The sequence below is a fragment of the Paraburkholderia sp. CI2 genome, assembly GCF_014201055.1.
In the GTDB taxonomy this organism is placed as follows: Bacteria; Pseudomonadota; Gammaproteobacteria; order Burkholderiales; family Burkholderiaceae; genus Paraburkholderia; species Paraburkholderia tuberum.
In genome coordinates this window covers 54367-111039 of sequence record NZ_JACHDL010000023.1, presented here as the reverse complement: position 1 = coordinate 111039, position 56673 = coordinate 54367, and the positions used below count along the sequence as shown (strand labels likewise).

General features: G+C 61.8%; 57 protein-coding genes and 1 tRNA gene (2 of these 58 cut by a window edge). 12 read left to right on the top strand and 46 right to left on the bottom strand.

Features of this window, described 5'->3' with window-relative positions:
• The 21 genes from nuoN to HDG32_RS26975 all read right to left on the bottom strand — a co-directional run.
• Window positions 1-552, bottom strand: the start of a protein-coding gene (nuoN, locus tag HDG32_RS27075) for an NADH-quinone oxidoreductase subunit NuoN (RefSeq protein ID WP_184028613.1). Its footprint begins 921 nt before the window's first position; the window shows 552 of its 1473 coding nt (coding positions 1-552); the start codon lies at window positions 550-552; the stop codon falls past the left edge of the window.
• A gap of 24 nt (window positions 553-576) precedes the next feature.
• The gene (locus HDG32_RS27070; RefSeq protein ID WP_090803779.1) at window positions 577-2067 is read right to left on the bottom strand and encodes an NADH-quinone oxidoreductase subunit M; all 1491 of its coding nucleotides are present in this window, start codon (window positions 2065-2067) and stop codon (window positions 577-579) included.
• 14 nt (window positions 2068-2081) lie between these two features.
• Window positions 2082-4148 (bottom strand): NADH-quinone oxidoreductase subunit L, encoded by a 2067-nt coding sequence (gene nuoL, locus HDG32_RS27065; protein ID WP_184072124.1) that lies wholly within the window; start codon window positions 4146-4148, stop codon window positions 2082-2084.
• A gap of 17 nt (window positions 4149-4165) precedes the next feature.
• Entirely contained in the window at window positions 4166-4471 is a 306-nt protein-coding gene (gene nuoK, locus HDG32_RS27060) for an NADH-quinone oxidoreductase subunit NuoK (protein ID WP_006052894.1), read from the bottom strand.
• A gap of 20 nt (window positions 4472-4491) precedes the next feature.
• Window positions 4492-5184, bottom strand: coding sequence for an NADH-quinone oxidoreductase subunit J (locus tag HDG32_RS27055; RefSeq protein WP_184072123.1), 693 nt, complete (start codon window positions 5182-5184; stop codon window positions 4492-4494).
• Window positions 5185-5374: 190 nt separating this feature from the next.
• Complete coding sequence (gene nuoI / locus HDG32_RS27050) at window positions 5375-5863, bottom strand: NADH-quinone oxidoreductase subunit NuoI (RefSeq protein ID WP_008920597.1); 489 nt, start codon at window positions 5861-5863, stop codon at window positions 5375-5377.
• Window positions 5864-5878: 15 nt separating this feature from the next.
• Window positions 5879-6943: an NADH-quinone oxidoreductase subunit NuoH gene (gene nuoH / locus HDG32_RS27045; protein ID WP_090803771.1), complete on the bottom strand. Its 1065-nt coding sequence runs from the start codon at window positions 6941-6943 to the stop codon at window positions 5879-5881.
• Complete coding sequence (nuoG, locus tag HDG32_RS27040) at window positions 6944-9277, bottom strand: NADH-quinone oxidoreductase subunit NuoG (protein WP_184072122.1); 2334 nt, start codon at window positions 9275-9277, stop codon at window positions 6944-6946. It abuts the gene before it with no gap.
• A gap of 142 nt (window positions 9278-9419) precedes the next feature.
• The gene (gene nuoF, locus HDG32_RS27035) at window positions 9420-10745 is read right to left on the bottom strand and encodes an NADH-quinone oxidoreductase subunit NuoF (protein ID WP_184072121.1); all 1326 of its coding nucleotides are present in this window, start codon (window positions 10743-10745) and stop codon (window positions 9420-9422) included.
• Window positions 10742-11227, bottom strand: a complete 486-nt coding sequence (nuoE, locus tag HDG32_RS27030; RefSeq protein ID WP_027197216.1) for an NADH-quinone oxidoreductase subunit NuoE — start codon at window positions 11225-11227, stop codon at window positions 10742-10744. Before nuoE ends, nuoF begins: the two co-directional genes overlap by 4 nt.
• A gap of 133 nt (window positions 11228-11360) precedes the next feature.
• Window positions 11361-12614, bottom strand: a complete 1254-nt coding sequence (locus HDG32_RS27025) for an NADH-quinone oxidoreductase subunit D (protein WP_184072120.1) — start codon at window positions 12612-12614, stop codon at window positions 11361-11363.
• A 9-nt stretch (window positions 12615-12623) separates the two neighbouring features.
• Window positions 12624-13226, bottom strand: coding sequence for an NADH-quinone oxidoreductase subunit C (locus tag HDG32_RS27020; RefSeq protein WP_090803764.1), 603 nt, complete (start codon window positions 13224-13226; stop codon window positions 12624-12626).
• A 20-nt stretch (window positions 13227-13246) separates the two neighbouring features.
• Complete coding sequence (locus tag HDG32_RS27015) at window positions 13247-13726, bottom strand: NADH-quinone oxidoreductase subunit B family protein (RefSeq protein ID WP_006052903.1); 480 nt, start codon at window positions 13724-13726, stop codon at window positions 13247-13249.
• Between the two features lie 62 nt (window positions 13727-13788).
• Window positions 13789-14148, bottom strand: a complete 360-nt coding sequence (locus tag HDG32_RS27010; protein WP_018420012.1) for an NADH-quinone oxidoreductase subunit A — start codon at window positions 14146-14148, stop codon at window positions 13789-13791.
• Between the two features lie 158 nt (window positions 14149-14306).
• Window positions 14307-14391: transfer RNA gene (locus tag HDG32_RS27005), tRNA-Leu, on the bottom strand.
• A gap of 112 nt (window positions 14392-14503) precedes the next feature.
• Window positions 14504-14890, bottom strand: coding sequence for a preprotein translocase subunit SecG (gene secG, locus HDG32_RS27000; protein ID WP_184072119.1), 387 nt, complete (start codon window positions 14888-14890; stop codon window positions 14504-14506).
• A gap of 82 nt (window positions 14891-14972) precedes the next feature.
• A complete protein-coding gene (gene tpiA / locus HDG32_RS26995; RefSeq protein WP_184072118.1) occupies window positions 14973-15749 on the bottom strand; it encodes a triose-phosphate isomerase in 777 nt (258 codons plus the stop codon).
• Window positions 15750-15914: 165 nt separating this feature from the next.
• Complete coding sequence (locus HDG32_RS26990; protein ID WP_184028504.1) at window positions 15915-16931, bottom strand: NAD(P)H-quinone oxidoreductase; 1017 nt, start codon at window positions 16929-16931, stop codon at window positions 15915-15917.
• Window positions 16932-17081: 150 nt separating this feature from the next.
• Window positions 17082-19217: a polyribonucleotide nucleotidyltransferase gene (pnp, locus tag HDG32_RS26985; protein WP_176078899.1), complete on the bottom strand. Its 2136-nt coding sequence runs from the start codon at window positions 19215-19217 to the stop codon at window positions 17082-17084.
• Window positions 19218-19556: 339 nt separating this feature from the next.
• A complete protein-coding gene (gene rpsO / locus HDG32_RS26980; RefSeq protein ID WP_008920609.1) occupies window positions 19557-19829 on the bottom strand; it encodes a 30S ribosomal protein S15 in 273 nt (90 codons plus the stop codon).
• Between the two features lie 205 nt (window positions 19830-20034).
• Window positions 20035-21459 carry a branched-chain amino acid ABC transporter substrate-binding protein gene (locus HDG32_RS26975; protein ID WP_184072117.1) on the bottom strand — a complete coding sequence of 475 codons (1425 nt, stop codon included), beginning with the start codon at window positions 21457-21459 and terminating at the stop codon, window positions 20035-20037.
• A gap of 187 nt (window positions 21460-21646) precedes the next feature.
• Here HDG32_RS26975 and HDG32_RS26970 point away from each other — a divergent pair, with 187 nt between their 5' ends.
• The 3 genes from HDG32_RS26970 to HDG32_RS26960 all read left to right on the top strand — a co-directional run bounded on the left by HDG32_RS26970 (window position 21647) and on the right by HDG32_RS26960 (window position 24732).
• Window positions 21647-22198: a hypothetical protein gene (locus HDG32_RS26970; protein WP_184072116.1), complete on the top strand. Its 552-nt coding sequence runs from the start codon at window positions 21647-21649 to the stop codon at window positions 22196-22198.
• 226 nt (window positions 22199-22424) lie between these two features.
• Window positions 22425-23060: a carbonic anhydrase gene (locus HDG32_RS26965; RefSeq protein WP_018420005.1), complete on the top strand. Its 636-nt coding sequence runs from the start codon at window positions 22425-22427 to the stop codon at window positions 23058-23060.
• Between the two features lie 109 nt (window positions 23061-23169).
• Window positions 23170-24732, top strand: a complete 1563-nt coding sequence (locus HDG32_RS26960; protein ID WP_184072115.1) for a SulP family inorganic anion transporter — start codon at window positions 23170-23172, stop codon at window positions 24730-24732.
• 126 nt (window positions 24733-24858) lie between these two features.
• Here the strand turns inward: HDG32_RS26960 and HDG32_RS26955 are convergent, their stop codons facing one another.
• From HDG32_RS26955 to HDG32_RS26930, 6 genes are all read right to left on the bottom strand, one after another.
• Window positions 24859-26406, bottom strand: coding sequence for a 2-isopropylmalate synthase (locus HDG32_RS26955; protein ID WP_184072114.1), 1548 nt, complete (start codon window positions 26404-26406; stop codon window positions 24859-24861).
• A gap of 367 nt (window positions 26407-26773) precedes the next feature.
• On the bottom strand, window positions 26774-27646 hold the full coding sequence (gene pssA / locus HDG32_RS26950; RefSeq protein ID WP_018420002.1) for a CDP-diacylglycerol--serine O-phosphatidyltransferase: 873 nt from the start codon (window positions 27644-27646) through the stop codon (window positions 26774-26776).
• A 24-nt stretch (window positions 27647-27670) separates the two neighbouring features.
• Complete coding sequence (locus HDG32_RS26945; RefSeq protein WP_184072113.1) at window positions 27671-28309, bottom strand: phosphatidylserine decarboxylase; 639 nt, start codon at window positions 28307-28309, stop codon at window positions 27671-27673.
• Window positions 28310-28441: 132 nt separating this feature from the next.
• Window positions 28442-29458, bottom strand: coding sequence for a ketol-acid reductoisomerase (gene ilvC / locus HDG32_RS26940; RefSeq protein WP_008920617.1), 1017 nt, complete (start codon window positions 29456-29458; stop codon window positions 28442-28444).
• A gap of 106 nt (window positions 29459-29564) precedes the next feature.
• Window positions 29565-30056: an acetolactate synthase small subunit gene (gene ilvN / locus HDG32_RS26935; protein WP_018420000.1), complete on the bottom strand. Its 492-nt coding sequence runs from the start codon at window positions 30054-30056 to the stop codon at window positions 29565-29567.
• Between the two features lie 124 nt (window positions 30057-30180).
• A complete protein-coding gene (locus HDG32_RS26930; protein ID WP_184072112.1) occupies window positions 30181-31944 on the bottom strand; it encodes an acetolactate synthase 3 catalytic subunit in 1764 nt (587 codons plus the stop codon).
• A gap of 356 nt (window positions 31945-32300) precedes the next feature.
• On the opposite strand from HDG32_RS26930, the gene HDG32_RS26925 reads away from it, so the two are divergent.
• From HDG32_RS26925 to HDG32_RS26910, 4 genes are read left to right on the top strand one after another with little or no spacing between them, the layout of a single operon-like run.
• The gene (locus tag HDG32_RS26925) at window positions 32301-32864 is read left to right on the top strand and encodes an RNA polymerase sigma factor (protein ID WP_184072111.1); all 564 of its coding nucleotides are present in this window, start codon (window positions 32301-32303) and stop codon (window positions 32862-32864) included.
• The gene (locus HDG32_RS26920) at window positions 32861-33292 is read left to right on the top strand and encodes a DUF3619 family protein (RefSeq protein ID WP_184072110.1); all 432 of its coding nucleotides are present in this window, start codon (window positions 32861-32863) and stop codon (window positions 33290-33292) included. Before HDG32_RS26925 ends, HDG32_RS26920 begins: the two co-directional genes overlap by 4 nt.
• Window positions 33293-33308: 16 nt before the next feature.
• Entirely contained in the window at window positions 33309-34076 is a 768-nt protein-coding gene (locus HDG32_RS26915; protein WP_184072109.1) for a DUF3106 domain-containing protein, read from the top strand.
• Window positions 34077-34097: 21 nt separating this feature from the next.
• Complete coding sequence (locus HDG32_RS26910; RefSeq protein ID WP_184072108.1) at window positions 34098-34625, top strand: RDD family protein; 528 nt, start codon at window positions 34098-34100, stop codon at window positions 34623-34625.
• Window positions 34626-35525: 900 nt separating this feature from the next.
• On the opposite strand, the gene HDG32_RS26905 is transcribed toward HDG32_RS26910, so the two are convergent.
• The 6 genes from HDG32_RS26905 to HDG32_RS26880 are packed head-to-tail and all read right to left on the bottom strand — an operon-like array spanning window position 35526 to window position 43344.
• Window positions 35526-36275: a M48 family metallopeptidase gene (locus HDG32_RS26905; protein ID WP_184072107.1), complete on the bottom strand. Its 750-nt coding sequence runs from the start codon at window positions 36273-36275 to the stop codon at window positions 35526-35528.
• Window positions 36276-36277: 2 nt separating this feature from the next.
• Entirely contained in the window at window positions 36278-39589 is a 3312-nt protein-coding gene (locus HDG32_RS26900) for a type I restriction endonuclease subunit R (RefSeq protein ID WP_184072106.1), read from the bottom strand.
• Window positions 39586-40842, bottom strand: a complete 1257-nt coding sequence (locus HDG32_RS26895; RefSeq protein WP_184072105.1) for a restriction endonuclease subunit S — start codon at window positions 40840-40842, stop codon at window positions 39586-39588. Before HDG32_RS26895 ends, HDG32_RS26900 begins: the two co-directional genes overlap by 4 nt.
• The gene (locus HDG32_RS26890) at window positions 40832-41197 is read right to left on the bottom strand and encodes a hypothetical protein (RefSeq protein ID WP_184072104.1); all 366 of its coding nucleotides are present in this window, start codon (window positions 41195-41197) and stop codon (window positions 40832-40834) included. The genes HDG32_RS26895 and HDG32_RS26890 overlap by 11 nt, the downstream gene beginning before the upstream one ends.
• A complete protein-coding gene (locus HDG32_RS26885; protein ID WP_184072103.1) occupies window positions 41190-42716 on the bottom strand; it encodes a type I restriction-modification system subunit M in 1527 nt (508 codons plus the stop codon). The genes HDG32_RS26890 and HDG32_RS26885 overlap by 8 nt, the downstream gene beginning before the upstream one ends.
• 22 nt (window positions 42717-42738) lie before the next feature.
• A complete protein-coding gene (locus HDG32_RS26880) occupies window positions 42739-43344 on the bottom strand; it encodes a restriction endonuclease subunit S (RefSeq protein WP_184072102.1) in 606 nt (201 codons plus the stop codon).
• Window positions 43345-43763: 419 nt separating this feature from the next.
• On the opposite strand from HDG32_RS26880, the gene HDG32_RS26875 reads away from it, so the two are divergent.
• The 5 genes from HDG32_RS26875 (at window position 43764) to HDG32_RS26855 (ending at window position 45966) form a co-directional block, all read left to right on the top strand.
• Window positions 43764-44249, top strand: coding sequence for a toll/interleukin-1 receptor domain-containing protein (locus tag HDG32_RS26875; RefSeq protein WP_311540392.1), 486 nt, complete (start codon window positions 43764-43766; stop codon window positions 44247-44249).
• A gap of 355 nt (window positions 44250-44604) precedes the next feature.
• Window positions 44605-45048 carry a hypothetical protein gene (locus HDG32_RS26870; RefSeq protein ID WP_184072100.1) on the top strand — a complete coding sequence of 148 codons (444 nt, stop codon included), beginning with the start codon at window positions 44605-44607 and terminating at the stop codon, window positions 45046-45048.
• Between the two features lie 86 nt (window positions 45049-45134).
• Window positions 45135-45335 carry a superinfection immunity protein gene (locus tag HDG32_RS26865; RefSeq protein ID WP_184072099.1) on the top strand — a complete coding sequence of 67 codons (201 nt, stop codon included), beginning with the start codon at window positions 45135-45137 and terminating at the stop codon, window positions 45333-45335.
• A complete protein-coding gene (locus tag HDG32_RS26860; RefSeq protein ID WP_184072098.1) occupies window positions 45332-45556 on the top strand; it encodes a hypothetical protein in 225 nt (74 codons plus the stop codon). The genes HDG32_RS26865 and HDG32_RS26860 overlap by 4 nt, the downstream gene beginning before the upstream one ends.
• Window positions 45556-45966: an antirestriction protein gene (locus HDG32_RS26855; RefSeq protein ID WP_184072097.1), complete on the top strand. Its 411-nt coding sequence runs from the start codon at window positions 45556-45558 to the stop codon at window positions 45964-45966. Before HDG32_RS26860 ends, HDG32_RS26855 begins: the two co-directional genes overlap by 1 nt.
• Window positions 45967-46306: 340 nt before the next feature.
• On the opposite strand, the gene HDG32_RS26850 is transcribed toward HDG32_RS26855, so the two are convergent.
• The 13 genes in view from HDG32_RS26850 to HDG32_RS26790 are tightly spaced (at most 12 nt apart) and all read right to left on the bottom strand, a layout consistent with a single transcriptional unit that may run on beyond the window.
• Window positions 46307-46480 (bottom strand): hypothetical protein, encoded by a 174-nt coding sequence (locus HDG32_RS26850; RefSeq protein WP_184072096.1) that lies wholly within the window; start codon window positions 46478-46480, stop codon window positions 46307-46309.
• Window positions 46428-46676 carry a hypothetical protein gene (locus HDG32_RS26845; RefSeq protein WP_184072095.1) on the bottom strand — a complete coding sequence of 83 codons (249 nt, stop codon included), beginning with the start codon at window positions 46674-46676 and terminating at the stop codon, window positions 46428-46430. The genes HDG32_RS26850 and HDG32_RS26845 overlap by 53 nt, the downstream gene beginning before the upstream one ends.
• A complete protein-coding gene (locus HDG32_RS26840) occupies window positions 46673-47107 on the bottom strand; it encodes a phage tail assembly chaperone (protein ID WP_184072094.1) in 435 nt (144 codons plus the stop codon). The genes HDG32_RS26845 and HDG32_RS26840 overlap by 4 nt, the downstream gene beginning before the upstream one ends.
• Window positions 47108-47119: 12 nt before the next feature.
• A complete protein-coding gene (locus tag HDG32_RS26835; RefSeq protein WP_184072093.1) occupies window positions 47120-48088 on the bottom strand; it encodes a hypothetical protein in 969 nt (322 codons plus the stop codon).
• Window positions 48085-51411 carry a host specificity protein J gene (locus HDG32_RS26830; RefSeq protein WP_184072092.1) on the bottom strand — a complete coding sequence of 1109 codons (3327 nt, stop codon included), beginning with the start codon at window positions 51409-51411 and terminating at the stop codon, window positions 48085-48087. The genes HDG32_RS26835 and HDG32_RS26830 overlap by 4 nt, the downstream gene beginning before the upstream one ends.
• On the bottom strand, window positions 51411-51971 hold the full coding sequence (locus tag HDG32_RS26825; RefSeq protein WP_184072091.1) for a tail assembly protein: 561 nt from the start codon (window positions 51969-51971) through the stop codon (window positions 51411-51413). Before HDG32_RS26825 ends, HDG32_RS26830 begins: the two co-directional genes overlap by 1 nt.
• Window positions 51968-52732, bottom strand: coding sequence for a C40 family peptidase (locus tag HDG32_RS26820; RefSeq protein ID WP_184072090.1), 765 nt, complete (start codon window positions 52730-52732; stop codon window positions 51968-51970). The genes HDG32_RS26825 and HDG32_RS26820 overlap by 4 nt, the downstream gene beginning before the upstream one ends.
• 11 nt (window positions 52733-52743) lie before the next feature.
• Window positions 52744-53442, bottom strand: a complete 699-nt coding sequence (locus tag HDG32_RS26815; RefSeq protein ID WP_184072089.1) for a phage minor tail protein L — start codon at window positions 53440-53442, stop codon at window positions 52744-52746.
• Entirely contained in the window at window positions 53439-53846 is a 408-nt protein-coding gene (locus HDG32_RS26810; RefSeq protein WP_184072088.1) for a phage tail protein, read from the bottom strand. The genes HDG32_RS26815 and HDG32_RS26810 overlap by 4 nt, the downstream gene beginning before the upstream one ends.
• A complete protein-coding gene (locus HDG32_RS26805; protein WP_184072087.1) occupies window positions 53843-55945 on the bottom strand; it encodes a hypothetical protein in 2103 nt (700 codons plus the stop codon). Before HDG32_RS26805 ends, HDG32_RS26810 begins: the two co-directional genes overlap by 4 nt.
• A 3-nt stretch (window positions 55946-55948) precedes the next feature.
• Window positions 55949-56134 carry a hypothetical protein gene (locus HDG32_RS26800; protein ID WP_184072086.1) on the bottom strand — a complete coding sequence of 62 codons (186 nt, stop codon included), beginning with the start codon at window positions 56132-56134 and terminating at the stop codon, window positions 55949-55951.
• 8 nt (window positions 56135-56142) lie between these two features.
• Window positions 56143-56475, bottom strand: coding sequence for a hypothetical protein (locus tag HDG32_RS26795; RefSeq protein ID WP_184072085.1), 333 nt, complete (start codon window positions 56473-56475; stop codon window positions 56143-56145).
• Between the two features lie 10 nt (window positions 56476-56485).
• Window positions 56486-56673 carry the final stretch of a hypothetical protein gene (locus HDG32_RS26790; RefSeq protein ID WP_184072084.1) on the bottom strand. 1006 nt of this gene lie beyond the right edge of the window, so 188 of the gene's 1194 nt are visible here — the last part of the coding sequence; its start codon lies beyond the right edge, outside the window; its stop codon occupies window positions 56486-56488.

Below are 56673 nucleotides of genomic sequence, written 5' to 3'. Positions count from 1 at the left end.
GCCGGTCGCGCCATACAGCATCGAAACACCGTACAGCAGGAAGCCGGAAGCCAGGGCGCCGAGCACGTAGTACTTCATCGCCGCTTCGTTCGACGACGCCACTTCGCGACGCAGCGCGATCACCGCGTACAGCGACAGCGACATCAGTTCCAGACCGAGATACAGCGTCAGGAAGTTATTGCCCGAGATCATCACGATCTGGCCGAGCAGCGAGAACATGCCGAGCAGGAAGAAGTCGCCGCGGAACAGGCTACGGTCTTCGAGGTAGCGACGCGAATAAACGATCGTCACCGCATAGCCGAGCGACACCACTGCCTTCATCACATTGGCGAACGGATCGACCACGTACATGTGGTCGAAGAAGTAATGCACTTGCGGGTCGAACGCATTGATCGCGAACCAGATCCCGGCGACGAGCGTCGAGTAGAACGCGATGAAATACGTGGTACGGCGACCCTCCTGGCCGACGAACGTGTCGTTGAGCCACGCGATGACAATGGCGAACATCACCAGTGCGTCGGGCAACAGAGCAGTCATAGGGGCGTTTTGCATGGTCTTAAATTCCTCCGCTCGTCGTTACTGAGGCAACGGCAGCTTCGATTGGGCAACGTGGGAGAGGAGGTTTTCCACGGATACGTGCATCACATCGGTAAAGGGCTTCGGGTACAGGCCCATGAACAGCGTCAGTGCGGCGAGCACAGCCAGCATGAAAAATTCGCGACGGTCGATGTCGAGCAGGTTCTTCACGTGGTCGTTCGCGACCGCGCCGAAGTACACGCGCTTGTACATCCACAGCGTATAGGCCGCGCCGAGAATCAGCGTGACTGCCGCGCCACTCGCGATCCAGAAGTTGTACTGGACGGAGGCCAGAATCACCATGAATTCGCCGACGAAACCGGAAGTGCCCGGCAAGCCGCAATTCGCCATCGCGAACAGCATGACGAACGCCGCGAACTTCGGCATCACGTTGACGACGCCGCCGTAATCGGCGATCTGACGCGAGTGCATGCGGTCGTACAGTACGCCGATGCACAGGAACATCGCGCCCGACACGAAACCGTGCGAGATCATCTGCACGATCGCGCCTTCCGCGCCGAGCTGATTGAAGATAAAGAAGCCGAGCGTGACAAAACCCATGTGCGCGATCGACGAATACGCGACCAGTTTCTTCATGTCGGCCTGCACCATCGCGACGAGACCGATGTAGATCACCGCGATCAGCGACAGCGTGATGACGACCGGTGCGAGGAAATGGCTCGCATCAGGCGTGATCGGCAGCGAGAAGCGCAGGAAACCGTACGCACCGAGCTTCAGCATGATCGCGGCCAGCACGACCGAGCCGCCGGTCGGCGCTTCCACGTGCGCGTCCGGCAACCACGTGTGCACCGGCCACATCGGCACCTTCACCGCGAAGGCCAGGAAGAACGCGATAAACAGTAGCACCTGCGGCGTCATCGCGATCTGCGCGTGCTGCCACGTGGCGATGTCGAACGAGCCGGTCTGGTTGTACAGATAGATCAGCGCAACCAGCATCAGCAGCGAGCCCGCCAGCGTGTACAGGAAGAACTTGAATGCCGCGTACACGCGGTTCGCCCCGCCCCACACGCCGATGATGATGTACATCGGGATCAGCGTCGCTTCGAAGAACACGTAGAACAACAGGCCGTCGGCCGCGCTGAACACGCCGACCATGATGCCCGACAGGATCAGGAAGGCCGCGAGGTACTGGCCGACGTTCTTCGTGATCACTTCCCACGCCGCGATCACGACGATCACCGTGATCAACGCGGTCAACGCAACGAACCACATCGAAATGCCGTCCACGCCGAGGTGATACGTGATGTGGAAGCGCTCGATCCAGTTCGCCTGCTCGACGAACTGCAGCTCGGCGGTGCTCGAATCGAAGCTGGTGATCAATGGCAGCGTGACGAGGAAGCTCAGAACCGAGCCGATCAGCGAAATCCAGCGCGCGGGGGCGGGGTTCTCGTCGTTGCCGATCGCGAGGACCAGCAGACCGAAAAAGATCGGCAACCAGATCGCGATGCTCAGAATCGGATAAGCGTGCATGAGTGTCCCTCGCCTTATTTGCCGCCGAGCGTTACGAACAGGGTCAGGAGCCCCAGCATGCCGATGATCATGGCGAACGCGTAGTGGTAGATGTAGCCGGATTGGAGGAAGCGGATCACGCTCGCGAACCAGCCGATAAAGCGTGCGCTGCCGTTGACGATGCCGTCGATCACGACCACGTCGCCTTCCTTCCACAGACCCCGGCCAATGGCCACCGCGCCTCGCGCAAACACCACTTCGTTGATCTTGTCCATGTAGTACTTGTTATCGAGCAACGTGTAGATCGGACCGAATGCGCGCTTGATGACAGCGGGCAGATCCGGACGGACCAGATACAGGAACCATGCGACCACCACGCCTGCGAGCGCGAGCCACACAGGCAGGCCCGACACCGAGTGCAGACCCATCGACGCCCAGCCATGGAATTCTTCGGTCATCTCATGCAGCGCCGGATGGCTCTCGCTGATGTAGATCACCTTGTCGAACGCGACGCCGTGCTGGAAGAAGTCGCCGAACAGCATCGGACCGATGCCGATCGCGCCGATCACGATCGACGGAATCGCCAGCAGCACGAGCGGCACCCAGACGACCCACGGCGTTTCGTGCGGCTCGTGAGCGTGGTCGTCGTGACCATGACCATGGTCGTCGTGGCCGTGCGCGTCATGCCCACGCGACTCTGCTTCTGCGCCCATCGGCGATTCCGGGTGCTTCGGATTGCGGAAGCGCTCCTCACCGTGGAACACCATGAAATACATACGGAACGAATACAACGCGGTCACGAACACGCTTGCGACCACCGCGAAGTACGCGAAACCCGAGCCCGGCAGATGCGACAGTTTCACCGCGTCGATGATCGAGTCTTTCGAGTAGAAGCCCGAGAAGAACGGCGTGCCGATCAGCGCGAGCGAACCGATCAGCGACGTGATCCACGTAATCGGCATGTACTTGCGCAGGCCGCCCATGTTGCGCATGTCCTGATCGTGATGCATGCCGATGATCACCGAACCCGCGCCGAGGAACAGCAGCGCCTTGAAGAACGCGTGCGTCATCAGGTGAAACACGGCGACCGAATATGCCGACGCGCCGAGCGCGACCGTCATGTAACCGAGCTGCGACAGCGTGGAATAAGCGACCACACGCTTGATGTCGTTCTGGACGATCCCGAGGAAACCCATGAACAGCGCGGTAATCGCACCGATGACCATCATGAACGACAGCGCCGTATCCGACAGTTCGAAGAGCGGCGACATGCGCGTGACCATGAAGATACCGGCCGTCACCATGGTCGCCGCGTGAATCAGCGCGGAGATCGGCGTCGGGCCTTCCATCGAGTCCGGCAGCCACACGTGCAGCGGGAACTGAGCCGACTTACCCATCGCGCCGATGAACAGGCAGATGCAAGCCACCGTCAGCAGGCCCCAGTCGGTACCCGGGAAGTTCAGCGCCGCGAGTTCGGTACGCTTCGCGAAGACTTCGCCGTAGTTCATCGAGCCGGCGAACGCGAACAGCAAACCGATGCCGAGCAGGAAACCGAAGTCGCCGACGCGGTTCACGATGAACGCCTTCATGTTCGCGTAGATCGCGCTCTCACGCTTGAAGTAGAAGCCGATCAGCAGGTACGAAACGAGACCCACCGCTTCCCAGCCGAAGAACAGCTGCAGGAAGTTGTTGCTCATCACGAGCATCAGCATCGAGAACGTGAACAGCGAGATGTACGAGAAGAAGCGCTGGTAGCCGTCGTCGTCGGCCATGTAGCCGATCGTGTAGATATGCACCATCAGCGACACGAAGTTCACCACGCAGATCATCATCGCGGTCAGCGAGTCGACCAGGAAACCGACTTCGAGCTGGGTCTTGCCGATTGACATCCATTGATAAACGGTAGCGTTGAAGCTCGCGCCGTCCATCACCTGGAAAAAGACCATGACCGACAGGATGAACGAAATCGCGACGCCGAGGATCGTGACCGAATGCGCACCCGCCCGCCCTATCGCCTTGCCGAACAGCCCCGCAATCAGGGAACCAGCGAGCGGTGCCAGCGGAATTGCCAACAGCAGGTTTTCATTGAGTATCGTGGACATAACCGCTTTTCCTGAAATTAACCTTTGAGCTGATCGAGATCCTCGACATTGATCGTGTCGAGACTACGGAACAGGGTCACCAGAATTGCGAGACCGATCGCCGCTTCGGCTGCCGCAACCGTCAGCACGAAGAAGACGAAAATCTGGCCATGCACGTCGCCCAGGTAGTGCGAGAACGCGACGAAATTGGTGTTCACCGCGAGCAGCATCAGTTCGATCGCCATCAGGATGATGATGACGTTGCGGCGGTTCAGGAAAATGCCGACGATGCTGATCGCAAACAGGATCGCGCCGAGGACAAGGTAATGGGCAAGGGTCAACATGATTTCTATCTCCTGTCCGCTCAGCTGTTCTTGGCCGGCGCCGAGTCGGCTGCTGCTGCAGCTGCCGCGGCAGCCGCTTGTTCCGCAGCGAGGGTCGCCGCGGTTTTCTCTGACGGCATCTTCACAACGCGCACGCGGTCCTGCACGCGCACCTTGACCTGTGCGCTGACGTTCTGACGCTTGCTGTCCTTCTTGTGGCTCGTGGTCAGCGCGATCGCCGCGATGATGGCAACCAGCAGGATCAGGCCGGCAATTTCGAACGCGAAGATGTAGTCGGTATAGATGACCTTGCCGATCAGGCGCGTGTTCGACCAGTCGCCCATGCCAGCCGCAGCCGCGGCCGTGTCGTGCAGCGCCGTGGTGGTCGCGCCGTAGCCGTGCCACAGGATCAGCGCGGTTTCGATCACGATGATCGCGCCCACCGCCGAGGCCATCGGCACGAAGCGTTTGAAGTCCTTGCGCAGCACGTCGAGATTGACGTCCAGCATCATCACGACGAACAGGAACAGCACCATCACCGCGCCGACGTAGACCAGCACCAGCAGGATCGCGAGGAACTCGGCCTCCAGCAGCATCCAGATCGCCGCTGCGTTGAAGAACGCCAGCACGAGAAACAGTGCGGACGACACCGGGTTGCGCGAGGTGATCACCTTCAGCCCTGAAACCACCAGGAACAGCGCGAAGATGTAGAACAGTACGGTCGTGAATTCCATGATTACCGGTTCATCGTTAGGCCATCGTCAGGCATTGTTCTTTGGCACCCGTGGCTGGCAAAAGCGGACGAAACCGCCAGAACCGCCACACAGGTGCGCCGTGCCGCGGCGTTCAGGCCGCGGCGGTCGGCCCGACTGCAGGCCGTGTTACTGCTTTTACTGCCGCATTTGCTGCAAGCGGGAAAACGCTTCAACGATACGGTGCGTCGGCTGCCTTGTTGGCGGCGATTTCTGCTTCGTAGCGGTCGCCAACGGCCAGCAGCATTTCCTTCGTGAAGTAAAGGTCGCCGCGCTTCTCGCCGTGATACTCGAGAATGTGCGTCTCGACGATCGAATCGACCGGGCAGCTTTCTTCGCAGAAACCGCAGAAGATGCACTTGGTCAGGTCGATGTCGTAGCGTGTCGTGCGGCGCGTGTTGTCCGCGCGCGTTTCCGATTCGATTGTGATCGCGAGCGCCGGGCACACTGCTTCGCACAGCTTGCACGCGATGCAGCGCTCTTCGCCGTTTTCATAGCGGCGCAGCGCATGCAGACCGCGGAAACGCGGCGAGATCGGGGTCTTCTCTTCAGGGAACTGCACGGTGACCTTGCGCTGGAACGCGTAGCGTCCGGTCAGCGCGAGGCCTTTCAGCAGTTCCGTGAGGAAGAAAGTCTTGAAGAAGTTTTGGATTGCGGTCATAGGTTCGTCCGCCCTTTATTTCCAGATGTTCAACGGCGACATGATCCAGAAGCCGACCACCACGAGCCACACCACGCAGACCGGAATGAAAACCTTCCAGCCGAGACGCATGATCTGGTCATAGCGATAGCGCGGGAACGTGGCACGCGCCCAGATGAACACCGACAACAGGAAGAAAACCTTGGCGACGAGCCAGACGATGCCCGGGATGAACGACAGGAACCCGAACGGGGCGCTCCAGCCGCCGAGGAACAGTGTTGCAGCCAATGCCGAGATCACGATCATGTTGATGTACTCGGCGAGGAAGAACAGCGCGAACGCCATACCCGAGTAATCGATCATGTGGCCCGCGACGATTTCCGATTCGCCCTCCACCACGTCGAACGGGTGGCGGTTCGTTTCGGCGATGCCCGAGATGAAGTACACGACGAACATCGGCAGCAGCGGCAGCCAGTTCCAGGACAGGAAGTTCAGGCCGTGCGAGGCGAAGAAGCCCTGCTCCTGCGAGCCGACGATGCCCGACAGGTTCAGCGTGCCGGCCGTCATCAGCACGACCACCAGCGCGAAGCCCATCGAGATTTCGTACGAGACCATCTGCGCGGCGGCGCGCATCGCGCCGAGGAACGCGTACTTCGAGTTCGACGCCCAGCCGGCCAGAATCACGCCATACACGCCGATCGACGAGATCGCCATCGCGTATAGCAGACCCGCGTTGATGTCACCGAGCACCGCGCCCGCCTGGAAAGGAATCACCGCCCAGACCGCGAAGGCCGGCACCACCACCATGATCGGCGCGATCATGTAGATCCAGCGGCTTGCCTGAGCGGGCTGGATCACTTCCTTCAGCAGCAGTTTCAGCACGTCGGCGATCGGCTGCAAGAGCCCGGCGGGACCGACGCGGTTCGGACCGAGACGCACATGCATCCAGCCGATCAGCTTGCGCTCCCACAGGATCAGGTAAGCGACGCACAGCAGGATCGCGACGGCCACCACCAGGATGCGCACGAGCGCCCACACCGTGGGCCATGCCACACCGAGAAGTTGGGCGCCGCCCGAGTTGATCGTATCGAACAAGCTCATTTACGCCTTCTCCACCACCAGTTCACCGAACAGGCTGCCCAGCGCTGCACCGGCAGGCGTAGCCGCCGATACGCGGACGACCGTCTCCGCAAGATTCGCATCGCGCACGGCCGGCAACTGCACCGCTTGCTCGCCCTGACGAACGCGCACCGCGTCGCCCTCTTTCAAACCCAGTTTGTCGAACAGCGCAGCCGGCAGGCCGACCGAATTCGCCGTACGGGCCGCCGCGGTCAGATGCAGCGACTCCGCGCGACGCACGAGCGCATCGGCATGATAGATCGGCACGTTCGCGAGACGCTCGAACTTGCCTTCCGCCGCCTTCGCGGCCTGGCCGCGCGTCACCGCGGCGCTGGTGCGGTTCGATAGACGCGACTTCAGCTCGCCGTCGCCGAGCGCGGCCGCACGCACTTCTTCGACCGTGTCGTATTCGAAGCCCGGCGCGCCGAGCAGGCTGCCCAGCACGCGCAACACCTTCCAGGCCGGACGCGTGTCGCCGAGCGGACGCACGACGCCGTTGAACGCCTGCACCGTGCCTTCGGCATTGACGAACGTACCGCCCGATTCGGTGAATGGCGCGATCGGCAGCAGCACGTCGGCATAGTCGGCGCCGGTCTGGAACGGCGACATCACGACGACCATTTCGGCCTGCTTCAGCGCCGCAAGCGCCCGCGCCGGATTGGCCGTGTCGAATTCCGGCTCGAGATTCAACAGCAGATAGCCCTTGCGCGGCTGCTCGAACACTTCGCGCGCGTTCAGACCGCCTTCGCCCGGCAGCGCGTTCACGAGGTGCGCGCCGACCGTATTGGCCGCTTCGGTCAGGAAACCGAGCGTTGCACCGGTTGCCTCGGCAATCCATTGCGCCGCGGCGTGGATCGCCGCGAAGTCCGGATGACGGACCGCTTCGTTACCGAGCAGCACGACGCGGCGCTCGCCGGTAGTCAGCGATTTCGCTATCTGCTTGTGCGCGTCCGTCGGCTGCGTGCCCGCGAATGCTTCCGGCAGCGCGACGCCCTTCGCTTCGCCCACCGCGCCGGCGATGCCTGCCAACACCTCGAGCCATGCCGACGGCGCCGCGACCACGCGTTGCGCCTGAGGGATCATCGCGTCGTCGTTGGTGGCCTGGAGCAGCGTAAGTGCCGAACCGCCTCGTGCGACCTGGCGCAAACGCGCGGCGAGCAGCGGATGGTCACGGCGCAGATCCGAGCCGATCACGAGCGCCGCATCGACGTTCGACAGATCGGCGATCGTGCCGCCGAGCCACGGCGCGCCAGTAACGGGCGCCGAGAAATCCGACTGACGCAGACGGAAGTCGACGTTCGGCGTGCCGACCGCTTGCGCGATCTGCTTCAACAGGAACAGTTCTTCGACGGTGCTGTGCGCGCTCGACAGTGCGGCAAGCGCGTTCGCGCCGTGGTCACTCTTGATGCCCTTCAGACCCTTGACCACGTATTCGAGCGCGGTCTGCCAGTCGGTTTCGACCCACTGGCCGCCTTGCTTGAGCATCGGTCTGGTCAGACGCTCGGGGCTGTTCAGGCCTTCGTACGAGAAGCGGTCCTTGTCCGAGATCCAGCACTCGTTGATCGCTTCGTTTTCGAACGGCAGAATGCGCATCACGCGATTGTTCTTCACCTGCACGATGAGGTTCGCACCGACGGAATCGTGCGGGCTCACCGATTTGCGGCGCGACAGCTCCCACGTACGGGCGCTGTAGCGGAACGGCTTGCTCGTGAGCGCGCCGACCGGGCACAGGTCGATCATGTTGCCCGACAGCTCGGAGTCGACCGTCTTGCCGACGAACGATGTGATTTCCGCATGCTCGCCGCGGCCCAGCATGCCGAGTTCCATCACCCCGGCGATTTCCTGGCCGAAGCGAACGCAACGCGTGCAGTGAATGCAGCGCGACATCTCTTCCATCGAGATCAGCGGACCCACGTTCTTGTGGAACACCACGCGCTTTTCTTCGCTATAGCGTGACGACGACTTGCCGTAACCAACGGCCAGATCCTGCAACTGGCATTCGCCACCCTGATCGCAGATCGGGCAGTCGAGCGGATGGTTGATCAGCAGGAATTCCATCACGGCTTGCTGGCCCTTCACCGCCTTGTCCGACCTGGTGCGCACGATCATGCCAGCCGACACCGGGGTCGCGCACGCGGGCACGGCCTTCGGCATCTTCTCGACATCGACCAGACACATCCGGCAGTTGGCCGCAATCGACAGCTTCTTGTGATAGCAGAAGTGAGGAATGTAGGTGTCGACCTTATGCGCAGCCTGGATCACCATGCTGCCTTCAGGCACCTCGACTTTCTTGCCGTCTATTTCCAGTTCAACCATGATGGTCAATCTTCCTTAACCTGTTACCGCTCAATCGTTCGCCTGTTCATCGCCCGCTTCGGGCCATGAATCCTGCGGTTGAGGTGTTCGTCTGGTAGTTATCCGTCAGCCGAACCTGGCGGGCCGACTCAGCCAGCCACCGTCAGGCAGCCACTGTTTCGGGCACCGCCGTGCCGGCATGGCCGCCGACGAGGCAATGCTTGTGGGCGACGTGATATTCGAATTCGTCCCAGTAGTGCTTGAGCATGCCCCGAACCGGCATCGCGGCCGCGTCGCCGAGCGCGCAGATCGTGCGGCCCATGATGTTTTCCGCGACGGAGTTCAGCAGATCCAGATCTTCCTGGCGGCCGAGACCATGCTCGATACGATGCACGACGCGATACAGCCAGCCCGTGCCTTCACGGCAAGGCGTGCATTGACCGCACGACTCTTCGTAATAGAAGTACGACAGGCGCAGCAGCGAGCGCACCATGCAGCGCGTCTCGTCCATCACGATCACTGCGCCCGAGCCGAGCATCGAGCCGGCCTTCGCGATCGAGTCGTAATCCATGTCGGTCTGCATCATCATCTCGCCCGGAATCACCGGCGCCGACGAACCACCAGGAATCACAGCCTTGATCTTCTTGCCGCCACGCATGCCGCCGGCGAGTTCCATCAGCGTCGCGAACGGCGTGCCGAGCGGAATTTCGTAATTGCCCGGACGCTCGACGTCGCCCGACACCGAGAAAATCTTCGTGCCGCCGTTGTTCGGCTTGCCGATTTCAAGGTAATTCTGCGGGCCGATGGCGAGCAGGAACGGCACCGCCGCGAACGTTTCGGTGTTGTTGATCGTGGTCGGCTTGCCGTACACGCCAAAGCTCGCCGGGAACGGCGGCTTGAAGCGCGGCTGCCCCTTCTTGCCCTCGATCGATTCGAGCAGCGCGGTTTCTTCGCCACAGATGTACGCGCCGTAACCGTGATGCGCATGCAGCTCAAACGAAAAGCCAGAGCCCATGATGTTGTCGCCGAGGAACCCGGCGCGGCGAGCTTCTTCCAACGCTTCTTCGAAGCGCTTATAGACTTCCCAGATTTCGCCGTGAATATAGTTGTAGCCGACCGTGATGCCCATCGCGTACGCGCCGATCGCCATACCTTCGATCAGCGAATGCGGATTGAAGCGCAGAATGTCGCGGTCCTTGAACGTACCCGGCTCGCCCTCGTCCGAATTACAGACGAGGTACTTCTGGCCCGGGAACTGACGCGGCATGAAGCTCCACTTCAGACCGGTCGGGAAGCCCGCGCCGCCGCGGCCGCGCAGACCCGACGCCTTGACGTCGGCGATCACCTGCTCGGGCGCGATCTTTTCTTCCAGGATGCGGCGCAGCTGGGCGTAACCGCCGCGAGCCACATAGTCCTCGAGATGCCAGTTGTCGCCGTTCAGTCCGGCGAGAATCAGCGGTTTGATGTGACGATCGTGTAAAGCCGTCATTTCGAAAGTTCCTCGAGCAGCTGGTCGATCTTCTCGCGGCTCATGAAGCTGCACATGCGTTGGTTGTTCACCAGCATCACCGGCGCGTCGCCGCACGAACCCATGCACTCACCCTCTTTCAGCGTGAATTTGCCATCGGGCGTGGTTTCGCCGAAGTCGATGCCGAGCTTCTGCTTCAGGTATTCAGCGGCGCTTTCGGAACCGCCGTCCGGGCCGAGCTGGCACGGCAGGTTCGTACAGAGCGTGATCTTGAACTTGCCGACCGGCGAGGTCTCATACATCGTGTAGAAGGTCGCTACCTCCTGCACGGCGATTGCCGGCATGCCGAGATAATCCGCGACGAACTGCATGAGTTCGGGCGACAGCCAGCCATGCTCCGTTTGAGCAATGGCCAACGCCGACATCACGGCGGACTGTTTCTGATCCGCGGGGTACTTTGCGACCGCACGATCGATTTCTTTCAGGCCTTCAGCTGAGATCATTTTCAGACACGACTCTTTCAATTCCTACCGAACGAAAACCTGTCGCTCACGTCATACTGCGACAGACCCGGCGTTCCTTTGCTTGACCCGCGTGGCGGTGCGACGACCGCAGACGCGCGCCGATGAATACGTCCTAGCGATCAATTTCGCCGAACACGATGTCCTGCGTGCCGATGATCGTCACGGCGTCGGCGATCATGTGGCCGCGCGCCATTTCGTCGAGCGCGGACAGGTGCGCATAGCCCGGGGCGCGGATCTTCAAACGATACGGCTTGTTGGCGCCATCCGAGATCAGATAGATGCCGAACTCGCCCTTCGGATGTTCGACTGCGGCATACGCCTCGCCTTCGGGCACATGGAAGCCTTCGGTGAACAGCTTGAAGTGGTGGATCAGATCTTCCATGTTCGACTTCATGCCGACGCGCGACGGCGGCGCAACCTTGTGATTGTCCGTCATCACCGGGCCCGGATTTTTGCGCAGCCACTCAATGCACTGTTTCGCGATACGCGTGGACTGGCGCATTTCTTCGACGCGTACCAGATAGCGGTCATAGCAGTCGCCATTCACGCCGACCGGAATGTCGAAGTCGAGCTTGTCATAAACCTCATACGGCTGCTTCTTGCGCAGATCCCACTCGATGCCCGAGCCACGCAGCATCGCGCCGGTCATGCCGAGCTGCAGCGCGCGCTCCGGGCTGACCACGCCGATACCAACCAGACGCTGCTTCCAGATCCGGTTGTCGGTGAGCAGCGTTTCGTATTCGTCGACACACTTCGGGAAGCGCGTAAAGAAGTCGTCGATGAAGTCGAGCAGCGAACCCTGACGGTTTTCGTTCATCTTCGACAACGCCTTCGCATTGCGAATCTTCGACGCCTTGTATTGCGGCATTGCGTCAGGCAGATCGCGATAGACGCCGCCCGGGCGATAGTAGGCCGCGTGCATGCGCGCGCCCGACACCGCCTCGTACACGTCCATCAGGTCTTCGCGCTCGCGGAACGCATACAGGAACACCGCCATCGCACCGACGTCGAGCGCGTGCGAGCCAATCCACATCAGGTGATTCAACACGCGCGTGACTTCGTCGAACAGCACACGAATGTATTGCGCGCGCAGCGGCACGTCGATGCCGAGCAGCTTTTCAATGGCGAGCACGTAGCCGTGCTCGTTGGCCATCATCGACACGTAGTCGAGACGGTCCATGTACGGCACCGACTGGATGAACGTCTTGCTTTCGGCGAGCTTTTCAGTCGCGCGATGCAGCAGACCGATGTGCGGATCGGCGCGTTGGATCACTTCGCCGTCGAGTTCGAGCACGAGACGCAACACACCGTGCGCTGCCGGGTGCTGCGGACCAAAGTTGAGCGTGTAGTTCTTGATCTCTGCCATGACGTTCTCTTAGTGTTTCAGACCGCCATAGCGATCCTCGCGGATCACGCGCGGCGTGATTTCCCGCGGCTCGATCGTCACCGGCTGATAAACGACACGCTTCTCTTCCGGGTCGTAACGCATCTCGACGTAGCCGGAGACCGGGAAATCCTTGCGGAACGGATGACCGATGAAACCGTAGTCGGTCAGAATGCGGCGCAGGTCCGGGTGACCTTCGAAGACGATGCCGTACAGGTCGAATGCTTCGCGCTCGTACCAGTTGACCGAATTCCAGATATCGACGACGGACGGCAGGATCGGCATGTCGTCGTCCGGCGCGAACACGCGCAGCCGCAGACGCCAGTTGTTTTGTACCGACAGCAGATGCAGCACTGCCGCAAAACGCGGGCCGTCGTAAGCGCCTTCGGCATAGGTCTGATAATCGACGCCGCACAGGTCGACACACTGCTCGAAACCGAGCGAGCGATCGTCGCGCAGACGCTTTGCCACGTTGAGGTAGTCGCCGGCCTTGACGACGATCGTCAATTCACCGACCGACTCGGTCACGCTCAACAGGAGGCCGCCAAAGGCCGCCTCGAGGTTTGCTTTCAGGGTCTCGAGTTTGCTTGCCATATTGTGGGGAGGCGTTGGCCTTATTGACGGGCGATGGTGTTAGTGCGGCGAATCTTGGCCTGCAGCTGGATCACGCCGTATACCAGCGCTTCCGCCGTGGGCGGACAACCCGGCACGTACACGTCGACCGGGACGATCCGGTCGCAGCCGCGCACCACCGAGTACGAGTAGTGGTAATAGCCACCGCCGTTCGCGCATGAGCCCATCGAGATCACCCACCGCGGCTCCGCCATCTGGTCGTAAACCTTGCGCAGAGCAGGTGCCATCTTGTTGCACAGCGTGCCGGCGACGATCATCACGTCCGACTGACGCGGACTCGGACGAAACACCACGCCGAAACGGTCGAGATCATAACGGGCAGCGCCCGCATGCATCATCTCGACCGCGCAGCACGCAAGACCGAACGTCATCGGCCACAGCGAGCCGGTGCGCGTCCAGTTGATCAGTTTGTCCGCCGTAGTGGTGACAAACCCTTCCTTCAAGACCCCTTCGATACTCATTTGCTTTCCACTCCAGACGGGGCGGCAAGCCTGGCCACCCACGCAAACCGGCGATTAATCCATCATTCCCAGTCGAGGCCGCCCTTCTTCCAGATGTAGGCAAAGCCAAGCAGGAACTCGAGCAGGAAAATCATCATTGCCGTGAACCCAGCCCAGCCGATGTCACGCAACGCCACGCCCCACGGGAACAGGAATGCGGTCTCAAGGTCGAAAATGATGAAGAGAATGGCGACGAGGTAGTAGCGCACGTCGAATTTCATGCGCGCATCTTCGAATGCTTCGAAGCCGCACTCGTACGGTGCGTTTTTCTCGGTGTCGGGCTTGTTGGGACCGAGGAGCTTGCCAATACTGACCAGTGCTACGCCTAAACCGGTGCCCACAATAAGGAACAGCAAAACGGGGAAATAGGCTGCGAGGTTCAAGACAATCCTCAATCGGTTGGTTCTGAGTGCCGTCAGGAGCATAGCACCCCTGACGCGAAATCACTTCCTCAACGCGCATGACGTAAGCCGTACAGCGATACGCCAGAAGTGAAAATGCCAGCCGAAGCGAAGCAAACGGCTGGCATTTAGATAACATTTGGTGCCGACGGCGAGACTCGAACTCGCACAGCTTTCGCCACTACCCCCTCAAGATAGCGTGTCTACCAATTTCACCACGTCGGCACTATATGCAATCCGGGAAAACAACTTGCAAAACCCGCGAATCGCTTCAAGACTTGAATTGTAACTTGCTTAAGCAGATTGTTCAACGCACAAGACCACGTCCGCCGAAAATTTATTTCGGCACGCCCGTCGCCGGAACCGACGCAGGCGAAGCCGGCGCTGCAGGCGATGCCGCCACCGGGGCCGAGCCCGCAGCCGGCGCCGAAGCCGCGACCGCCGCAGTAGCTGCCGCACCCAGCACGCCTGCCGACGGCTTCACGTGATACGCACCAAGGTAAGTGAGTGCCAGTGTCGTGGCAAAGAACAGCGCTGCGAGCACTGCCGTGGTACGCGACAGGAAGTTCGCCGAACCCGTCGCACCGAACAGGCTACCCGACGCGCCGCTGCCGAAAGCCGCGCCCATATCGGCACCTTTGCCGTGCTGCAGCAACACAAGTCCGATGACCCCGAACGCCGACAACAACTGAACGACGATAATCAATGTTTTCAAATACAGCATCACACTCACCTGAGTCTTTATTTAACCGCGCCGCACACTGTGTGTTGCGCGAAATGGAGTCATCCTCACCGAGACGCCCAGCTTAACCAGCCACGCTGGTCGCAGCGGCCGCCTTGCAGATCGCCAGGAAATCCCGATCTTTCAACGACGCGCCGCCGATCAGGCCGCCGTCGATATCGAGCTGACGGAACAGTTCTTCCGCGTTGTCCGGCTTAACGCTGCCGCCGTATAGCAACGGCACGTCCGCCGCACCCTTGGCCGCGAGACGTGCGCGCAGGAACCCATGCACGGCCTGCGCCTGTGCCGCCGACGCGCTCTTGCCGGTGCCAATTGCCCACACCGGCTCATACGCGACGACGAGGCGAGCCGCTTCCTGAGCCGACAGCTTCGCGAGCACCTCGTCGAGCTGACCGCCGACGACCTGCTCGGTGCAACCCGCTTCGCGTTCTTCGAGCGTTTCGCCGACGCACACGATCGGCGTCAAACCCGCCTCGAGCACACGCTGCGCTTTCACCGCGACCAGTTCGGCGCTTTCGCGGTGATACGCGCGGCGCTCCGAGTGCCCGACGATTGCAAACGTGGCGCCGAAGTCCGTCACCATCGGCGCAGCCACTTCGCCGGTATAGGCGCCATGCGTGAACGCGGACACGTCCTGCACGCCCCACACGACCGGGCTGCCTTCGAGCAGCGACTGAGTCTGCCCGAGATAGAGGCTCGGCACGCACACACCGACGCGCACGTCGGCCGGCAATTCACTGGCGCCCTGTGCCACTGCCTGCAGCAACGCGGCGTTCGCGGCGAGCCGCCCATGCATCTTCCAGTTACCGACTACCAGTTTGGCTCGTTGTTGATTCGACATCGTCTCGTATTGTCCTGTCTTGCCAGTCCGGCCTGCTGCCGGCGGACTTCGCTCGCGCCTCGCTGCAGTTTGTTCCTGCGCTCACGGCCCGCCCGTCGGATTGATCCGGCGCGCGCAAAACGCGCAATTTTACTGCGTGGGGTGGATCGGGTCAAACCGATGACGTCAAGCCTCCTGACCCCACGTCAACACGATCTTGCCGACGTGCGTGCCGCTTTCCATCAGTGCATGCGCGTCGGCAGCCTGGGCGGCCGGAAACACGCGATGCACGACCGGCTTGATGCGCCCAGCTTCGAGATGCGGCCACACGCGCTCCTTCAGTTGCGCGGCGATCTGCGCCTTGAACTCGATCGGCCGTGGTCGCAGTGTGGAACCGGTAACCGTCAGACGGCGGCGCAACACTTCGTTCAGGTTCAGCTCCGCCTTCGCGCCGCCGAGCAGCGCAATTAGTACGATACGGCCACCGTCGGCGAGAGCCGACAATTCGCGCGGCACGTAGCTGCCTGCCACCATGTCGAGGATCACGTCGACGCCACGATCGTTGGTCAGCGACTTGATGACTTCGACGAAATCTTCAGTCCTGTAGTTGATCGCGCGTTCGGCGCCGAGCGCTTCGCACGCGCGGCACTTTTCGTCCGAGCCCGCGGTCGCGAACACACGGAAGCCGAGCGCGTGCGCAATCTGGATCGCCGTCACGCCGATGCCGCTCGAACCACCCTGCACGAGCAGCGTTTCATTCGCACCGCCCTCGCCCTGGCCGAGCTGCGCGCGATTGAAGACGTTGCTCCACACCGTGAAAAAAGTCTCGGGCAGCGAAGCCGCTTCGATATCCGACAACCCCGTCGGCACCGGCAGGCATTGCAGCAGCGGCGCGGCCGCAAATTCCGCGTAGCCGCCGCCCGCGAGCAGCGCGCACACGCGATCGCCGATCTTCAGACCGAACGGGTTGTTCTTCGCGTCGATCGTGCCGCCGACGATCTCGCCCGCCACCTCCAGCCCCGGCAGATCCGACGCTCCCGGCGGCGGCGCATAGCCGCCCTTGCGCTGAAACACGTCCGGACGATTGATGCCGGATGCCGCCACCTTGATCAGCACCTCGCCAGCCTTGAGCTGCGGCGTCGGACGCTCCGCCAGCTTGAGGACTTCCGGCGCACCGAATTCAGTGATTTCGATCGCTTTCATCTGCGTCAACTCCAAGATTGGATTGCGTTACCTACCCGTTGCTGCCGTCTGCCATAGCGCCGCGCTGCGATTCGAATGCGCAACGCAATCCATCCTGCATGAAAAACGGCCGGCGCGCATGACACGGCCGGCCGTTTGTCCGCTACCGCCTTACTGCGGCGTCGGCTCGCCTTGCGGCGCGTCGTTCAGCAATGCCTTCGCCGACAGACGCACACGACCCTTCTCGTCCGTCTGGATGACCTTGACCTTCACCTGCTGGCCATCCTTCAGATAGTCGTTGATGTCCTTGATGCGCTCGTTCGCGATCTCGGAGATATGCAGCAGACCATCCTTACCCGGCAGGATGTTCACGATCGCGCCGAAGTCGAGCAGCTTGAGCACGGTGCCTTCGTACACCTGGCCCACTTCGACTTCCATCGTGATCGCTTCGATACGACGCTTCGCTTCGGCCATGCCTTCGCTGTTCGTGCTCGCGATCGTGACGACGCCGTCATCCGAAATGTCGATCGTCGTGCCGGTTTCTTCGGTAAGCGCGCGGATCACCGAGCCGCCCTTGCCGATCACGTCGCGAATCTTTTCCGGGTTGATCTTGATCGTGATCATGCGCGGTGCGAACTCCGATAGTTGGGTGTTCGCGCCGGCCACGGCCGAGGTCATCTTGCCGAGGATGTGCATGCGGCCTTCCTTCGCCTGCGCGAGCGCGACCTGCATGATTTCCTTCGTGATGCCCTGAATCTTGATGTCCATCTGCAGCGCGGTCACGCCTTGTTCCGTACCCGCGACCTTGAAGTCCATGTCGCCGAGGTGATCTTCGTCGCCGAGAATGTCGGTCAGCACCGCGAAGCGATTACCTTCGAGGATCAGGCCCATCGCGATACCGGCGACGTGCGCCTTCATCGGCACGCCGGCGTCCATCAGCGCGAGGCAGCCGCCACACACCGAAGCCATCGACGACGAACCGTTCGACTCGGTGATTTCCGACACGACGCGGATCGAGTAGCCGAACTCGTCGGCGCTCGGCAGGCACGCGACGAGCGCGCGCTTGGCGAGACGGCCGTGACCGATTTCACGGCGCTTCGGCGAACCGACGCGGCCCGTTTCGCCCGTCGCGAACGGAGGCATGTTGTAGTGGAGCATGAAGCGTTCGCGGTACTCGCCTTCGAGCGCGTCGATGTTTTGCTCGTCGCCCTTCGTGCCGAGCGTCGCGACCACCATCGCCTGCGTCTCGCCGCGCGTGAACAGCGCCGAGCCGTGGGTACGCGGCAGCACGCCGGTGCGGATTTCGATCGGGCGCACGGTGCGCGTGTCGCGGCCGTCGATACGCGGCTCGCCGTTCAGGATCTGCGTACGGACGATCTTCGCTTCGATGTCGAACAGCACGTTGCCGACCGACGCCTTGTCGGCCGCCACGGTGCCCGCTGCCGCCGCTTCTTCCTCGAGCTTCGCCGAGGTCGCCGCGTAGACTTCCTTCAGCTTGGTCGAGCGAGCCTGCTTGTCGCGGATCTGGTAAGCGGCGAGCAGATCGGCCTGCGCGAGTTCGGTCACGCGTGCGATCAGCGCTTCGTTCTTTGCGGCGGGCTGCCAGTCCCACTCGGGCTTGCCGCCTTCGCGGACGAGTTCGTGGATCGCGTCGATCGCGGTCTGCATCTGCTCGTGACCGAACACGACGGCGCCGAGCATCACTTCTTCGCTCAATTGCTGCGCTTCCGATTCGACCATCAGCACCGCGCGTTCCGTGCCGGCGACGACGAGGTCGAGTGCCGATTCTTTCATCTGCGGACGCGTCGGGTTCAGCACGTATTCGTTGTTGATGTAGGCCACGCGCGCCGCGCCGACCGGGCCGTTGAACGGCAGACCGGACACCGCGAGCGCCGCCGAGGCGCCGATCAGCGCAGGGATGTCGGCGGGGATTTCCGGATTCAGCGACAGCACGTGAATCACGACCTGCACTTCGTTGTAGAAGCCTTCCGGGAAGAGCGGACGCAGCGGACGGTCGATCAGGCGCGAGATCAGCGTCTCGCCTTCCGACGGACGGCCTTCGCGACGGAAGAAGCCACCCGGGATCTTGCCGGCGGCGTAAGTCTTTTCGATGTAATCGACGGTGAGGGGGAAGAAGTCCTGGCCCGGCTTCGCGGTTTTCGCGCCGACCACGGTGGCGAGCACCACGGTATCTTCGACGTCGACGATCACCGCGCCGCCCGCCTGGCGAGCGATTTCACCGGTTTCGAGGCGAACGTTGTGCTGCCCCCACTTAAACTCTTTGACGATCTTATTGAACATAGTCATTGCTTTTCCTCATCGTAATGCCGCGCGGACCGGAGCGGCGCGGCAACGCCAGGCCGGCGCCGCATGGGAAGAGTCGTGCTATGCCATTCCAGAGAGTCACGTGCTGCGACTGCGCGCGAACCGCTGGAATGACACAAAACTCCGCCCTGAAGCCCGGCCTTGTTTCCTGTTACTGCTTCTTCTACTGCTGTTCTGCTACTGCGCTTGCCCATAGACGCCGCGCGAACCGGCATACGCCGCGGATCACAGGCGGTGCGCGTTACACGAAGCGCGCCGCGCAAAAACAAAATGCCTGTATCAGCGAAACTGACACAGGCATCTTGCTGAACGACTGGCCGATTACTTACGCAGACCCAGCTTCTCGATCAGGCTGCGGTAACGATCCGCGTCCTTACCCTTCAGGTAGTCGAGCAACTTGCGACGGCGGCTCACCATGCGCAGCAGACCGCGGCGGCTGTGGTGATCCTTCGTGTGCTCCTTGAAGTGGGAGGTCAGTTCGTTGATACGGGTCGTGAGCAGCGCGACCTGAACTTCGGGGGAGCCGGTGTCGTTGGCTGCGCGTGCGAATTGCGCGACGACTTCGGACTTCTTGCTTGCTTCAACTGCGGACATGTCAATTTCCTTGATAACTGGACAGGCGGTCACGGAAGAAAGGCCGTGCCGTGGGATACCCGTTTCACAATTTACTGAGTCCCGTTCGTGGCTGAATTAACTGAATCAGAACCCAGCCCAACAACGGGACGCGTATTGTAGCACAGCCGATTCCGGCCGCGAACCCCGGGCCAGCAAGGCTGGATTGAGTGTCGCTCGCGGGCGCTCAGGGGCGCCGCATCCGGCAGACCGTCGGCGATAGTGTGCGCTCGGCTGGTATCGCCAGCACCGTGCGGAAGCCATAGCCCGACCCTTCGTTATCGAAATGCACGCCGGGTGTGCCGGCTTTGTCCATCTGCATCACGTAGAGGGGCTGGATCAGCTGATGGTCATCGGCGCGCATCCACGATGCGTGAATACCGTTGTCGAAGCGGATGCCCTCGAGCGCTTTCGCGACCGCCGTCGGAGCGGCGCTGCCGGCGCGGCTCATCGCGGCGGCGAGCGTTTCGATCATCAGTGGCATGCGCAGCACCGGATAGTCGTCCTGGGCGGCCGGAAAACGCGCGCGGAACGCCGCGTACCACGCGTCGGAGGCCGCGCCACCGACATTCGGATGCCACTCGGCCACCGCGATCACGTGACCCACGCCTGCGTCGCCAAGCGCGGCCGGCGCGCCGAGGCTGTTGCCGTAGAACGTGTAGAACTTCGTGTCGAGGCCCTGCTCGCGCGCCGCCTTCACGAGCAGCGTCAGGTCGTTGCCCCAGTTGCCGGTGATCACGGCATCCGCGCCGCTCGCGCGGATCTTCGCGATGTACGGCGCGAAATCCTTCACGCGGCCGATCGGGTGAAATTCGTCGCCGACCACCGCGATGTCGGGACGCTTCGCCGCGAGCGTCGAACGCGCGAGGCTGCTCACGTCGTGTCCGAAGCTGTAATCCTGGTTGAGCAGGTACACCTTTTTCACCGCCTTGTCGCGCTCGATCACCTCGGCGAGCGCGGCCATCCGCATGCCGGCGTGCGCGTCGAAGCGGAAGTGCCAGAAGCTGCAGTCCGCGTTGGTGAGCGCGGGGTCGTCGGCGGAGTAGTTGAGGAACAGTTCGCGGTTGTCCGGCTCGCGGCTGTTCTGCTTCTCGATCGCGCCGATCAGCGCCGCGGCGACCGCCGAGCTATTGCCCTGCAGGATGTAGCCGATATGGCGATCCGCGGCCGCGCGCAATTGCGTCAGCGCTTCCTCCGTGCTGCCCTTGCTGTCGAGCACGACGAGTTCGAACGGATGCGCGCCGTCCGCGAGCTCCACGCCGCCGTGCGCGTTGACCTGCTCGACACCGAAACGCAGATTGCGCTCGACCGCCGCGCCCGCGTTCGCGAACGGGCCGGACATGCCTTCGATCAGCGCGAGCTGGATCGGCGTGCCGGCGAGTTTGCCGGCCGGCAGGCTGGCGGACTTGCTTGCGTGATTACCGGCCGGGCTTGCCGCCAGCGTGGCCGCGCGGCTCCCCGGCTTGCCGGTGGGCGGAACGGTCCCCTGCGCGGACGCCTGACTCGCGCCCGTCGAGGCCGGATTCGCCGCCTCAGCCACGCCAACTCCCGCCACCGCCATCGAAATCGCCGTCAGCGCAACCGCCGCCGCCCCTCGCCACATCGCCGTCATGGTCGTCCGCTCTGAATCTTCGAAGCGCGGATCATAGGATGACGCGCACGGAATAGGCAAGCCGGCGCATCCGTTACCGTCTGGTGGCGACGCACGTTCAAGCAACGCCGTTCTTTCGCCACAGCGCGTGTCAAAATAGTGCGTTTCGATGATAAGAACCGCTATTCAAACGCCATCGGAGGAATACATGCCGAACCGCCACCACCCCACGGCGGCTGCTATCACAGCCCCGGCCGGCGCCAGTCTGCGCCGCGCCGCGCTCGTTTGCCTCAGCGTGCTCGCTCTCGCCGGCTGCGCCCAGCCGTGGCAGCAGTATCAACAGGGAGCGGACGCATCGACGGTCATCGCGCGTCTCGGTCCGCCGCGCGAAACCTATGATCTGCCCGACGGCGGCAAGCGTCTGATGTGGCCGACCCAACCGATGGGCGAAACCACCACCGCCGCCGACATCGACGCAGCCGGCAAGATCATCAACGTGCGCCAGGTGCTGCAGCCCAACGAGTTCTACCGCGCCGAGATCGGCAAATGGACACGCAGCGACGTGCTGGTGAACTTCGGCCGCCCGGTCGAAACGTCGTACTTCCCGCTGATGAGGCGCGAAGTCTGGACCTATCGCTATCTCGAAGACAACGTCTGGTACATGATGTACAACTTCTACTTCGATGACCAGGGCATCTTGCGCCTCACGCAGAAGACCCCCGACCCGCTGCACGACCCCGACCGCCGCAACCTGTTCTGAGCACTGAGCACCCTCTTCGGAAGAAGCACCAAATCTCAAAAAAGCCGCCTTCGATAGGCGGCTTTTTTATTGTTTAAGCATAAAACAGAATTTTATCCTGTTTACGCCAACAAATTTGCGAAAGAAAGGTTATTGTAAACGCCGTTCGGGCACCGGCTCGCAATCACGTGCAGACGCGGTTTCGGTCCGGTGCCAGGTCAATTGCCTCTCATACGGAGTTGCTACGATGAACCGACCCAAACACCTGCTGGTCGCCAACGTCGCGTGGGCCCATGAAACCGCGACGCGTAATCCGGCATTTTTTCGCGACCTGATGCGCGGACAGAATCCACACATTCTTTGGATCGGCTGCGCGGACAGCCGCGTGCCCGCCGAAACGATCACGCATTGCGAGCCCGGCGATCTGTTCGTCCATCGCAACATCGCCAACCTGTTTCATCCCGGCGACGACAACGTCGCGAGCGTCCTTGAATACGCGGTGCGGGTGCTCAAGGTCGGCCACGTGATCGTCTGCGGCCACTATGGCTGCGGCGGCGTGCGCGCCGCGCTGCTGCCGCCGGACCCCGCGCTGCCCCATGTGAACCGCCGTATCGCGCCGCTCTGCGCACTCGCCAAAACGCATCACTCGGAGCTGGACGGCGCGGCGACCGAGCCGGATCGCGTCAATCGCCTCGCCGAGCTGAACGTGCTCGAACAGGTGCGGCAGCTACGGGCGAGCCCGATCGTGCACGAGGCTGAGCCGGCGCCGCTCGTGCACGGCTGGATCTTTGCGCTCGACGACGGGCGCATCAAGGTTCTCACCTCCGGCTATACCGCCGACGACGCGATGACCTGCACGACCGCGGCGCACAGCGCGGCCTAGCGAAGCGCGTCGCCCGTCCCATTCGAACCGCGGACGGAGCCGACAGCGGAATCGTCATCGGGCCATACCTGTTCGTCGCCCATCGTCCCACCTCTCGCTCTTCGACACCATGGATAATCAAACCTCTTTCTCCGCGCTCCAGAGCGACGTGCTCGCCGGAACGGCCGTTTTTCTGGTGGCCCTGCCGCTTTGCCTCGGCATTGCTCACGCATCGGGCGTCGACCCGTTTGCCGGACTGGTGTCCGGCATCATTGGCGGGCTCGTGGTTGCCGCGCTGAGCGGCTCGCGTCTGAGCGTGAGCGGCCCGGCCGCGGGCCTCGTCGTGATCGTCGTCGACGGCATCGCACGGCTTGGCGGCTTTTCCGCTTTCCTGCTGGCCGTACTGCTGTCGGGCGTCATCCAGTTCGGCTTCGGCATGCTCAAGGCCGGCCGGTACGCCGCCTACGTGCCGTCGCCGGTGATCAAGGGGATGCTCGCGGCCATCGGCGTGCTGTTGATCCTCAAGCAGCTCCCCGTTGCGCTGGGGCTGTCCGGCACCGCCGACTCCGGCCAGTCGGCGGCGGCGGTCGCAACGCCGCTCGGCCCAATCTCACTGACCGCCGTGCTGATCACACTGCTGTCGCTCGCGATCCTCGCCGGCTGGGAAACGCGCGCGCTGCGCCGCTTCGCTGTCGTGCGCATCATGCCCGCGCCGCTCGCGGTGGTGCTGCTCGGCATCGGCGCGACGCTCGCCCTCAATCTCGTCGCGCCATCGTTGGCACCGCCCGCCGAAGGGCGGGTCGCGTTGCCGTCGCTGGAATCGTTCGCGGCACTGCAGGCCGTGCTCGCGTCGGCCGACTTCGGCCCACGGTTCGCCCAGCTCATCAATCCCGACATATGGCGCGTTGCGATCACGATCGCCATCCTCGCAAGTCTCGAAACGCTACTGAGCCTCGAAGCGGTCGAACAGATCGATCCGGAGCGCCGCCGCGCGCCTCCCGATCGCGAGCTGAAGGCGCAGGGCGTGGGCAATCTGATCGCGGGTGCGATCGGCGGCCTGCCGATCACCGCGGTGATCGTGCGTAGCTCCGCGAACGTCCATGCCGGCGCAAAAAGCCGACTCTCGGCGATCGTTCACGGCGTGTTGCTTCTCGTCAGCGTGTTCGCGCTCACGAGCGTGATCAACCTGATCCCGCTCGCCTGCCTTGCCGCGATCCTGATCTTCACCGGGTTCAAACTCGCCAAGCCGTCGTTGTTCGCCGGGCTCGCGCGGCAGGGATTCGTGCCGTTTGCACCATTTATCGTCACAGTCGTCGGTGTGCTCGTCACCGATCTGCTGATCGGTATCGTACTCGGCATCCTGTGCAGCATGCTGTTCGCGCTGTACGCAAACCTGCGCGGCCCGATCGTGCTCGCGCAGCATGGCGATCACTACCTGCTGTCGTTTCGCAAGGACGTGTCGTTTCTCGGTAAGGTGCCGCTCAAGCACTATCTGCAGCAGATTCCGGATGGCGCCACCGTTATCGTCGATGCGACACGCGCCGATTTCGTCGATCACGACGTGCGCGAACTGCTGGACGCGTTCGTCGCCGATGCGCCTCGCCGTGGGATTACCGTCGACGTCAGATTTCAAGTCCGCGAGCAGGCCCGCGCAACGCGCGGCTGGTCGCTGCGGCGCACGACGGCGGACTAGTTTCGTCATATCGCGCCGCCGCAGCTGCGCGATGACGGCAGAAAAAAGCCCCGTGTGCCGAGCACCACGGGGCTTCTCCTCCGATCCACACAAGCGATCGCGCGCTACCGGCGCGCCATGCTCGCGTTACTCCGAGCGCTGCGGATTCACCTTGTCCGCATTCGAATACAGCTTGTTGAGCGCCGAAAAATATGCCTTCGCGGATGCCGCGACGATATCCGGATCAGTGCCCGTGCCGTTGACGATGCGCCCGCTCTTCGACAACCGCACGGTCACTTCGCCCTGCGCCTGCGTGCCGGTCGTGATCGCGTTGACCGAGTACAGCAGCAGTTCGGAGCCGCTGCCCACTTCCGTTTCGATCGCGTTGAGGGTGGCGTCGACCGGTCCGTTGCCGCGCGCTTCGCCGGTGATCTCTTTACCCTCTACCGAGAACACGACCTTCGCGTGCGGCTGCTCGCCGGTTTCGGAATGCTGCGACATCGACAGAAACTTGTAGTGCTCCTTCTCGTGCGCTTCCGCCGATTCCTCGTTGACGATGGCGATGATGTCTTCGTCGAAGATCTCCGCCTTGCGATCGGCGAGTTCCTTGAAGCGCGCGAACGCGGTGTTCAGTTCGGCTTCGCTGTCGAGCGCGATGCCGAGCTCCTGCAGACGCTGTTTGAACGCATTGCGGCCCGACAGCTTGCCGAGCACGATCTTGTTCGCGGCCCAACCCACGTCTTCCGCGCGCATGATTTCGTAAGTATCGCGCGCCTTCAGCACGCCATCCTGATGGATGCCCGACGCGTGCGCGAAAGCGTTCGCGCCGACCACGGACTTGTTCGGCTGCACGACGAAGCCAGTGATCTGCGACACGAGCTTCGAGGCCGGCACGATCTGAGTCGTGTCGAGGCCGACGTCGAGTCCGAAGTAATCCTTGCGGGTCTTCACCGCCATTACGATTTCTTCGAGCGACGTATTGCCCGCGCGCTCGCCGAGCCCGTTGATCGTGCATTCGACCTGGCGCGCGCCGCCAATCTGCACGCCGGCGAGCGAATTCGCGACCGCCATGCCGAGGTCATTGTGGCAATGCACGGAGAACACCGCTTTGTGCGAGTTGGGAATGCGCTCGCGCAGCGTCTTCACGAGTTGGCCATAGAGTTCCGGCACGCCGTAGCCGACGGTGTCCGCGATGTTGATCGTGGTCGCGCCTTCGGCGATCACCGCTTCCAGCACACGGCACAGGAAGTCCAAATCCGAGCGGCTGCCGTCTTCCGGCGAGAATTCGACGTCGTCGGTGAACTTGCGCGCGAAACGCACCGCAAGCCTGGCCTGCTCGAATACCTGCTCGGGCGTCATCCGCAGCTTCTTCTCCATGTGCAGTGGCGACGTTGCGATGAACGTGTGGATGCGGAAATGATCGGCCGGCTTCAGTGCGTCGGCGGCCTTCTGTATGTCCTTGTCGTTCGCGCGCGCAAGCGAGCAGATCGTGCTGTCCTTCACGAGGCCGGCGATCGTATGGATCGCGTCGAAGTCGCCGTTCGAGCTGGCCGCGAAGCCCGCTTCGATCACGTCGACTTTCATCCGTTCGAGTTGCCTGGCGATGCGGATCTTCTCTTCCTTCGTCATCGACGCGCCGGGCGATTGCTCGCCGTCACGCAGCGTGGTGTCGAAAATGATCAGTTTGTCGGACATGTGGGGCCTCCTCGGGAGTCGTTCAGATGTGGGACTTGGTTTTGGAATGGACGATGAGCGCCGCCGCTGGCAAGGTAGGGCGATCACGATGATCGCGGCCGGTGCGGACGGAACGCAAAAACGCATAAAGGCGTGAACGAAGCATGATGGCGCGGCGCAGCGAACGGCCTCGCCGACCCGGCAAAATCGGCCACGCCCACGCACTGATCCGACGACTATAGCGGCATTCCAGCCACGGCGCAATGCGCGCCGGGGCGGCCTGCGGCGCTGTCCGAAGCGACCGCGTAACGGCACCAACCAACGAAAAACGGCAGCCTGCAGGCTGCCGTTTTTCGTACGTCGCTGCGATGCAGCGCGGTTCAAATCCTCAACGGTCGTGCGACATCGAACGCGCCGGATTGGCCCGGCCGCGCACCGCCTGATACGCCCAGAACACGTAGCCGGACAGACCGTACAGCACGAACAGACCGAACAGCATCAACGGCGGATCGGACGACACGAGCACGAAGGCGACCACCACCAGCAGGATCACGCCGAACGGCACGCGATGCCGTACGTCGAGCGCCTTGCCGCTATAGAACGGCGCGTTCGACACCATCGTCACGCCCGCGTAGATGGTCAGCACGAAGGCGACCCACGGCAGCCAGACGAGCTTCAGCGGCACGCGGTTGTCGGTGGCGAGCCACACGAAACCGGCGATCAGTGCCGCCGCTGCCGGGCTCGGCATGCCCTGGAAGAAACGCTTGTCGACCACGCCGATATTCGTGTTGAAACGCGCGAGCCGTAGCGCCGCGCCGGAACAATAGACGAACGCCGCGAGCCAGCCCCACCGGCCGAGGTCCTTCAGGATCCACTCGTACATCACGAGCGCGGGCGCAACACCGAACGACACCATGTCCGACAGGCTGTCGAACTGCTCGCCGAACGCGCTTTGCGTATGCGTCATGCGCGCGACGCGACCGTCCATGCCATCGAGCACCATCGCGACGAAGATCGCGATCGCCGCGATCTCGAAGCGCACGTTCATCGCCTGCACGACGGCGAAGAAGCCGCAGAACAGCGCGGCCGTGGTGAATGCGTTCGGCAGCAGGTAGATGCCGCGTTTTCTGAGGAACTGCTGACGCTGCGCGCGCCGGCTGTCGGCGACCGGCGACTCCGTGACCACCGGCGGCTTGTTGCGACGAAACGGCCGCGGCAGCGGTCCACTGCTGCGGGGTCGACGCGGTTTGAATGCGGCCATTCGGACAACCTCCTGTATGCCGCTTTACAGCTCGGCGAGGATCGTGGACGACGCCGACACCTTCTCGCCGATCGACACGCGCGGACGGCTGCCCACCGGCAAATACACGTCGAGGCGCGAACCGAAGCGGATGAATCCGTAACGCTGGCCGCGGGTCAGCGGCTCGCCTGCACGGACGTAGCAAAGAATCCGCCGCGCGATCAGCCCGGCAATCTGCACCGACGTGACCGTCTGGCCGCCGGCCATTTCGATCACGACCGCGTTGCGCTCGTTTTCGAGCGAGGCTTTATCGACCGCCGCGTTCAGATAGGCGCCAGGAAAGTATTCGACTTTCGAGATCGCACCGTCGACGGGCGAGCGCTGCGAGTGCACGTTGAATACGTTCATGAACACGCTGATCTTCAGCGCTTCGCGATTCGCATAAGGATCATGCGCGGTTTCTACCGCGACGATACGACCGTCGGCAGGACACAGCACCGCGTTGGCCTGCGTCGGAATCGGACGCGCCGGGTCGCGGAAAAACTGCACGATGAAGATCAGGATCAGCCAGAAGAGCCACGCAAAGCCGAACCCCCCGAAGGCGTGAACCAGTAATGCAACGACGGCCGCGATGGCGATGAACGGCCAGCCTTCTCGCGCGATGATCGGATGAGGGTAATTCATGGATGGCTTCTGTGTTTTTGTAAAACCGTAGGATAGCAAAAGCCGCCCAGGGTTCAGCACCCTTGGACGGCTTTTTGACTGGTCCGGCCGCCGCGCCGAAGCACCGCGCCGGACCTCGTTATATCGAGACGCTTAGTTCTTCGACTGGTCGACGAGCTTGTTCTTCGCGATCCACGGCATCATCGCGCGCAGCTTCGAGCCAACCTGCTCGATCTGGTGCTCGGCCGTCAGACGGCGACGCGATTGCAGCGTCGGTGCGCCAGCCTTGTTCTCGATGATGAAGCTCTTCGCGTATTCGCCGGTCTGGATGTCGGTCAGCACGGCCTTCATCGCCTTCTTCGTTTCAGCGGTCACGATGCGCGGCCCCGTCACGTACTCGCCGTACTCGGCGTTGTTCGAGATCGAGTAGTTCATGTTCGCGATGCCGCCTTCGTAGATCAGGTCGACGATCAGCTTCAGTTCGTGCAGGCACTCGAAGTACGCCATTTCCGGCGCGTAACCCGCTTCGACCAGCGTTTCGAAGCCGGCCTTGATCAGGTCGACGGTACCGCCGCACAGCACAGCCTGCTCGCCGAACAGGTCGGTTTCGGTTTCTTCGCGGAAGTTCGTTTCGATGATGCCGGCCCGGCCGCCGCCGTTAGCCGCTGCGTACGACAGCGCGATGTCGCGCGCCGCGCCCGACTTGTCCTGCGCAACCGCGATCAGGTGCGGCACGCCGCCACCTTGGGAGTAGGTGCCGCGAACCGTGTGGCCCGGCGCCTTCGGCGCGATCATGATGACGTCGAGGTCGGCACGCGGGATCACCTGGCCGTAGTGAACGTTGAAGCCGTGCGCGAACGCGAGCGCTGCGCCCTGCTTGATGTTCGCGTGGACTTCCTTCGCGTACACGTCGGCGATCTGCTCGTCCGGCAGCAGCATCATGACGACGTCCGCGCCCTTCACCGCTTCCGCGACTTCCTTGACTTGCAGGCCGGCGTTTTCAGCCTTGCTCCACGATGCGCCGCCCTTGCGCAGACCGACCGTGATGTTCACGCCGCTTTCCTTCAGGTTCAGCGCGTGCGCATGGCCTTGCGAGCCATAGCCGATGATGGTGACCTGCTTGCCCTTGATGAGGGAGAGATCGGCGTCCTTGTCGTAGAAAACTTTCATGTCGGTTCCTTGGCTAGATTCGATGATTCAGAGAAATTCAGGTACTGCGAATGTTGTTATTGCCAGCCGCGCGATACCGCGTTGCCCGGCCTTGCGAAACGCGACGTCAGACCTTCAGAATGCGCTCGCCGCGACCGATGCCCGAGCTGCCCGTGCGGACCGTCTCGAGAATCGCCGTGGAATCGAGCCCCTCGATGAAGGCGTCGAGCTTGTCGCTCGCCCCCGTCAATTCGATCGTGTAGGTCTTTTCGGTGACGTCGATGATGCGGCCGCGGAAAATGTCCGCCATCCGCTTCATCTCCTCACGTTCCTTGCCGACCGCCCTCACCTTGATCAGCATCAGCTCGCGTTCGATGTGGGCGCCCTCGGTAAGGTCGACCACTTTCACCACCTCGATCAGGCGGTTCAGATGCTTCGTGATCTGTTCGATCACGTCGTCCGAGCCAACGGAGACGATGGTCATGCGCGACAGCGAACGGTCTTCGGTCGGAGCCACCGTCAAGGTTTCAATGTTGTAGCCGCGTGCGGAGAACAGACCCACCACGCGCGACAGCGCGCCTGGTTCGTTTTCCAGCAGGACGGAAATGATGTGTCTCATGTTTCGCTTCTTCCAGATGATGTGTCGATGTCTGCGAGCGGAGCGGCGCCGCCTCGTCTGCCCTCGCCTTTTTTGAAGGCGCGCATCACGAAGCCGGCGCTGGAGTTATCCAGACGCCCCGTCGTTAAAGATCTTCCGAACCCATGAGCATCTCGGTGATGCCCTTGCCGGCCTGAACCATCGGCCAGACGTTTTCGGTCGGATCGGTCTGGAAGTCGAGAAACACCGTGCGATCCTTCAGGCGCAGCGCTTCCTTCAGCGCCGGTTCCACATCGGCCGTGCGCTCGATGCGCATGCCCACGTGTCCGTACGCTTCGGCGAGCTTCACGAAGTCCGGCAGCGCATCCATGTACGAATGCGAATAGCGTTTGCTGTATTCGATCTGCTGCCACTGGCGCACCATGCCGAGATAGCGGTTATTCAGCGAAATAATCTTGATCGGCAGGTCGTACTGCTTGCAGGTCGACAGCTCCTGGATGCACATCTGGATCGAGCCTTCGCCCGTGATGCACAGCACGTCGTCGTCCGGATGGGCCATCTTCACGCCCATCGCGGCCGGTAAGCCGAAGCCCATCGTGCCGAGGCCACCGGAATTGATCCAGCGACGCGGCTTGTTGAACTTGTAGAACTGCGCGGCCCACATCTGGTGCTGGCCCACGTCGGAGCACACGAACGCGTTGCCGTCGGTCAGCTCCCACGCCTTTTCGACCACGTACTGCGGCTTGATGATGTCGCTCTTGCGGTCGTACTTCAGGCAATCTTTCGCGCGCCAGCCTTCGATGTCCTTCCACCAGTCGGCGAGCGCCGCGGCGTCGGGGCCATGCTCGGCCGTCTGCAACTGCTCGATCAGTTCCTTCAGCACTTCCTTCACGTCGCCGACGATCGGAATGTCGACCTTGACGCGCTTGGAAATGGAAGAGGGATCGATGTCGATATGGATGATCTTGCGCGGCCGCGACGCGAAGTGGCTCGGATCGCCGATCACGCGGTCGTCGAAGCGCGCGCCGATCGCGATCAGCACGTCGCAGTGCTGCATCGCCATATTGGCTTCGTACGTGCCGTGCATGCCGAGCATGCCGAGGAATTTCTTGTCGCTCGAGCGGTAGCCGCCCAGACCCATTAGCGTATTGGTGACCGGATAGCCGAGCAGATCGGCGAACTGGTTCAATTCACGCGACGCATCCGCGAGCACGATGCCGCCGCCGGTGTAGATATACGGACGCTTCGCCGACAGCAGCAGCGACACCGCCTTGCGGATCTGACCGGAGTGGCCCTTCGTGACCGGGTTGTATGAGCGCAGCGAAACGCTCTTGATCGGCTCGTATTGGCACGGCGTCTTCGACACGTCCTTCGGAATGTCGATCAGCACTGGGCCGGGACGGCCGGTACGGGCGATGTAGAAAGCTTTCTTGACGGTGGCGGCGAGATCGCGCACGTCCTTCACGAGGAAGTTGTGCTTCACGCAGGGACGCGTGATGCCGACCGTGTCGCATTCCTGGAATGCATCCTGACCGATCGCGGCAGTCGGCACCTGGCCGCTGATCACGACCAACGGGATCGAATCCATATAGGCGGTCGCGATGCCGGTCACCGCGTTGGTGACGCCGGGGCCGGAGGTCACGAGACACACGCCGACCTTGCCGGTGGAGCGCGCGTAGGCGTCCGCGGCATGCACGGCGGCCTGCTCGTGGCGCACGAGCACATGCTGGAACTTGTCCTGCTTGTACAGCTCGTCGTAAATGTAGAGTACCGAGCCGCCGGGATAGCCCCAGATGAACTCGACGTCTTCGTCGGCCAGTGCCTTCATGAGCACGGTGGCGCCGATAGAGTCTGCTTCGTGATGGGGGGTCGTATCCGACGTGGAGAATTCCGCGCTGGGCATATTCATTGATTCACCTTTCGAATTTTCGGCAAAAAATTGATCGGGTGCTCTCTGCCGGGCTCGTGACTCGGGTTCAAGCGGCGCGTCCAGTTGGCAGGCGGGCTTCTTGGGCCACACCTCAATTGAGACAACTCACTTATGTTGCGAACCAGCGACGATAGCTTCTGGCGCGCTCGCGGTCAAGAAAATATTGCCATTGGCTCGTGCGTAGGAGCGCGCGATCGGACGGAATGTCGACCGTGATGCAAATGCAAGCTTGAGCAGGTTTCACCCCTATCGGAGCAAAAGTTTGTTAGCATCCGCGAGTTTTACGACATTTTTCGACCGATTACGCGCACGCTTGCTGCGCCGACCCCAACCGGATGGCATCAGACAAGGAACTCGCCAATTTTCTGGCGGGCGTCGAAAGGCGCGCATTCAAGCAGACGGTCTACGCCGTGCGGGACGACGATGCGTCCCTCGACATCGTGCAAGACGCGATGATCAAGCTCGCCGAGAAATACGGCGACCGTCCGGCGGCCGAGCTGCCGCTGCTGTTTCAGCGTATTCTGCAGAATGCGACGCACGACTATTTCCGCCGTGCCAAAGTACGCAACACTTGGGTTAGTCTATTCTCGTCGCTCGGCAATGCCGACGACGACGAGTTCGATCCGCTGGAAACCTTCGAGGCCGAGGCGGGTTCGGCTGGCGCCGAGAGCAACGAACAGAAGCTCGAACGAGAGCAGGTCCTGCAGTCGATCGACAACGAGATCCAGAAATTACCGGCACGTCAACGGGAGGCGTTTCTCATGCGTTATTGGGAAGATATGGATGTCGCCGAGACTGCCGCCGCAATGGGCTGCTCCGAAGGCAGCGTGAAAACGCACTGCTCCCGGGCCACTCACACGCTGGCGCAAGCGCTCAAGGCGAAAGGAATCACGCTATGAGCTCCCTTGAAAACACAGAACTCGAGTTTGCGCGTCAACTGCGCCGCGCGCTTGACGAAAACACCGCCAGCCTCCCTCCCGCCACCGTCGACCGGCTCGCTGCCGCGCGTCGTGCCGCGTTGGCGCGCAAAAAGCCCGAAGCCGTCAGCGCGCCGGTGTTCGTGCCTGCGTTCGCCGGCATGCCGGCCGGGATGGCGGGGCTACCGCAGGGAGGCTTCGAGCCGCGCCGCCGCTGGCCGCTGCGCCGCTTCGCGCTCGCGTGGCCGCTGGCCGCGCTGGTCGTGAGCCTGATCGGCATCGCGTACTGGGAAGATCACCAGCGCACCGCCGAACTTGCCGATATCGATGCCGCCATGCTAAGCGACGACCTACCGCTCAATGCCTATCTCGACCACGGCTTCAACGCGTATCTTTCACGCGCCCACTGAGCGGGAGATTCCTCGGGTGAGTTACAAGCGCGGCCTGGCCGTTGTTTTCGGATGCACGATCGCGGCCCTGGTGTCGTTTGTCGCGACCTATCCGCGCTTTCACCCGAGCCCATCGTCGGCGGGCAATCCGTCGCCCGGCGTCAACGTCGCCGCGCCCGCCCCCGCCCCCGCACTTTCCGTCGAATTGCCCGGCCTGCCGGGCAGCAATAGCCCCCTCGCGTGGTCACGCCTGAGCGCCGCCGACCACGCCGCGCTGGCCCCATTCGCATCGCAATGGGATTCGTTTAGCGACGAACGCAAGCGAAAGTGGATCAAGATTGCGTCGCGATACGCAAAGATGTCGCCGGATGCGCAAAAGCGTCTGCATGAGCGCATGAGTGAATGGGTGCGCATGACGCCCGATCAGCGCCGCGTCGCGCGCGAAAACTACCAGGTTTCGAAGGAGTTGCCGCGCGAAGCGCGCCAGAACGCGTGGAAAGCGTACCAACAGCTGCCCGAAGAAACGAAGGAGCGGCTCGCCGCGAGCGAACGCAAGCGTCGCCCCAGCGTCGTCAGCGCGCCGCCATCGGCTCGCAACGAGATCAAGGGCATCGACCGGTTCGTGAATGCGCGCGAGCACGGCGCCAGTGCTGCCGCGGCGGCGAGCGCCGCGCCGGCTGCCTCCGCGCCGGCCGCGGCCTCGCTGCCGGCAACGCCTGCGATTCCGGCGGCGGGCAGCTTCGTACCGGCGACGCCGGTGCCCGTGTCGCCTGCCGAAGCGCCGGCAATCTTCCACGGCTCCTGATTCCGACCCCGAACCCATTACGTGTCCCAGCCGCTCGCCACCCCCACCCTGCCTGCCGCCGCACCCGGCGGCGGCACGGCGCCCACCGTCCGGCGACGGCTCGCGGCACTGCTCTACGAAGCGGTCATTCTGTTCGGCGTCGTGTTTCTCGCCGGCTATCTGTTCAGCACGCTGACGCAGCAGCGTAACGGGCTCGCGCATCACAACCTGCTCGCCGGCTGGATCGGCCTCGTGGTTGGCGTGTACTTCGTCTGGTTCTGGACGCACGGCGGCCAGACGCTGCCGATGAAAACCTGGCGATTACGGGTTGTTGGCGCTGATGGCGCGCCGGTTTCGGTTGGGCGGGCGATTGCGCGGTATGTGTTCGCCTGGTTGTGGTTTTTGCCGCCGCTGGCGTTGCATCCACTTCTTGGGTTGCGGGTGCAGCAGACGCTTGTTATTGCGGGCGTCTGGTTCGTGGTGTGGGCCGCGAGTGGGCGTTTTGATCCGCAGCGGCAGTTTTTGCATGATCGGCTCGCGGGGACGCGGGTGGTAGCGGTGGGGCGCTAGCGCGCGTGGGCGATGGGCCGAATGCGTTGCTCTCCTTTGGCGGGGTGAGGCCTTTTTTGCCTTTGTTCGTGCGGTGTTGGCCTTTCCTTGCTGACTTATCGGTCTATTAGCGTTGCCCCTGTGCGGGGCGGCACCTACTTTCTTTGCTGCTGCAAAGAAAGTAGGCAAAGAAGACAGCTAAAACCGCCAACTCTTAAGCGGGTCCCTCGGTCTGCATGAGGTAGTGGTGCATCTGGAATCCGTGCTCCCGCACATTCCGCGCTTGTGACAAGGCTGTCATTCTTCCGGCGGCGCTGCGCGCGCCGAAACCCCGCTCAAAAACCACTGGTTGTTTCGGCGCATCGCCGAGGCGCAGCCGAGGGTCCCCGCTGCGCGGGCAAAACCATTGGTTTCCCTGGCAGACCCGTCCGCGACGCACGTAGTGCGGAGTGGGAGCGGATGATGGCTTTGTCACGAACGGGGAATGTGCGGGGGCCCGGATTCCAGATGCACCACTACCCCTTCCAAGCCAGGAGACCCGCTTAAGAGTTGGCGGTTTGAGCTGTCTTCTTTGCCTACTTTCTTTGCAGCAGCAAAGAAAGTAGGTGCCGCCCCGCACAGCGGCTGATTCTAATTCGATCGCCAAATCGCTCAAAGCTATATCCAGCAAGCCTGAGCGATGATTATATCAAGCTATTTTGACCGTCTAAAAAACGATCGGAGACTGTAGCGAGACTATCTCCGCGCGTTTTTGGCGCGGACCGCGTGATCATTGAGACTGGTTACGGCGAAACCGGACATTGCGGACTATCCTGAGTTCATCAGACAGCGCGGCTATTTTCAAGTCCCGCGTCATCGTACTCCTGGCACCACTCCTCGGTGACCTGCCGCACATGATTTCGCAATGTTTCCCTGTGGTGACTACCGAAGGTACTCCGCCGCTCGCTCGTCTAGCTGCTCCTTGATTTCCCGCCAGTTCGGCATATGCCTGTCTAGTGTTGAATAAAAGGCTCTGCTGTGGTTGTGGTGCTTCAGGTGGCACATTTCGTGTAGCAGCACATAATCTATGGCCACTCGAGGCGCCCTGACCAACCACGGATTCAGCGTGATGCGCCCTGCAGGAGAACAGTTGCCCCACTGGCGTTGCATAAACCGCAGTCGTACCGGTGGCAGTTCTTGAACCCATTGCAATGGTCCCGCGATCACCAGAAAGCGTTGCGCGAAGACTTCTCGCGCGCGCTGGCAATACCAATCATCTAGGGCTGACCTGATCGTGGTGGTGTCGTGCTTCGGCACGGCCACGATGATGAATGGACCGCGCATATAGGCCTTCACTGAGGCTTCCGGCTCGACGACGACTTTCAGGCGGTAGCGTCGGCCCAAGTAGTGCAGGGATTCGCCGCTGACGTACTCTCGCGGAAGCACATGTGCCAACCGTGCCTTGGCGGCACTGACATGCTGGCTGATCCATCGAGAACGCTTCTTCACGGCAGCAAGCACTTTAGCTAACGGGGCGGTACTTGGTGCGTCCACGTGCACGCGACCGTCTGGTTCTACGTGAATTGCAACGCGCGGCACGACACGGGAAGGCTGGCGTCGCAGGGTGAAGGTAATTTCCTCGTCGCCATAAGCGAAGCTGTGCTGCTGGGGCTTTCTATCCTGTGCGTGCATGCTCAATGCTTACTGAGGCGAACCCGCGTGATCTGGATGACTTGCTCCACAACCTGCTTGGCATTGTCCAAGCCCAAGGAGCCAAAGAGCAGCGGCAGCAAGCCCTTACGGATGGCAGCCTCGATGTTTTGCGGATTGAGCGAGTTCTCGGCTACGGCATCACGCACCATGAGGTCCATTGCCATGGCCTGTTGCACCAAGCCCACCACGGCTTCGCTGCTCAGTGCTGCAAAGGCCTCGCCACCCAATACCATTCGCATTACGCCAAAGTAGGCCTTGGCATGTGAATTGTCTGTCAACGCGTCTGGCACACCAGGAGTCGCTCGTGCTTCCAACTGCTGCTCGAAGGCCTGGAACAAGGCGTACTGCTTTAGCGGATGGTCGAACATCGCCTCAGCCTCAGCGATGGCTTGCCTCAACAGTTCGCCGAAAACCTTCTGCGCATACGGGTCCTCCGCCAATTCTTGCTCGATGGTCTTGCGCAGGCGTGTTCGGATCATGTCCGTCTCGTTGCGCGTCTTCTCCTCGGACCAATCCTTCGGGTCTTCAACCTGGCCCAACTGGTGCACCAAATAGACCCCCTCGGGCTCACGCACTTCAGTGCCGATGACTTGCTTGTCTACGAGCTTGCGAATTTGCTCCTCGTAGACGCTGTAATCCACAGTCTCCATAGCATCGCGGCGGGCCGTCTGGCGAAGCTCGGTGAAGAAACGCAAGTCGGTCTTGTAGCGGGTAATCAGTTCCTCGGAGAAGCTTTTGTCCTCAAAGAAACTACGCGATGACAAAGCCGTCTGCAAGCACAGGCCGAAGGCGGTCAGGGCTTCGTAAAAATCGTCGCGCAGCTTTTGTCGCTCGTCGTACTCCTCGCCATCGGAGCCTTTCACGAACTTCGGCGTTAGCACCTGCCGGTACTGCTCGCGGTCCAGCTTGTTGGTCACTCGCTTAAAGAAGGACCACAGTTGGTCGTGCAGGGCCGGCAGCCGTTTGTACTCGGTGCTGAACTGGTGATACAGGCCTTCTAGATCCTTGATGTCGAAGCCGCCCTGCGTGCGTGCTTCCAGGTCCTGATAGGCACGGATTGCAGTGTCCAGTTCCTTGAGGATGCCACGGTAGTCCACCAGCACACCGTACCGCTTGGCGTCATGCAGGCGGTTAACGCGCGCTACCGCCTGGATAAGGTTGTGCCCTTTCAGGGGCTTGTCGATGTACAGCACCGTGTTGCGCGGCTCGTCGAACCCGGTCAGTAGCTTGTCCACGACGATCAGCAAGTCGGGGTCGCTGTCCGTGCCAAAGTCATTCACAACCTGCTTTTCATAGGCCTCTGGGTCGTTGCCGCAAGTGACCATAGTCTGTTTCCACCACTTATGCACCTCGGGCAGGGCGTCTTCATCCACCGCGGAATTGCCTTCGCGTGTGTCGGGAGCAGAGATCAGCACCGCGCTGGTCACGAGGCCGGTGTCGTCCAGGGCCTTCTTGTAGCGGATGGCGTCAAGCTTGCTATCGGTGGCCACCTGGCCCTTCAGGCCTAGGTCGAGCTTCTTGATGTTCTCGTTGAAGTGGGTCGCGATGTCCCAGGCGATCAGCTCAATGCGGTTGGCCGCGCCGTAAATGGCGCCCTTCTTGGCGAACTTCTTTTTGAGGTCAGTGCGCTGAGCTTCGCCGAGGTTGCTGGTAATCTTCTCAAACCAGCGGTTGACTGCCTCCTCGTTGATGTCCAGTTCAGGCACGCGCTCCTCGTACAGCAGCGGTGCCACGGTCTCGTCCTCCACCGCGCGCTGCATGGTGTATGCGTGCACGATAGGGCCGAACTTGTTGGCCGTCTTCTCGTCCTTGAGCAGCGGAGTGCCGGTGAAGGCAATGTAGGCCGCCTTGGGCAGCGCCTTCTTCATCCGCTCATGCGTCTCGCCACCATGACTGCGGTGGCCTTCGTCCACCAGCACGATCATGTCGGCCGAATCATTGCGGCACTCCGGCAGCTTGGACGCCGTATTGAACTTGTGGATCAGCGTGAAGGTGATGCGCTCCGTGCCACTGCCGATGCGGCGGGCCAGATCACGGCCAGAGAGGCTGCGGCTCTTTTCGCCGTCCTTCTGCGTCGCAATGCTGGAGCCAAAGGCGCCACCGGTCATGAAGTTTCGGGAGAGTTGGGTTTCGAGGTCGATGCGATCGGTGACTACGACCACGCGGCATTCCTTCAAGGCGTCCAGCAGCAGCAACGCCTTGGTCAGGAACACCATGGTGAAGCTCTTGCCCGAACCCGTGGTGTGCCAGACGACGCCACCCTCGCGCCCGCCGCCTTGCGACTTTGGCCGCGTCTGGCTGATGCGCGCTAGCAGTGCACGGATGCCGAAGAACTGCGGGTAGCGTGCCACGATCTTGCCTACTTTTCGGTCAAAGAGCACGTAGCCGCGCAGGAACTCCAGCAGCCGCAACGGCGTGAGCAGGCTTACCAGCAAACGATCCTGCTCGGTGGCTTGCATGGGCGCGCTCCAAAGTGTGTCGAAGTAAGCCGCTAGGGCTGCCGGCTTGCCCTCGAGCAGCGCCGCGCGTACCTGCGGCGTCAGCGATGAGTTCTTGTGGGCCAGCATGTGGGCCTCGTCAAACTCCTCTTCACGCCACTTCGCCCAGAACTTAGCCGCCGTATGCGTGGTGCCGTAGCGTCCCTCGGTCTGGCTGATGGACAGAAGCAACTGAGCATAGGCAAATAGGTTGGGAATTTCGTCGGGCCGCTGGTTGCGCAGGTGCTGGCTGATACCCTCTAGCACCATGGCCTTGGACGGAAGGCTGCCGCCACCCGACTCCGGTCGCTTGGCCTCGATCACGACCAGGGGAATGCCGTTCACGTAGCAAACGACATCTGGCGTACGGTGATGCGTGCCCTGCGCGGCCAGCACCTCCAGCTCCTCAGTGACATCCCAGAGGTTGGCTGAAAGTTCGGTCCAGTCAATCAACGGGATGGTGGGTTGGTGCCTCTTGCCATCAGGCATGAACTCGGTGACTGTAATACCCAACGCCAGCTTGCCGTACAGCCGTTCGTTGGCAGGCATGAGCCCTTCGGCCAAGCTGAGTGCCGACAATTCCCGCACGATCTGGTCGATGCCGCTGGGTGACAGCGGGTACCACTCGCCCTTGTACAGGTAGCGCCGGGTCTGCAGCACTTCGATGAGACGGGGCTTGAGTAGCACTTCGCGTGTACTGCCGCGCAGCGCTAGTGCCTGTGCCGTGGTCAGGAAGTTCCAGCCCAGGTTACACAGCAGGTGGAGTGCAGGCAGATGGGCGCTGTACTGCTCGCGGGAGTTGGGCGTGGTAGTCATGGCTGCAACTCCGTCTCGGATTCGAGTAGCTTGACGCGGGACTTGCCAGTCAGGAGCTGTGACATGAGAGCGGCCTTTTCTTGGCGCAAGGATCGCAGTTGCGCTTCCAAGCCCGCTTCTTCGGCCTCAGCAATGTTGATAATTTCCGCGATCCGTCGCTGTTCTCGTGCAGTAGGAATGTGGAGCTGCAGCTTGAAGAAGTCTTTCACGCTCACATTCAACAAGCCGTGGTTCCGTGCGCCTTCTTGAGCGATGCCTTCGATCTGTTGGTTCAGAAGGCCCGCCTCGAAGTAGTGCCGGAAGAAATCAAAATCCGCGTCCACGTCTACCTGCAGTTTGAAGCAGAGGTACAGACTTGACACGACACCGGCCTCGTAGGCCAACAGCGGTTTGATCGCCCCCATGGGATAGCCTGCCGAATAGCTCTTGTTGTAGGCGAAGTCATATCGGTGCAGGAGCGTGTATCCGCCGAGGTTGGCGCTTGCCACTGATTTGTTGAAGTAGTCGCGCTGGCTGATGAGCCCGTATTCCGCGGAGATCGTCAGCACATTAGTGTCGTGCGTAGTGTTCTTCCGGGTGACCCGTTCAAAGACCGAATCGAAGTCCACGTAGCGCCACTTGTCAGACATTCCAGGAAAGCGTCGGCGCCCCGACAACAGGGATGCCGTCAAATCGCGCGTGCGCCGTTGACTGTTAGCCAGCAGCTGCTCCGTGGTCGCAATGGCTCGGTCCCAGGTAGAGAGGATCTGGGCGATGCGGCGCTGCTCATCTGGGTTCAATGGGCAAGGAAACTCGAACGCACGGATGTCATGCGGGCTAATGTGGGGAACCGCTGTTTCGGTCTTCTGCCCCTTCAAATGCTCGATGAATCGGTGAGTTTGGAAAACATGTGCCAGGTAGTCTTGGTTAAAGTGTTGCTTGGCCCTAAGTCTGGCTACCCGTTGAACGAGAAGAGATGGCAAATCGTGGTGTTCGACAACACAACATTTTAAACCGGCGTTCACGATTGGACGATCCATCGCAATGACGATATCGCCCTTGCGCATCTCGTATCGCTGGAGCTGTTCTGTATATGGAGTCGGCCAGTGTTTTGCATCAATCCAGCGCAGGGAACCTTGTCCGATGTTGTCTCCACGCAAAAGCTTAACCGTTGATTCACTTGGCTCGACGTAACCCTGGCTGTTAAATGCGTGGCCTGTCAACAGGTCTGCGCATTCCCCAACCGTGACTAGTTGCCAATCTTTAGGCAGCATTGTGTGTTCCCTTCTTCGTCAGAATCAAGTCGAGGTTATTAAATTGAACCTTGCGGCGCACCTGGCGCGGGCCCTCGGTTTGAACTGTCAAGTGATCTTTAGCAGTTGCCGCGGCCAGCAGGTCGCTCTCGGCGAGCACGTTCTTGGCATAGAAGCTTATGTTCTGCTTACTGGTATGCAACAGCTCGGCTATGAGGGCTTGGGAGCGCCGCATGGAGTCGTCCACGAAGTGGCGTTGCATGTGAGTCCGGGCACCCTCGGCTTCGTTGCGCGCAAACTCGGTGGCTGCTGCCTGGCCGGACTCAGCGGTGGACGACGTGCTGTAAGATACGCCAGCCTTGCTCGGCTTACTCATAACCCAGCTCGTGCAGGTACGCGGCCATCTGGGCCTCTAGGCTGGCCAGCTCGGCTTTAATCTGCTCGCGCTCCTTCCGAACGACCATCAGGTCGATCTCGACATCTTCCTCGAACGTATCCACGTAGCGAGGGATGTTGAGGTTAAATTCGTTCTCGGCGATCTCGGCCTGGGTGGCGAGATAAGCGTACTTGTGCACACCATGCCGCGTGCGAACCGTATCCACAATGTGCTGTAGGTCTGCCTCACGCAGCATGTTCTGGTTCTTGCCGGCCTCGAAGTCGCGGCTGGCGTCGATGAATAGCACCTTCTCGTCGGTCTTGTTCTTTCGAAACACCAGCACGGCGGCGGGGATACCGGTGCCGTAGAAGAGCTTCTCCGGAAGGCCGATCACCACGTCCAGCAGATTTTCCTCGATCAGCTTCTGGCGGATGCGCCCCTCGGCTGCTCCACGGAACAGCACACCGTGGGGAACGACGACGGCCATGCGGCCGGTGCCGGGCTTCATGGTCTCGATCATGTGCAGGATGAAGGCATAATCGCCCTTCGTGCGTGGCGGCAGGCCGCGGCGGAAGCGGCTGAACTTGTCGGCATCGGCTCCTTCAAAACCCCACTTTTCCAAGCTGAAGGGCGGGTTGGCAACCACGATGTCGAAGTGCTTGAGGCTGGCCGCGCCGTCGAGCAGCTTGGGATTGCGGATGGTGTCGCCCCATTCGATGCGGTGGTTGTCTTCACCGTGCAGGAACATATTCATCTTGGCCAGCGCCCAAGTACTGCCGATGGCTTCCTGCCCGTAGAGCGCGTATTTGCGTGAACCGGTGTTGTCGCGGATCAGGCGGCCGCACTTCATCAGTAGCGAGCCGGAGCCGCAGGTCGGGTCGCAAATCTCGTCTCCTTCTTGCGGCGCCATCAGCCGCGCCATCAGCGTGGAAACTTCGGGCGGGGTGTAGAACTCGCCGGCCTTCTTGCCGCTGGTTGAGGCGAAGTTCTTGATGAGGAACTCGTAGGCATTGCCAATCACGTCGAGCTGGCCCACGCGGCTGGGGCGCAGGTCCAGTTCGGGCTTGGCGAAGTCTTCCAGCAGGTGGCGCAGGATGTCGTTCTTTTGCTGCTCGTCGCCCAGCTTGTTGGAGTTGAAGCTGATGTCCTGAAACACATCGCGCAACTTGGTGATGTTGGCCTCTTCGATGGCATGCAGGGCCTTGTCGATGCGTTCACCATTGCCGGCGCTGTGCCGCTGAGCGTGCAGCGCGTAAAAGCTGCCATCGGCCGGCAGCACGAACCGCTCGTTCTTGAGCATTTCCTCGATCAGCTCGGGATGGTCGCCGTACTGCTTCTTGTAAACGTCGTAGTGGTCCTGCCAGACGTCGGACACATACTTCAGAAAAAGCATCGTGAGAACAAAGTCCTTGTAGATGCTTGGGTCCACGGTGCCGCGAAAGGTGTCGCAGGCAGCCCAGACGGCGGCGTTGATCGCGTTTTGGCTAACGGCTGCGGTTTGGATGATGGTGTCGTTCATGGTCTTCCATTCCCTAGGATGTTCAGTGCGATGCCTGGGCAGACTGGGTTAAGTCTTCAGCGAGCGCTTGGAGTTGCTGCTCGCGGCTGTGAATGAGTTGGTGAAGGGCTCTGCGCTCCTGGCGCGCCAGCTCGGACAAGGCGACGATTCGGTGCTGATCTGCCATCGACGGCACACCCAGAGTGAGCGACTCAAGCACCGGCCGACGAATGCTGAGCTGGCTGCTGCCCTCCGCCGATTGCTGGAGCTGTCGCTGAAATGGCGGCTGGTTGATCTGCCATGCCAGAAAGGCGGGCAGCAGCGGCACATGAGGCGCCACCTGGAGATGAAAAAAGTGCGGACTGCAAACGGCCGGGCTGGGAGGCGCGTCGATGCAGACAGCGTAAAAGCGCACACCTTTGGAGACGAAGAGCACATCACCGGCCTTCAGCCAGTCGGGCTGCTTTCGACTCACTAAGGAGGTGCGGATCACGTCAGTCCAGTTCACCCCGCATTCGGAATCAACATCCTTCATCTGCACAACCATGGCGTTGCCTTCGACCGATTCGTCGATGGAGCCACGAAAGGGATGGCCCGACCTGACGTCAACGGCATCCCCAAGCGGGAAAAATTTAGCATCAATTGGCATGATGCATTGAATTCTGCTTGACGTATTGAATTAATGCAAGCAGACTCCAAAAAATAATTGCATCAAGCTCAATGATGCAATTAAAAATGAGAGCGCATGTCAGGGAAGGTCGTCGTCAGCCAAGGGCGTCCGGTCTTGCCTGCCTTCTGCCATCGCAAGAAAGGCAGGCAGCTCAAAACTACAAATGAAAGGATTTCGACATGACTAGATGCACAGCGCCAGTACGTGGACATAGCTCAGCGGCCGCGGCCGCGGCCTGCCCTGCGTGCCGTCACCGCAGTAGCTACCGCTATGGCGGCTACGGCTCTTCCTACTCCTCGCCGAGCATCAGCGGCGCTAGCTATAGCAGCAGCGGTGGGGGCGGTGGTGGCAGGTCCAGCAGCAGTTCAAGGCCGCGCTGGTCGAGAGCGGGTTCGTCCGTGTCGTACACTCCTGCCCAAGTGCAGTCACTCACGCCAATCCGCCAAACCGTTGAGACGCGAGCAGCGGAGCAACCTGACCTTCGTGACGTCTTCCTGTGCCACGCGTGGGACGACCGGCAGGGGCCAGCCAAAGAGCTGCACGATTTGCTCGTGGCGGCTGGTGTCAAAGTTTGGTTCAGCGAGAAGGACCTGGGCCTCGGCGTGCCGATGATGCGCGCCATCGACAAGGGCTTAGCGAATTCGCGAATCGGGCTTGTGCTGGTGACCCCTGCGCTGCTGGCTCGCCTTCCAAAAGAGAGCGTCGCCGACAAAGAGCTTTCGGCACTCCTGGCGCGTAACCAGCTCGTTCCCATCGTGCACAATACAACGTATGAAGCTCTCCGCAATGTCAGCCCTTTGCTCGCCTCCCGAAGCGGCCTGGACACTGCAGAAGAATCTATGGGGATGGTCGCGGCAAAAATCGCCGAGCTGGTTGCTCTCTAGCTTTATTGCCCCCACAGTCGCTTTGACCGCTTTGTGTCGTTAAGCGACTCGCTGCCAAAGGACGGCGGCAGGGACGGGTCAAAAGTCAAACGCCCCCTCGAACACACGCGCCTGCTCGCAAGCGTGGACAGATGGCAGAGGCGTACACGTAGCACGTCAGAACGCCATCAGAACGAACCCGCCGCCGGCGGGTTTTTTTTCGTCTGGACAAGGCCGATGTGCTGGTCTTATCGACTCTCCTTTTCCCCTCGGGAAAATCAAGCATACGTCTGGGATCCCGCTCGACACAATGAAGTCTCTGGTGCTGCTAACCAGAAAACGAAACGAGCTTTCTGAACCAAACATAGGAATCCAGATGAAAACGCAAGCACAACTTTTCGCCCTGATCGCTAACGAAGCAACGCCGCTCGCTGACGCGTGGCAAGCGATCCAAGATCTTCAAACGCAGTTTGTCGAGCGTGTCGCGCGTATCGCGATCGAGCAGCGCACGAGCGTCGCGGTCCTGATGGACGAAGCGACGAAGCAAGCGAAACAACCGAAGCCGACGACCGAAGCGAAGCAGCCGGTCGAGCCGAAACAGATCGTGATCGATACAGACGCCACGCTGATCTCGACCGAACACGCTGCGCATCTGATGGGCATCTCGAAAAAGAGCATGTCGAACTACGGTTCGCCGTCGACTCGTGCTGCGTACAACTTCCCGGTTGAGCCGCAGAGAGTCGGCGGCCGTGTGATGTGGGATCGCGCTGCGATCGAAGCGCTGGTCGGGGAACGCGCCGCTACTCAAAACAACGCGTAATTCCAGGGGCGGGCTGGCCCTGCCAGCCGCCTGTTTCATACGCTGAAGGAACTTTGATCTGGTAACGAAAGTAAGGGAATCGAATCATGTACACACCGAACATCATGACGCTTGTCGTCATCGCGCTTTACCTGCTACCCGCGATCGTCGCGACGTTTCGCAAGCATCACAACACGACCGCGATCTCGGTCCTCAACGTCCTGCTCGGCTGGACTGTACTCGGCTGGATCGGCTCGCTTGTCTGGGCCAGTACCAATCCCGCTTGCAACACTCGGGAGCGGACATGAGCAAGATCGAACTGAGCGGCGACGCGCGCCGGATGTACGACGCGCTCAAGGCGATGTGCGAGCCGCACGATAACGGCGTGTATCTCGATCTTGCCGAATCGCTCGCTGAAATCTACGGCGCACGATCGCGCACTGCCTGCGATGAACTGGAACGCGCAGGCCTGATCGTGCGATACGAGACCTATATCACGATCAATTGCAACACCTGGATGGAAGACTGATGAAGATCACACGTAACGAAGTCCCGCCGACCGCGCGTCTCGCGTTCCTGCCGAAGTTTTTCGAAGCGCGTCTGATGATGCGCGCCGAAGCGATGGTCTATGACCAGGCCGGGATCATGTCGGCCGACTATAACGGCGGGCTCTGGACGTTCTACACGCTATCGAACGGCGGCTTTTATCTGGCGCCCGAGACGGACAAGCGCTTCACGGTGTACGTCCCGGGTAACGACTACGAAGGCGAGGTCAGCGCGGACGCGTTCGGCGTGATCGTCACGCTGTTCGTGCTGGGCTCGCTCGTCTGGATCGACGACGAAGCGCTGCGCGAGAAGTTCAGCGATCACTATCACCAGCTGCGCGATTACGCGAAGGACCACGACGAAGCGGGCGCGATCTTTCGCGCGATCGACTGAGGGGGAACTAGGGAAGTTGGAAAGATCGGCACGCCTACGCGTGCCATTTTTTTTGGCTCGCCGCGGCGGGCTTTGTCGTTTCTGGACGTCGCCGGCGCGCGACGCTACAATCGATCCCGTTCGCTTGTTCCCCTCGGTCGAGCGAATACGTTGTCAGATCGGCCCGCCGCCCGGCGGGCTTTTTTTCGTCTGGATCTCGCGCGGCGGCCGCGGCGAAGTCGCGGACACGCCGCCGGCTCGCCAGAATCGCCGCCGTGACGTCCGCGCCGGCCGGCCGCTATGCTCGTAGCGGCTCGATCGCGCAGGCGCGTTCTGGCGCGTTCTGGCCAGTTCGCCGCATCTAGCGCTCGCTCGCCTGCGGTCCGTCGAGTTCGCGCAGTTCGATCGTGCCTGGCACGTCGCGACTCTCGATCAGACGTTCGTCGCCTGATTCGAGGATCAGGTCGTCGGACTCGTCGTGATCAACGATGACCCGGATCGGGTTGTCGGAGTCGTTGTAGATACTGATCCGCATTGTTCTGCTCCCTTACCAATGGTCGCGACGACGAAGTGAGATCGCTATCCGCGCCCTCGATATCGCGCACGTTGTCGTGGTCGCCGGTCACGAGAACGAGCGTACAGCCGCCGAGTGCGAGAACGTCCGCGATCAGCAGCGCGCCGACGATCACGATCACGACCACGAGCGCGAGCTTTAGCGCGATCGCTTTCATCCCTTCGGTCGCTTCGGCCAGACCGCGTTAAACGGGAAGTCCGGTTGCTGCGGCCAGTCGCGCAACGCTTGCCGATAGACCTTCCACTCGTCGACGCTTTTCGTAAAGCCCTCGGGCGCATCGGTTGGGATCGCAACGAAATGGTCGGTATTCCGAAGCGCTTCATTGCGAAGCGAGCGGATGAAGCGTGATCGAATCCTTTCCTCATTCGCGTAGAAGTGCGCATGCACGTCTTCATCTTTCGGCTTCGGAATAGTCGTCGTGCGCCATTGGTGAATGTAGGGCAAGCCCGCTTGAAGACCGGTAGCCCCGTCGATCGGATGCGCGGTGAGAAAGTCATAGGCACTCTTCAATTGCGGCGAGTACATATCAACAATGGTGAGTGCCATGAGTTCATGCGTATAGCCTTGAAGATCGAAGTCGGTTTGCATGATGAGTGCCCCTTAAGCATTGCGTTGCCAAATAACGCGGGGGTAAATGCGATTGATGTCGGTACTCGTAGTCACGCGCACACCTTCCATCACCCAGGGGTTAGAGCTATCAACGGTATTTTGTCCACCCATTGCCGAAGCAAGTTCATTAATGCCGCTATTCCATTGAACCTGTGCGCCATTCGGTGCCTTGGTGTTCGCGTGGTTCACAAGAGCAACGTTCATGTCGGACAGCCATCCGCCATACCACTGCATCCAGACGTTCCCGTCGTTCCCGTATCGCCCGCCGCCAATGTTCGTGAAGAGGGTGCCCGCATCATCGATCGTCCACGGGACGTTGTTATAGGCACTGTTGACCAGTTCGAGACCGCCCCCGCCGGCGCGGCCCCGGATATACATGCACGAACCGTCCGTACTGACCATCGCAATCTCGCCGTACGAGCCGGCCTGCCTCATATTCACGCGGCCGTAGATATTCGCGCCGCCCGACTGGATATCCAGCCCGCCGCGCGCGTTGCAACGTCCATCGTCGCCGACCTGAAAATTCCACGCGGTCAGCGCTGCGTTCACGAAGCCCATACCTGAGCCCGCCTGTCCCGCAGCGCCGTATGAACCCATGTAGCCGTACCACGCCTGGGAGGCGTTCTTGAACATGATGTTGGCACCCTGCAATAGCAACGATCCGGTCATCGTGTCGCCGGTCTTCAGTACACACTTGCCGGCCTCGGCCGCGATCTGCGTGCGGAGGTCTCCGAGGAAGTCATCAAGCGGCCCGATATCGATCCATCCATCGTTCGCATTGGTGCGGCGCTTCAGGCGGTTCGCGGTCGTGTCGCCCCACATCATGCCGGGGTACAACTCGGTCGGCTCGGTCGGCCCGCAGTTGTCTCCGATCATCGCGAGAATGATCACGTTAAGCTGCGTGCGCATGTCCAGACCGGACGGATGCGCAGGGACCTGATAGGAGGTGGGTTGCGTCATGGTGTACTCGCTTTCTGGAGTTTAGGTCCGATACGTTCGCGCATCGATATCACTGCCGGCGTATCGAAGCGCATAAGTGCTGCGTAGCCCAGGTGGGCGAGACCGATATGCTCGTAGCCATAGCCGCGGGCAATCCAGTCACAGGTCTTCGCGACGGGCGACCCGTCCGAGGTCTGGAACTGGATGCGGAAGCCGTTAGCCGACTGCTGATCGATCAGCCACTTGTCGCCCGTCTGCAAGCCCTGCGCGATGATCGCGATCGCAGGTGCGTCCTTGAATGGCACGCTGAACGTGATCACGCTACCGCCTACCGCGATCGTGACGTTGTTGCGCGACTCCATACGATCAGGCACATCGACGGTCACGCCGAGGTCCGTGATACCGATGCCCTGCGTATCGTCCTTTACGTGCAGCACGCACTGGAAGCGCGCAGCACGGAAGGTCAGATCGGCGGCGACGAGTCGCACGTACGGGCTCCAGTCTTCGTCGGCCCCGGTAGTGGGGTCGACGTTCGTGAGTGAGGCGAGCACCATCGCGCCGCCTTCGTCGATCTTGGTTCCGTCGACATCGAGCACCTCGTCCCAATCGGGCCACGTGTCGACATCGTTGAAGAAGTCATACGCTGCGCCTTCGACGTATGAAGTGCAGCGCACGGTGTAGACATTGCCGAGGTCGATCACATGGTCGAAGTAGTACTCGCCGGTCGTCGATATGGCAAAGCCGTGCTCGTCCTGCGACAGGTACAGCACGCCGGTCCGCACTTCGGTATAGACCTTCTCGCCGGCGAAGGCCGGGTTCTGCTTCATGTCCTCCACGAGGTTGTAGTCACGCAGCGGCCCGGTCGTGCTGATCACGAGCGCGGCGTTCTGTGAGTACTTCTCCGACGAGTTCATGAACTTGGCGAAGTAGCTGCCCTTCATGAGTGGCACGAAGCCGTTTGTCATGCCGCCCGAGAAGCGTGTGATCTCGCTGGCTTCTTCCCACGAGACCTCGGATGACATGCGCGTGGAGAAGCGGATCACGACCTGGCCGCCGACGATCACATCGAGCGAGGCGGACTGTATCCACTGCAGGTTGGCCGCGTCGTTATAGATGTCCAGCTGGAAGCCGCTCACGTCATCGGGCGGCTGGCTCAGCGCCAGCAGTTCGATGGTCACTGTGGCCGGGACACTGCGGATACCGAGCGAGTTGATCGCCCACACGGTAAAGGTCCATATGCCTTCCCGCGTGGGCTGGACGTCGATGCTGTTCATGAACGCTTCGACGTATACGGGCGAGTCCGATTCGAACTGGTATGCGACGGCATAGCGCACCGCGCCGAGCGGCGCGAGCCATGAGAAGGTCGCACGCGCGCCGACGATGACCGGGTTGATCTGATACTTCGACTCGGTCACGACCAGTTCCGTACAGGGACCAATCGAGAACGGATCAATAATCCCCGTCGGGATCCGTTCGAGCTTCAGATCATTCTCGATTGCGCCGAACTTGTCGGGCCGGTACGCGACCCCCTGAACCTCGACGTTTCCATCCTCGTCCTCGTTCACGCCGATGCAGCGCCATTGCTCGTTGACCGCGTTGCTCGCCGAGATCGACCAGACGCCCATGCGCTCGGGCTCCATGCGCAAGTTTTCCGCGAGCACAATGTCGTCGGTCGTGACGTTGCCCGGGGTGATCAGAGCGACGCGCTGCAGCGTCCCGTCCGGTAGCAGGACGCCTACGGTATAGGACGCGTTCGCGTTGAACGTCACGGGCGCGTCGAGCTTCAGACGATCGACCGTCGCCGCGAGCAGACGCCCGCCTGTGCGATAGCCCGCGCGCGTCTCGTCAGCCGTGAGGAACACGTCGCCGGGGCGCGCGAAGGCGGCATTGATACCGGTCTTGAAGGCGACCGTCTCGGAAAGCATCTGCTCGGTCAGCAGCAGCCAGCGGCCGACGCGATGCGCCTGGCCGCGCGATGTACAGCCGATCGCGACGACCGCAGCCTCGCGTATGCCCCACCGTTCGATTGCGTCGCGATCCTCGACGTACTCGATCTCCTGCTGGCAGCGGTTCGCGCGATTGGTCCACGTCACGAGCGCGACCGTATGGCGCTGGTTCAGCGGCGTCCCGGTGTAGATGAACGAACCGTCGATCACGTTCGCGGCCGTGTAGGTCATGACCGGATCCGCGGGCATGTCGGCCGAGACGGTCAGCATCCCGCCGGCCCAGAAGATCATGCCGTTGAAGATCGCCGCGATCTGCTGGAGCAGCGTGATCGCATCCTCGCGGGTCTGGAAATAGACGCTGCACGTATAGCGCGGCTCCCAGCCGCCGAAGCCATCGGGCACAAGTCCATCGCAGTACTGGCTGATCGCGTACAGCGTCCACTTGTCGATCATCTGGTCCGTGACATAGCCGCCGAGACCAAAGCGCGCGGTCGTCGCGAGGTCGAACAGAATCCAGGCGGGGTTGTCGGTCCAGGCGATCTGGAATGTTCCGTCCCAGTTCCCGCTATAGGTGCGCGCGATCGGATCGTAGTTCGCCGGGATACGGATGCGGCGAAGTTTCATATCGAAGGAGAGCTTCGGGATCTGACGGAACGTGCTCGCGTCGATCTGTACGCCGACGATCGCCGAGTACGGGTACGTCATGTTTGAGTCGACGATCTCGGTCATCGTCTCCCACTGGAACGCGTCCACGAGATACGCGGTCGTCGAGTCCGGTGTGAGACGTCGCACGCGGATATCGTACGTGCCACCGGTCGCGCCGAAGCGCGCGAGACTGATGCGATAGCTGCGCTGGTAGCGGCTCGATGTCTTGCCGACGATTGTGTCGACGTACATCTGCTGGAAGCCGCCGCCGTCCTTCTGGACGTCGATCGCCAGCTGCACCGTAACGCCAGTCACGTCGCCGGTTTTCGTATCGGTGTTCGACAGCGCGGGAAAGCCGAGCGTCACGCGCACCGCGTTGAGGTTCGGATTCGTGACGCTGCGGATGACAGGCGCCGCTGTCGTCACGCCCACGCCGACGGTCGTCTCGCTCTCGGTGGCCGAGAAGCCTGTGATCGGCGCCTGCGTCGCGCTGCCTGTACGCCACTCGATACCGGCCCCGACAAAATTCCATGTACCGTCCGCGTTCGCGAGCGGCGTGTCGTCGACATAGATCCCCTGCGGCCCGCCGACGATCTCCTCGACTTCGCCCTCACAGATCAGATTGATGACGCGCGCGTACTGCGTCGAGCGCAGCGAGTCCGGCGCTTCGACGGGCGAACTCGCGCTGCCGCCGCCGCCCTTGCCGCCACCGCCGCCGGCGCCCGCTACGGGAACGAGATCGCGATGTCCCATCAGTTCACCAGGATCTCGTTATTGGTCGAGAAGCCGACGCTCACGATCGCCGAGCCGACCAGCAGCCGGCCGTATCCGAGCGGCACAGGTCCACCCTGGCCCATCGTGTTGACCGCGCCATCGAACGCGAGACTCGGCTGGTTGTCCGCTTTCTCGGGCGTCGCCGTCGCGGCGGGGCGCGGCGCGAGTAGTTGCGCGATACCGGACAGCGCGAGCGATACGCCGAGGCTGATCATCGCGGCCCCGACCACAGGCACGAACACGCCGACCACCGCGATCGCTATGCCCGCGAGGATCTTGCCGTACGAGCCCGCGCCGCGCACGAGCGGAACGACCTTGAGCACACCGCGCACGAGCGGATAGTGCAGATCGTTCTCGTCGTAGTCCTGGTGCTGGCCGCGCACGAGAAACGATCGCGTGGCGTACTCGCGGAAATAGCCGCGCAGTCCGGGAAGCTGGATCATCAGCGCGTGCAACGCTTCGCGCGGCGAACGAACCTCGAGCGACCACTCGCGACCGAAGCGGCGGCGCAGATCGCCGTAAAACCTTACCGTGATCATGACGGGTCTCCCGTATCGAGCAGCGCGCGATGACGTAGCACGGCGGTCGTGCGGCGCTGGTAGAACTCCTGCAATACCTCGCGGCGCGATAGCTGGTCGATCAGGTGATGCAGGATCACGTTCGCGCCCATGTAGACCGCCATGTGATTGTCGCGACGCGCGCGGATACGCATGAGCAGGAGATCGTGCTCGCGCAGTTCGCCGATCGCTACCGCGTCGAGCGGGCCCTGATGGACGACGACGAAGCCCTCGCGCGCGAAGTTCTCGCGGTACAGATCAGGACCGTCCTCGTCGTCCCACCAGCCGAAGCGCCGCGGATAGTCGTTCAGTGCGATGCCGAGTTCGTGCGCGTACCAGTCGCGCACGATCCCGTAGCAGTCATGCACGCCATGAACGAACGCGCGCCCGACGAAGGGCGCGATATACGGCTCGGGCTCGTTGATCGTGAAAGAGCCGACAGGGTGATTGACAATGATCCACGGCAGGCCGGTGCGCGCCATCGACTCGCGGTCCGCGTCGGTCGGCGTGGGCGGTGTGAAAACGTGCGAGTGCGCGTACGCGACGATCTCGCCCGTATCTTCGGCGTGGGCGTGATCGACGGGATCGATCATGAACTGGTCGACGTCATGCGCGAGGTTGCGACAGGGCATGTACTGCAGCGCGCCGTCCTGCTTGCGCACGACCAGTCCGCAGCACTCGCGCGGCGCCTGCGCGCCGGCGTGTAGCTGGATCATCGGAAGTACGGAACTGAAGTCTTCCATCCTGTATCTCCTCACCTGTAAGCGGACGCGCCGGGGAACGCACCGAACGGGAGCCAGCCGTTCTGACCGAAGCGGCACTTGCACGAGACGAGCCGCTTGCCGCACACGTCCTGACTCGGGTCACTGGTCGGGATGTCGTTCCCGTCCGCGACAGGACCGCCGGCATAGCCGCAGCCGTCGCCGCGATACTGCCAGGGGCACGAGTTGCGGATGATCTGCCGGCGGGGTAGCTGCTGGCCCTGCGTATCGAACGCGACGGCCAGTTCGAACTCGACCGTTTGCGGGTCCTCGTGGGTCTTCTGGTTGATGAAGAACAGATCGTCGGGGAAGTACGCGTCGGGATCTGCGTCGGGATTGACGCCATCCGGGAAGTTGACCGCGTCGAGGTAGCGCAGCAACGTACGCCGCCGCGAGACGCGCGCGCCCACGAGATCGCTGTACAGACGGCACAACGCGCTGATGATGCCGGTGAGATTGGAGACCGCGAAGCGCGGACGCGGGAGCGGTCCCGTTCCCTTCATCTCGAAGCCCGTCGCCGAGACGGGATAGCGCTGGTACGTCACGCCCTGCCAGACGACATCGCCGCCTGTCCATGTCGTGCCCGGATGAAAGTAGATGTTCGGCTCCTTGAAGCGCGACAGGTCGAGCACGAACATGATGATCTCCGCGCCGGGATCAAGGGACTGCGATACGCCCTGAATTGTGCTCATACGTGGACCTGCTGGAATTTGGCGCTGACGTTCATCGCGCGCGCGCCGTCGAGCAGCATGTCGCCGTAGTTCCACGACCACGAAGGACAGATGATGTCGAGCACGGTCGACGTGCGCGGCGGCGTCCAGTTGAACACGTCGACGCCGTTACGCGCCGAGAGAAAGTCGAGTACGTCCGCGGCCTTCGTCTCGGTGAGGTTGTTTAGCTGCACGCTCCAGATCTGGTCCTGCGTGTTGATACCGGCCGGCCGGCGCTGCGTGTAGCCGTCGCCTAGCTGCGAGGCGCGTACGCGCGGCTCAAGCTCGCACGATGCAGTCGTTACGCACCAGTCGAAGATCAGGCCGGTGGCGCGCGGCGTGAGCGACGCGAGTCTCTGCATCCAGACATCAAAGGGCGTGGTCATGATGCGAGCAGTCCTCCGGTCCGTTTCTCGGTGGCGATGACCTGTCGCACGATCATCGCGATACGCTTCGCCAGTTCGACCGCCTTCGAGCCGTCAGCGTCCGCGCCCGTCTCGCCCGTCTGCGTGTTCACGTTGATCACGATCGACGTCGAGCCGTCGCTCGTTCCTGTCGTGATACGCCCGGGTACGTTGGGCACGAAGTACTCGCCACGTAGCGGCGTCTCGTTGATCGAGTAGTACTGTCCCGGCGAGACGGGACCGCCCGCCATCCGGTTCCCGCCGAAGGCGCTCATGATCGCGGCGAGGAATCCGCCGGCGCTGCCGCTCGTCGCGCCTGCGCTGATCCCCCCAATAAGCGGCTCAAACACGTTTTTGTAGACCAGCATCTTCGCGATGTCCTTCAGCATCGACGAGACCATCTCGCTAAAGCTCTGCGCGGTCTTGTCGGTCGCGAACATGAATTCGACCAGCGCGTCGGACGACTGCTTGCCGAAGCCATCGATCGCCTGTTTCAGATCGTCGAGTGTCGTCCTGCCTTTCTTTCCCGCATCGATCATCTTGTCGGCCGCTTGCTGCTGGAGCTTGGCGAACTCGTCGGCCGTGATCATTCCTTCGTTCTGCGCAGCGATCAGCTTTTCGATCGTGCGTACGTACTCGCGCGTCGGGTCGATCGAGTCCAGTTCCGAATTCGAGAAGTCCTGCAACGACTTCACAGTCGCGTCGAGTTCCTTCTGTGCATCATCGGCCGCCTTCGCGAGATCGTCCTGTGCCTTCTTTTGCGCCTCCTGTGCGGCGGCCAGCGCGAGCGATTGCTCCTTGATCGCGATCAGTTGCTGCTGCTGCTGTTTTGTGAACGTTAGAAACTTGGGATCGGTCAACAGCATCTGCATGTCGTCGCCGTTCGCGGTCGTGCGGCGAAGTTCTTCCTGCAACGCCTTGAGCATCTGGGCGTACTCGTCGACAGCCTGCTTGACTTTCTTTCCCGCCTTCGCGTTCGCGTCGAGCGCGGCCGAAAATTTCACGACCGGCTTGTCGTCCCAGCTTGCGGACGCGTTGCCGAAGTCGATCGGATTGTTCGCCATGTCGCGTTGCAATTTTTTCGCGTCGCCCATCTTCGTGACGAGCGCATCCATGTCGGCGTTCGACTTGTCCATCGCCGCCCGCGTGGTATCGAGCGCGGCCTTGAATTCGCCAGCGAAGAACTGTTTGGCCGCCGCGCCATAGCCCTGCAACTCGCGCCACGCGATACTGATCTCGCCGGCCAGCTGCGTGAGATCGATGATCAGGTCGCTGATGATCGTTCCGGCGCCGGTCAGCATGTCGTTCCACGCCGAGGTTTCCTGCTGCGAACTGAAGATCGCCGAGACCAGCGTATCGAGCGCGGGTGTTAGCTGCCGCGCGATCACGGCGAACGCGCCTTCGGAGACTTTCTGCAAACGGGTAAGGTCGTCGTTCAGAGCCTCCATCGCCGCGGCGGTCTGCGACGAGATGATCAGCCCGAGCTTTTCCGCTTCCTCGCGCGCGTCCTTCAATCCCTCCTTGCCGCCGTTCATCAGCGGGATAAGCGCCTGACCCTGCTTGCCAAAAAGCTGCGTCATCACCGCGGCCTTCTCGGCACCATCCGCGAAGCCCGATACGGCCTGTGCAATTTCTTCGAACGCCGCGCCCGGGTCCATGCTGCGAAGCTGCTGCGCGTTCAGACCCAGCGCCTTGAACGCGGCCGCGCTAGCCGACATCGGATCGCGCGATTCGAGCAGCGCCTTGTTCAGCCCCTTGAAGCCAACGGTCAGATCGTCAGTCGTGACGCCCGCGAACTCTGCCGCGTAGTTGAGCGCGGACAGTTCTTCGGTCGTCGTGCCGATACGCGCCGCGAGCTTGCCGAGTTCGTCGGCCTGATCGATTGCTGACTTGATCCCTTCCGCGAAGCCCCTCGCGAATTCCATCGCGTACTCGGCGCCCTGCATCACGGCGATGCTTTTGGCCGCGTTCTGGATGGACTTGAGCGACGAGATGATCGTATCGTTCGCTTTCTGCATGTCCCGCCGCAGATGCGCGACATCGGCGGCGAGATCGAAGATCAGCGTCCCGGCTGAAGCCATGATCTATTTCCCCCACGCTGCGATTTCATCCTCGACGCTCAGCGTCACGACGTTCTCGCTGACCGGATCCGAACCGAAGCCGAACAGCAGACTGGCCCACGTGAATAGCTCGTGCGAGTCCATGCGCGTTTCCACTTCCCCGGCCGTCATATGCAGGTGCGCAGCGACCGCATAGACGAGGCGAGTCACCGGGTCAGTCAGGCTTTTTTTGCGTCAGCGGGACGATGGCCGCACAGCAGCACCGCCTGATCGACGAGCGCACGCAGATCCGGCAGCGCGTGCGCCGGCAGACCCGCGATCGCCGCGACCGTGAAGCGCTCGCCGTTCGGACCGCGCGCCATCTCGCATAGCAGTTCGTAGCCGAAGTCTTCGGGATGCTCGTTGTTCAGGTGGGTCGAGATCTCGCGGAAGCGCTTGACGTTCATCGCGCGTAGCGTGACCGCGCCGAAGGAGTCGGACTCGATGACCGTTTCCTTCGGCTGCACAACAAAGATCTTTTCGCGAGTGGGCGATACAAGGCGATCGTTCATGTCGGGTCTCCTATGCAACGTCCACGGTGCCAGCCGGCACACCCGCGCCCGGTACACCGGCCAGCGTCGGCGTAACCATCACGGAATAGCTTCCGGCCGCCGCGTAGTTATGCGGCGCGCTCAGCACGCTCACGCGCTCGACAGCCGTGCCGTCGCCCCAATCGACATCGAAGTAGTCGGCGGTCCCGTTCGACTCCG

Bases quoted from the DNA above. Each gene is read 5' to 3' on its own strand.
- HDG32_RS27070 (WP_090803779.1), bottom strand. From the start codon at position 2,067: ATGCACGCTTATCCGATTCTGAGCATCGCGATCTGGTTGCCGATCTTT.
- nuoL (WP_184072124.1), bottom strand. From the start codon at position 4,148: ATGTCCACGATACTCAATGAAAACCTGCTGTTGGCAATTCCGCTGGCA.
- nuoK (WP_006052894.1), bottom strand. From the start codon at position 4,471: ATGTTGACCCTTGCCCATTACCTTGTCCTCGGCGCGATCCTGTTTGCG.
- HDG32_RS27055 (WP_184072123.1), bottom strand. From the start codon at position 5,184: ATGGAATTCACGACCGTACTGTTCTACATCTTCGCGCTGTTCCTGGTG.
- nuoI (WP_008920597.1), bottom strand. From the start codon at position 5,863: ATGACCGCAATCCAAAACTTCTTCAAGACTTTCTTCCTCACGGAACTG.
- nuoH (WP_090803771.1), bottom strand. From the start codon at position 6,943: ATGAGCTTGTTCGATACGATCAACTCGGGCGGCGCCCAACTTCTCGGT.
- nuoG (WP_184072122.1), bottom strand. From the start codon at position 9,277: ATGGTTGAACTGGAAATAGACGGCAAGAAAGTCGAGGTGCCTGAAGGC.
- nuoF (WP_184072121.1), bottom strand. From the start codon at position 10,745: ATGACGGCTTTACACGATCGTCACATCAAACCGCTGATTCTCGCCGGA.
- nuoE (WP_027197216.1), bottom strand. From the start codon at position 11,227: ATGATCTCAGCTGAAGGCCTGAAAGAAATCGATCGTGCGGTCGCAAAG.
- HDG32_RS27025 (WP_184072120.1), bottom strand. From the start codon at position 12,614: ATGGCAGAGATCAAGAACTACACGCTCAACTTTGGTCCGCAGCACCCG.
- HDG32_RS27020 (WP_090803764.1), bottom strand. From the start codon at position 13,226: ATGGCAAGCAAACTCGAGACCCTGAAAGCAAACCTCGAGGCGGCCTTT.
- HDG32_RS27015 (WP_006052903.1), bottom strand. From the start codon at position 13,726: ATGAGTATCGAAGGGGTCTTGAAGGAAGGGTTTGTCACCACTACGGCG.
- secG (WP_184072119.1), bottom strand. From the start codon at position 14,890: ATGCTGTATTTGAAAACATTGATTATCGTCGTTCAGTTGTTGTCGGCG.
- tpiA (WP_184072118.1), bottom strand. From the start codon at position 15,749: ATGTCGAATCAACAACGAGCCAAACTGGTAGTCGGTAACTGGAAGATG.
- HDG32_RS26990 (WP_184028504.1), bottom strand. From the start codon at position 16,931: ATGAAAGCGATCGAAATCACTGAATTCGGTGCGCCGGAAGTCCTCAAG.
- pnp (WP_176078899.1), bottom strand. From the start codon at position 19,217: ATGACTATGTTCAATAAGATCGTCAAAGAGTTTAAGTGGGGGCAGCAC.
- rpsO (WP_008920609.1), bottom strand. From the start codon at position 19,829: ATGTCCGCAGTTGAAGCAAGCAAGAAGTCCGAAGTCGTCGCGCAATTC.
- HDG32_RS26975 (WP_184072117.1), bottom strand. From the start codon at position 21,459: ATGACGGCGATGTGGCGAGGGGCGGCGGCGGTTGCGCTGACGGCGATT.
- HDG32_RS26970 (WP_184072116.1), top strand. From the start codon at position 21,647: ATGCCGAACCGCCACCACCCCACGGCGGCTGCTATCACAGCCCCGGCC.
- HDG32_RS26965 (WP_018420005.1), top strand. From the start codon at position 22,425: ATGAACCGACCCAAACACCTGCTGGTCGCCAACGTCGCGTGGGCCCAT.
- HDG32_RS26960 (WP_184072115.1), top strand. From the start codon at position 23,170: ATGGATAATCAAACCTCTTTCTCCGCGCTCCAGAGCGACGTGCTCGCC.
- HDG32_RS26955 (WP_184072114.1), bottom strand. From the start codon at position 26,406: ATGTCCGACAAACTGATCATTTTCGACACCACGCTGCGTGACGGCGAG.
- pssA (WP_018420002.1), bottom strand. From the start codon at position 27,646: ATGGCCGCATTCAAACCGCGTCGACCCCGCAGCAGTGGACCGCTGCCG.
- HDG32_RS26945 (WP_184072113.1), bottom strand. From the start codon at position 28,309: ATGAATTACCCTCATCCGATCATCGCGCGAGAAGGCTGGCCGTTCATC.
- ilvC (WP_008920617.1), bottom strand. From the start codon at position 29,458: ATGAAAGTTTTCTACGACAAGGACGCCGATCTCTCCCTCATCAAGGGC.
- ilvN (WP_018420000.1), bottom strand. From the start codon at position 30,056: ATGAGACACATCATTTCCGTCCTGCTGGAAAACGAACCAGGCGCGCTG.
- HDG32_RS26930 (WP_184072112.1), bottom strand. From the start codon at position 31,944: ATGAATATGCCCAGCGCGGAATTCTCCACGTCGGATACGACCCCCCAT.
- HDG32_RS26925 (WP_184072111.1), top strand. From the start codon at position 32,301: ATGGCATCAGACAAGGAACTCGCCAATTTTCTGGCGGGCGTCGAAAGG.
- HDG32_RS26920 (WP_184072110.1), top strand. From the start codon at position 32,861: ATGAGCTCCCTTGAAAACACAGAACTCGAGTTTGCGCGTCAACTGCGC.
- HDG32_RS26905 (WP_184072107.1), bottom strand. From the start codon at position 36,275: ATGCACGCACAGGATAGAAAGCCCCAGCAGCACAGCTTCGCTTATGGC.
- HDG32_RS26900 (WP_184072106.1), bottom strand. From the start codon at position 39,589: ATGACTACCACGCCCAACTCCCGCGAGCAGTACAGCGCCCATCTGCCT.
- HDG32_RS26895 (WP_184072105.1), bottom strand. From the start codon at position 40,842: ATGCTGCCTAAAGATTGGCAACTAGTCACGGTTGGGGAATGCGCAGAC.
- HDG32_RS26890 (WP_184072104.1), bottom strand. From the start codon at position 41,197: ATGAGTAAGCCGAGCAAGGCTGGCGTATCTTACAGCACGTCGTCCACC.
- HDG32_RS26885 (WP_184072103.1), bottom strand. From the start codon at position 42,716: ATGAACGACACCATCATCCAAACCGCAGCCGTTAGCCAAAACGCGATC.
- HDG32_RS26880 (WP_184072102.1), bottom strand. From the start codon at position 43,344: ATGCCAATTGATGCTAAATTTTTCCCGCTTGGGGATGCCGTTGACGTC.
- HDG32_RS26870 (WP_184072100.1), top strand. From the start codon at position 44,605: ATGAAAACGCAAGCACAACTTTTCGCCCTGATCGCTAACGAAGCAACG.
- HDG32_RS26865 (WP_184072099.1), top strand. From the start codon at position 45,135: ATGTACACACCGAACATCATGACGCTTGTCGTCATCGCGCTTTACCTG.
- HDG32_RS26860 (WP_184072098.1), top strand. From the start codon at position 45,332: ATGAGCAAGATCGAACTGAGCGGCGACGCGCGCCGGATGTACGACGCG.
- HDG32_RS26855 (WP_184072097.1), top strand. From the start codon at position 45,556: ATGAAGATCACACGTAACGAAGTCCCGCCGACCGCGCGTCTCGCGTTC.
- HDG32_RS26850 (WP_184072096.1), bottom strand. From the start codon at position 46,480: ATGCGGATCAGTATCTACAACGACTCCGACAACCCGATCCGGGTCATC.
- HDG32_RS26845 (WP_184072095.1), bottom strand. From the start codon at position 46,676: ATGAAAGCGATCGCGCTAAAGCTCGCGCTCGTGGTCGTGATCGTGATC.
- HDG32_RS26840 (WP_184072094.1), bottom strand. From the start codon at position 47,107: ATGCAAACCGACTTCGATCTTCAAGGCTATACGCATGAACTCATGGCA.
- HDG32_RS26835 (WP_184072093.1), bottom strand. From the start codon at position 48,088: ATGACGCAACCCACCTCCTATCAGGTCCCTGCGCATCCGTCCGGTCTG.
- HDG32_RS26830 (WP_184072092.1), bottom strand. From the start codon at position 51,411: ATGGGACATCGCGATCTCGTTCCCGTAGCGGGCGCCGGCGGCGGTGGC.
- HDG32_RS26825 (WP_184072091.1), bottom strand. From the start codon at position 51,971: ATGATCACGGTAAGGTTTTACGGCGATCTGCGCCGCCGCTTCGGTCGC.
- HDG32_RS26820 (WP_184072090.1), bottom strand. From the start codon at position 52,732: ATGGAAGACTTCAGTTCCGTACTTCCGATGATCCAGCTACACGCCGGC.
- HDG32_RS26815 (WP_184072089.1), bottom strand. From the start codon at position 53,442: ATGAGCACAATTCAGGGCGTATCGCAGTCCCTTGATCCCGGCGCGGAG.
- HDG32_RS26810 (WP_184072088.1), bottom strand. From the start codon at position 53,846: ATGACCACGCCCTTTGATGTCTGGATGCAGAGACTCGCGTCGCTCACG.
- HDG32_RS26805 (WP_184072087.1), bottom strand. From the start codon at position 55,945: ATGGCTTCAGCCGGGACGCTGATCTTCGATCTCGCCGCCGATGTCGCG.
- HDG32_RS26795 (WP_184072085.1), bottom strand. From the start codon at position 56,475: ATGAACGATCGCCTTGTATCGCCCACTCGCGAAAAGATCTTTGTTGTG.